Origin of the sequence: Williamsia sp. 1138 (assembly GCF_002095435.2) — a bacterium.
Taxonomy (GTDB): Bacteria; Actinomycetota; Actinomycetes; order Mycobacteriales; family Mycobacteriaceae; genus Williamsia.
This window is the reverse complement of the sequence record NZ_MJEJ02000017.1, coordinates 1-41806: the sequence shown is the minus strand read 5'-3', so window position 1 is coordinate 41806 and position 41806 is coordinate 1. Positions and strand designations below refer to the sequence as shown.

Sequence of the window (41806 nt, the reverse complement as noted above, 5' to 3'; positions counted from 1 at the left end):
CATGCCAGAGGCCGTCATCGTCGCCACCGCCCGCTCACCGATCGGCCGAGCCGGTAAGGGCTCACTCAAAGATGTCCGTCCGGACGAATTGGCCCGTCAGATGGTCGAAGCCGTGCTGAACAAGATCCCCGAACTCGACCGCGCCGACATCGACGACCTCCACCTCGGGTCCGGACAGCCCGGCGGCCAAGCCGGCTTCAACATCGCCCGCTCCGTCGCCGTCCAGGTCGGCCTCGACCACGTCCCCGGCGTCACCGTCAACCGCTACTGTTCTTCGTCACTGCAGACCACCCGCATGGCCATGCACGCCATCCGCGCCGGCGAAGGCGACGTCTTCATCTCCGGCGGCGTCGAATCCGTCTCCAGCTTCGGAACCGGCAACGCCGACGGCTGGCCCAACACCAAGAACCCACTGTTCGCCGACGCCATGGCCCGCACCGCCAAGGCCGCCGAAGGCGGCGCCGGCACGTGGTCCGACCCCCGCGAGCAGGGCCTGCTCCCCGACGTCTACATCCCCATGGGCGAAACCGCCGAAAACGTCGCCTCCTTCACCGGCATCTCCCGCGAAGACCAGGACCACTGGGGCGTGCGCAGCCAGAACCGCGCCGAAGAGGCCATCAAATCAGGCTTCTTCGCCCGTGAGATCGAACCGATCACCCTGGCCGACGGCACTGTCGTCGACACCGACGACGGCCCCCGCGCAGGCACCACCTACGACAAGATCAGCCAACTCAAACCAGTCTTCCGCCCCGACGGCACCGTCACCGCCGGCAACGCCTGCCCCCTCAACGACGGCGCTGCCGCACTGGTCATCATGAGCGACACCAAAGCCAAAGCCCTCGGACTCACCCCGCTGGCACGTATCGTGGCCACCGCCGCGACCGGCCTGTCCCCCGAGATCATGGGCCTGGGCCCCATCGAAGCCGTCCGCAAAGCCCTCAAATACGCCGGCCTGTCCATCGCCGACATCGACCTGTTCGAGATCAACGAAGCCTTCGCCGTCCAGGTCCTCGGATCAGCCAACGAACTCGGCATCGACCACGACAAACTCAACATCTCCGGCGGCGCTATCGCCCTGGGCCACCCGTTCGGCATGACCGGAGCCCGCATCACCGCAACGCTGCTCAACAACCTCACCACCCAGGACAAGACCCTCGGCGTCGAAACCATGTGCGTCGGTGGCGGTCAGGGCATGGCCATGGTGCTCGAGCGCCTGAGCTGAACCTGACCCCAATCAAAAGAGCCCGCGACCAGATGGTCGCGGGCTCTTTTGGTGGAATCGCTAGTCCGAGTTGAAGTAACTCAGCAGGCGCAGGATCTCGACGTACAACCAGACCAGGGTGACGGTCAGGCCGAGCGCGATGCCCCAGGCCGCCTTCGACGGAGCGCCGGAACGGATCAGCTGATCCGCGGCATCGAAGTCGATGAGGAAGCTGAATGCGGCGAGAGCGATGCACACGAGCGAGAAGATGATCGCGATCGGACCACCGTCACGCAGTCCCAGACCGGAACCACCGTTGAAGAAACCGATGATCAGGTTGCCCAGGATGAGCACCAGGACACCGATCAGGCCCGCGAAGATCATGCGGGTGAATCGCGGTGTGACGCGGATGGCACCGGTCTTGTAGACGATCAGCATGCCGCCGAAGACACCGAAGGTACCGAGTACGGCCTGGCCGATCAGCGCACCGGCACTGACATCACCGGCGACCACCCAGTTGGCGAACACGTACGAGATGGTGCCGACGAACAGGCCCTCGAGAACCGCGTAGCTGAGCACGATCGCCGGATTGTCTTGCTTGCGACCAAAGGTCGCGACCAACACCAGCGCGAGGCCGCCGAGCGCGCCCACGAGCATGAGCGGCATCGCCAAGGACTCGTTCACGCTCGTGAAGTAGTACGACAGAGCGGCCGACAGAATGAGCACACCAAGGGTGGCTGCAGTCTTCGTCACGACGTCGTCGATGGTCAGGGTTCGAGATCCGGCCGGTTGCCCCGGACGTGCATACGGATCGGCCTGGGGCTGACCCGCCTGCTGATTCCATTGCGCGGCCTGGCCGGCGCCGGCCGCACCAGCGCCAAAGCCGGCATACCCGCCCGGGCCTTGGTTGCTGCGCACAACACCACGCATCACCGGATTGCTGCTTTCACGCACCGTAGTTGGTCCCTTCTCATGACTGACTGATACTCGTTCAACGAGTGGTGTGACTTTCGAGTTCCGACTTTACCTTCTCTTGACTCTTGCTGCAGACGGCCGGGTCACCGAGGTCGCGGCGTGTCTGCACCCGCGCACCACCCGACTCAGCCCCAGCGACTGTGCCCGCCATCGGCAGGAATGGTGACGCCGCTCAGATAACTCGCGTCTTGGCTCGCGAGAAAGACCGCGATCCGGCCGATATCGGCCTCGGGATCACCGATGCGTCCGAGCGGGATGCTCTTGACGAACGCATCGGCCTCCTCCGGGTAGGTCTCGGTCCACCACTGCAGCGACGGCGTCATGGCGTGCGGCGCAATCGCATTGACCCGGATGTTGTCTTTGCCCCATTCACAGCCGGCAGCGCGGGTCAGCGACCGCGTCGCCTCTTTGACCGCTGCGTACGGACCGAAGGTGGCCATGTCCCACCGGACCGCGGCGGACGTCACGAGGTTGATCACCGACCCCCCACCCCGGGCGACCATCAGTGGGTGGCAGGCCTTCATCAGTCGCAACACCGCCAGAGGACCGGTCTGGAAGAACCGCGTGAAATCGTCGTCGCTCACTTCCAGGAGCGGTATCGGCATCGCGTCGTTGGCGTTGTTGACCAAGATGTCGACCCCGCCGAGGCGATCGGCGCAGGCCGCGACTATCGCGGAGCAGTCGTCCCCGTCGCTGACGTTGCCCTTGAGGTATTCGGCTCGGACCCCATTGGCCTGCAGCTGTTCGGTCGCGGTCGCCAGTGCCTTGGTGTGCCGACCGCAGATGAAGATGTCCGCGCCTTCTTTGCTCAGTGCCTGGGAGATGCCCAGACCCACTCCTTTGCCACCGCCGGTGATCAGTGCAACTTTTCCATCGAGTACGCCCATGCGGCAGACACTAGCGAAACTAGAACGTGTTCACCCTGGAATCGGTGGGGTGGATTCGCTCCCGAGTCCCGCCCGCTGCTCGAGCACGAACTTCCTGATCTCGTGGGGACCCACATCGCCACCGATGACATCCTTGATCGCCCGTCCCAGGCACACCGACGTCAGGACCCGGTCGGCCAGTTCGTAGTTCTCCCCCGTCGGGAGGTAGGGCTTGGCGATCATCAGCGTGGCTACGCCGTGTGCGGCCGTCCACAACTCCATCACCACCGGCGTGGGATCGCCCTTGTCGACGAAGCCCTCGTCCATGAGTCGCTCGATGGTTTCGGCGAAGTGCACAAAGGCCGAGTCGCTCAGCACCTCGTCTGCGTCGGTCCCCTCGGCGCAGACCTTCATGGTCGCCACCCGGTACAGCTCGGCGTTCTCGACAGCGAAACGCACATACGCCATCCCCTGGGCGTGTGCGGCCTCCCAGGTGTTGTCGTGCTCGGCACCGGCTTGCCGCATGACCTCGTCGAGCCGGGTGAAGTAGTGTGCGACAACCTCATCGATGAGGGTGTCCTTGTCCGCGAAGTGGATGTAGATGGACGGCGGCGTGACGCCCACCCGGTTGGCGACAGCCCTGATCGAGACTGCTGACTCGTCACCGCTCTCCAGCAGCAGGTCGGTTGCCGCGGTGAGGATCTCGGCCCTCAGCTGCTCACCCGAGCCGCGCGGGGACCTGCGCCTGCGGAGTCGATCGACTGTCATGGCCACCTTCTTCACTCAACCCGAATCTGTCGTGGAACTTGCGCAGCGGCGCGGGCGCCCACCAGTTCGCCCGGCCGGCGATCTTCATGAAGGCCGGTACGAGCAACATCCTGATCAGGGTGGCGTCCATCAGCACGGCCAGGGCCAAGCCGAGTCCGAACATCCTCATGAAGGACACCTGGGAGAACGCGATTCCTGCGAACACCACAGCCATCAGCAGTGCGGCCGCAGTGACCACCCGGCCGGTGCGGGCCAGACCGTAGGCCACGGCGTGGTCGTTGTCCGCACGAGTCCGGCCCGACTTGAGCCACTCCTCCCGGATCCGGGAGAGCAGAAAGACCTCGTAATCCATCGACAGACCGAACGCGATACAGAACATGAGCACGGGCATGTTGGCGATCAGGGTCCCGGTCGTCGTGGTCCCCAGTCCGGCGATGTTGCCGTCCTGAAAGATCCACACCATCGCGCCGAACGTCGCCGTCAACGAGAACACGTTGAGCACCAACGCCTTGAGCGGCAAGACCACCGACCCGGTCAGCAGGAACAGCAACACGAAAGTCGTCACGACGATCACCGCGAACACCTCGGGCAGGTGGTCGACGATGCTGTCGACGTTGTCGACATTCTGTTGCGCCAGACCACTGAACAGTGTCGCGGCACCATCAGGCGGTGACACCTCACGCAGGGCGTCGAGTTGCGCACGACCGCTGTCGGAGAACGGATCCACCGTGGACGACACGGTGATCAGGGCGGCATCGCCTTTGGCCATGTCGGGCCCGGGCCCGCCCGCACCCTGTCCGTCGACGAAAGATCCGACGGGCGTGCTCACGGCGGTCACCTCGGCCACCTGTGACAGATTCTTCGCGTAACCACTGAGCGCGGCGTCGTCGAAGCCGCGCGTATCCGGGATGACGATCGTGACTGTGGCCGAGGCATTCTGCGCGTAGTCTTCGCGCAGCTCGTCCCCGAGTACGTGGGTGGAAGCAGAGGTCGGGAGCACCCGATCGTCGGGATAACCGAACTTGATCCCGAGGAAGGGTGCACCCAAGACGAGCAGGAGTACCACCACCGACAATCCCACCGGCACGGCGTGACGTAACACGAACCGGGTCGACCGATACCACATGGATTCTTCGGGCTCAGGGATATGTGGCTCGCTGCGTCCCAACAGCTTCCGGATCGGTTTGCGCACGTCGAGCGCATCGATACGGGCGCCGAGCACAGCGATGATCGCCGGCGCGATGATCAGCGCGGCGGCTGCGGCCAGAGCCACCACCGCCAGACCGGCGTAGGCGAACGAGCGTAGGAAGTACATGGGGAAGATTGCCATCGCCGCCAGCGAGAGCGCCACCGTCACTGCTGAGAAGAGCACGGTTCTGCCTGCGGTCATCACGGTCACGGTCAGCGCGTCGTTGCGGTCTCGACCGCCTTGCACCTCTTCGCGATACCGGTTGATGATCAGCAGGGTGTAATCGATCGCCAGCGCCAGCCCGAGCGCGGTGGTGAGGTTGAGCGCGAATACCGAGACATCCGCGAACATCGTGAATCCGCGCAGTACGGCAGTGGTTCCGATGATCGCGAAGATGCCGATCGCCAAGGGCAGCACAGCCGCGACCAGCCCGCCGAACACCCAGATGAGCAACAGGAAGCTGATGGGGATCGCGATCGCTTCGGCAATGAACAGATCATGGCTCGTCTGTTCACTCACCTGCGAGTACACCAGGGCCTGCCCGCCCACGAGCACGTCGACGCCCGGATACTGCGAGGTGAAGGACGGATCAGTGAAGCGGTCGTCGATGTTCTTGCCGTTTGCCTCTGCCTCTTTGTCGCCGCCGGACACCGTGGTGACGATCAGTCCCGAGGTGCGGTCGCGGGAAACCAGCGCGCCTGCCGCTTCCGGATTCGTCCAGGCAGAGAGGATGGGATCCTCGACGAAACTCATCCCTTCCAGTTCCCGGACGATGGTCTCCCCCGCAGCACGTGCGGTGTTGCTGTCGACGATGTCCGCGGTGCCGCTCTGATGCAACCGGATGACAACCTGCAGACCACCGCGCGCGAACGTGTCGGCGAGTACCTGATTGGCCTGCGCGGACTCGGAGTCCGGATCGGAGAATCCGCCGCCCGAAAGATTGGCCGCAACAGACGAACCCAGCACTCCACAGATGATGAGAACCAGCAGCGCGCCGCCGAGAACACGTCTGGGCGCGGCGATCACACCGCGAGCAAGTGACGAGAGCACTGGAGACATCCCTTCGGCGATTCCCTGAGTGATCGCCGTTAAGTTATCAGCACTATCTTAGGGTCGTCAACCGGTCCTCGCGGCGATCACTCACGTATCGAGTCGGCGGTCTCGCCGGTGTTCTCCGGCGCCTGAAGCACGATGTCGTAGCCGCGGCTGAATGCGGCGAGCCGATGTCTCGGGATGTCGAAGGTGCGCTTGTTGAGCAGCGCCGAGCGGATCTCAGCCGGGAGGCGGACCGACGCGCGCACCCACAGCGGTTTGTATTCCTGCGGCATCTGCTCCAGCAACCGATCAGAAGCGATTCCGAACACTATGGCCATGGCCAGGTAGTCCGAGCGGAAGTCCTTGTAGTGGTGGGTGATTCGATAGTGTTCGAGATACACGTCGGCGAGTGACCGCGGGAGGTCGCACTCGATGTGCGCCCGTACCCCCGCGAGCATGCCACTGATGATCGGCATGATGGGGTGCCTCGGGTCGGTCTGCTCACACCGAGACCAGGCCGCCTGCCACGGCTCCTCGACCTCCTCACCGCGCATATACCCCTGCAGGTTTCGTAGGTAGTGCACGTGGAAATCCGGAATGAGACGCAAAGCCCAGTCCGGGTACTGCAAGTCGCCGCGATCGACGAGGCCGATCATCTCCTCGGTCACGATCGCGTACACGCGAGCGAACCACTGCTTGGGATCCTCGTCGTCGCGCAACTCGGCCGCTACCGACTGCTGCTCTGCCAGCGTCGAGATCGCCGTCGCCCGCAGCGACTGCAGATCCACGACATCTCGAGAGCGGCGATCCGCGACCGGGTTCGATGCCGCCACCGGCGGGGTCAGCGATTCGTCGGCAAGCTTCTGCAAGGACGCGCCGAGTTCTCTGCGCAGTCCACGCTCCACGAGAGCACCGAGGCCCGGCACGACGAACGCCATCTCGACAGTCCACCGAACCGTGCTACCCGTGGCGGTCTCGGCGATCTCGATGCGTCCGTTGTGGTGTCGCACGGTCGCCGGGCCCGCGTAGACCCGATACGCGAAAACCTCCGGCTGCTCCGCTGCGACCACGACCTCGCGCAGCACCGAGCGGATCGGCGCCGGCGTGATCACAGTGCGCAGGGCACCCGCACGGTCGAATCGATCGTCGACCCCCGGATCGTTTCCGACGATCTTTGCGCTCGACCAACGATTCATCTCATCCGGATCGGTCATCAACCGCCACGCCTGCTCTGCCGTGCACGGCAGATCGCGAGCCAACTCGAGTACCCGCACCATTCACGCCACCGTCTTGATCTTGTCGATCTCCGCGGCGTTCATTCCCAGACCACGCATGACGGTACGCATTTCCCGGTTGACCACCTGACTCTCGTTGCCGAGCAGGCCAATCGCGCGCACCACCTCTCGCAGCCGCACGGCAGGGCGAGCGACATCGACCAGATGGTGCAACGGGGAGCGTCGCAAGCCCATCTTGCCTGCGGCCGGCTTCTCCACCCATCGGGTCGAGATCGCGGAGAAGGACGTCGACAACACAGGCCGCAACATCACGTTCACGATTGCCGTCACCGGATCGGGCACGAGTGGCAGTTCGATTCGGTATCCCTCACGTAACAGGGCTCGCGTCAACATCTTCGACGACTCGTCGGGCTCTAGTTCGAACTGCGCACCGATGTCGAACAGTTGTTGCGCCGCGGCGAAGTTCTTGGGGAGCAGCGCATCGTCGACACCGATCACCCATCCGATCCAACGCCACAGGTGGGCGATCGCCTCACGTTCGGCCGCTGAGTAGTGGATCCCCAGGTCGCCGGCCACCGTCATCGGCAGGGCGAGAAACCCTCCACCGATGGTCAGGGCGCTGTAGGTCTGATTGATCGGGACGCCCCACTCGGCGACATTCCAGTCCTCATCAACCAGGAGACTGTGACGGACCATGGCGTGAACGAGTCGAATTTTCAGCGTTTGCGACCACCCCGGGCTGCCGGGCGCCATTTGTCCCGGCGCGGTCGCGAGCGCGACCCAGCGTCCGGTGCTGAGAACGCGGTCGTAGGTGTGGTCGGCCAACTGGCCAGTGGCCACGAGCGGGCGTACGAATCCGCGGGCTTGGTAGCCGTAGATCAGCGATTGATACAGCGTGCTCGACTGCAGAGTGCCGAACTTCCACCAAGCACGTCCCCCGGCCTCTGCGACAGCTTGTTCGAACCAGGGAGGGGGCGACGACGCGGTATCGAGAAGTGCGCGCAACGCGGGCGGAGCTTCACCCATCCGGCCGAGTGGGTCTTCGAGGATGCGCGTGACCTGCCGCCAGCCGAAGTCAGCGAGTCCGACCATCTCCGATATCGCGGCTTCCGCGAGCGGGTCGCCCTGACCCAGCCCTGCGTCCAGCTTGTCCACGAGCTCTGGGTGACGCGCCCGCACACTGTCCCAATTCGTCGCACCGGTGATATCGGAAGCAGTCATAAAGACATGGTGTCTTTATTGTTCCAGCACGTCAAGCACCCGCGCATCGTTCGAGATGGGTAATTGCATCTCCGGCAACCGGATACCGGCCCCGCCCGCGCCGGCAAACCCTTCCCAGACCAGGTCCGTCACGTGGTCGACGAGTTCAGCGCGATCCATTGTTCGCGCCTTTCCCCACCAGGCGACAGTCGTCCAGATCGCTCCCACGAGCGCGCGCGCCCACGGCGCCGCCGCCCGCGGATTGCCGCCTACCTGCTCGAACCCGACCTGGAGCACCTGTTCGAGAAAGCCCGTGACATGCGAGTCCCCGACGCCGGACTGCATTCTGGGCGCCAGCACAGCCGCGAGCCTGCTGTTCTCTTCCATCCAGCGGGCCAGCACGTCAACCGTTGCTCGCGTCTGCTCGCGTGGGCCGTCGACATCGTTGAGCGCCGAGGCGATCCCCACGATGATGCGGTCGGTGTGCCTGCGGGTCAGCTCGGTCAGTAGATCATCGCGATCAGCGAAGGCCGCATAGACGGCCGACCTGGTGAGTCCCGCTCGGCTTGCGACTCCCGCGAGACCAAAATCGGTTCCATGAGCGGCGATCTCGGCTTCGGCCGCGTCAAGCAATTGCTCACGGCGAGCTTCGGGGTCGACCCCCGGTCCCGGTGGTCGGCCGCGGCTCCGTCGAGAAGAAACGTCAGACATGGAGTCAAGTCTGCCACTCCATAAGTAGGACTATGGCACTCGGCACCTATCTTGACCATGGTCGATGGAACGTTTCGAGGCATCGTGGGATCCCCCGTCCCGACTGCTCGAAACGACCGTGAGATTCTGTTGGGGTTCGCCGAACGGCTCGCCCCCATAGCCCAATCGGCAGAGGCAGCGGACTTAAAATCCGCCAAGTGTCGGTTCGAGTCCGACTGGGGGCACCGTGTACCGCCTGGAGGCCATCTCACGGCGCTACCGCGCTGAAGATCAAAAAGGTGACAGCCCACCGTTATCTTGTTTGAAGTTCAGTCGAGGTCAGCTGATCGGCGGCCGGGGTTCCTGCGCATCGGCGAGGACGGCGGCGGCAATGTGTCGCCCGGTGGTCGAACCACGCAGATGTGGGTCACGCAGGCGCATCGCAAGTTCTCCGGTGACCACCACCAAGATCGACTCGGCCAGCGCATCGGAGTCTGCGCAGGGTAGGTCGGCAGCCAGTCCTTGCAGTGTGCGGCGCAAATGGTCGGTGTCACGCTGGACTGCTGTTGCGATCTCGACGGGCGGGTCTGCGTACTCGGCAGCTGCACCAAGGAATGCGCACCACCTCGCCCCGTCGGGGCGCTGCCCGAAGTCGTCGATGGCATCGAAGACGGCCAGCAGGCGCCCCTCGGCACTGCCAGCAGCCGCGATGGCGTCATCCCACACTTGCTGCCAGCGTTGCTGGCGTCGCTCCAGTGCAGCAGCAATCAACGCTTCCTTGCTACGAAAACCACGGTAGAGCGTCGCTGCCGACACCCCGGCGTGGGCCAGCACGACATCGATCGGCGTGGTCTCGATGCCTCGTCGAAACACCACCTCATCGACGGCATCGAGCAATTTGTCCACGGAGCTTGTGCGCACCGGCATGTTGATCACCCTAGACTGACCAATATGAAACGATCGTTTTCGTTTGTAGATACTCGTGGTACGGCGGTAGTCGCGCTCGGTACGTGCTTCATCGCGGCCACGTACGGGCTGGTGCGGTTGGCGTATGGGTTGTTCCTGCCCGACATCCAGCGAGATCTCGCCGTGAGTGCAGCGGGAGCCGGGTACGTGTCGGCGGGATCATCGCTCGTGTACTGCCTCGCTGCGGCATCAGGTTTCACCTTTGCCGTCTCGGCCCCTCGGATACTGATCGCGTGCGCGGCCCTCACGGCGTGCATCGGCGTGTGGGGCATGGCTGCCGCCGACAATGCGGTGATGTTCGGAACGTGTGCTGTCATCAGCTCCGCCGGCGCCGGGCTCGCCTCCCCGGCGCTGGTGAGCATCGTGGCGCGCAACGTCGCCCCGAGCACTGTCGACAGTGCCCAGTCGATCGTCAACGCAGGCACTGGACCAGGGCTGGTCGCCGCCGGTGTGCTGGCGCTGGTGTTACTACCCGAGTGGCGCCTCGCCTGGGTTCTGGTCGGGATCGTGACAGCATCGCTGGCAGTAGCGGTTGTGACCGCGGACCGACCCGTCGAGGTGACTGCGTCCGGGGGCACGGTGCGGGAGTTGCCTGCAGGGTGGGTCAAGCGACATGCGATCTGCTTGGTCGCGGCGGTGCTGATGGGCGCCGGATCAAGCGCGGTGTGGACCTATGGACGAAGCTTTCTCGTCGAGACAGGTGTCGGCTCCGAACGCGACACGGTTACCGCCTGGGTCGCACTCGGACTCGGAGCCGCGGCAGTGATCCTCACCGCACGCCCAGTCGCCGCGCTGCCGCCCGCGCGGGCATGGATGCTCAGCTGCGCGCTGATGACCTGTGCCATAACGATTCTCGCTGCCGGCCCCGAGCGCGTGGGTGTCGCACTCGCAGCCTTACTCATCTTCGGCTGGGGATTCACGGCAGCAACGTCATCTCTCATCTCATGGACGACAGCCATAGCCCCAGCCAATGCGGCTGCGGGAACGGCGATGCTGTTCGTAGCGCTGGTATTTGGGCAAGCAATCGGTGCCGGCGTTCTGGGATTGGTCGTCACCAGCGCCGGATTCGATGCCGCCCTCATCGCCGCCGCACTCCTCACCGCAGCAGCGACCGCAACAGCAACACTCTCGCGAACCCAGAACCACCTCGGTTGTAAGTAACCGCGCCGCGCGTCCCGATAGCGCTCAGGTCAGATTGTCAGAGGGCCACGTTATGGCTAGAACATAATTTCGAACAGCGATCGGGAAGGGTCGATGTCGGATACACCGGTCGTCGAGTCGTCGTCAGTTGCTGTCGATGCACCTCAGACCCGGACTCCGACCCGCCCGATTCCGATGACCCCTGACCGGGAGTCCACTGAGCCACCGACACCACCCTCGTGGTGCCAGGGCTCGGCGCTGTCTGTAGACCTCAGCCGACGTCGTGGATTCCCAGGGTCGGAAGGAAGTAGCAGGTACCACTCGAGTGCGTCACCGACCCGAGGACAAGCGAGAGCACGGTTCCTGAACCGGTCTTGACGACCGCCGCCCGGGTTCCAGCCTGTGGAAGCGCATTTACCGCGATCTTGAGCGGCGCCACAGCAGCATTGGCCAGGACCTGAATGACCTCCGGAAGCTTTGCGATCTGCGCCTCGATAGGAGCCAGAATTGCGTTGGTCAAACTGCCCATCGGCACAAACCCACCCTTGAATGTGTCGACATTGAACCAGGCGACATTCATACCGGATTTATCGCCACTGTCATTGACGATTCCTGCCGGCACGAAACCGTACAGGACCTCGCCCTTCTTGACAGCGTTGAGATCAGTCGGGCCGTCAGGGTTCAGCACACTCTTGGGAATCGTGAGGTCACCGATCGGCGGGGTCGTCGGGCCCGGGGCAGCGCCCGCAACAGCAGGTACGAGACCCAGTGGCGTGCCCGGGACCTGGGAACAGTTGATCGCTGCGGTCGGCCACAGGAAAGGTTCGATCCCAAGTCCGGACAATTGCTCATTGGCTGTTTCGATGAGTCCGAGAATGTCCGTCGGTAATGCAGCGTCGGTCGATTCTATCGCCGCCAGTGGGTCGGGTTTGATTTCCGGTTCGGCCTGCGCGACCGGTGTCGCCACCAGCACAATTGCCGCCGCACCGACCGCACCCATCGTCATGATCCGTCGCACACTGGCAAGCATCAAAAACACCCCTATCTTTCTGCTCCTGCATTGACGGTATTCAGCAGAACATAAAACTGTTCGCGACATTCGAAAACGGACGACGCCAAATCAAAGCGATACGTTGTCGACTTCCACTCGTGTCCGCGTAGAAGTGTCCGATTTGTCCGGCCACCGATACGATCGGGCCCGCGAACCACACCCGCGAACCACAACGCGCATACAATCCGCGCGTGGAATACCTGCTGCTCGGGCACATGGAAGTCTGCGCCGCCGGACGCCCCCTTGCCCTCGGCGGGATCAAGCAGCGAGCCGTTCTGGCGATCCTCCTCCTCAACGCCGACACCTGCGTGGACGTAGACAGGTTGACCGAACTCGTATGGGATGACAAACCACCGGCCAAGCCGGTCACGTCGTTGCGCGCCTACGTTGCAAACCTGCGCCGCACCCTCGACGACGCCGGCGGCGGCAGGCGGCTGATCACCGACGCCACGGGTTACCGCCTCGACACCCGCGCGGACACCGTTGACATCGCGACGTTCGAAAGTCTCACCGCGTCGGGGAGAAAAGCCCTCACGGTGGCCGACCCGGTTGCTGCTGAGCGAGATCTGAAAGCCGCGATCGACCTGTGGCGCGGACAAGCCCTCGCCGATTTCCGTCATCAACGCTTCGCCGACACCGAGATCCACCGTCTCGGCGCCTTGCGTTCGGTCGCCACCGAGGGCTACTTCGAAGCGGGGTTGTTGCTCGGCCGCGACACCGAACTGATCGCGGGCCTCGAAGACCAATTGGCGATCGATCCCCTCCACGAACGGGTGTGGGGCCAGCTGATGCTTGCGCTGTACCGGTCAGGTCGGCGAGCCGAGGCCCTGCGCGCCTACCACCGTGCACGCACCGAGCTCGACACAGAACTCGGCGTCCGGCCGGGTGCGGCACTAGAACGACTGCGCGAGGACATCGCCGACCAATCCCCCGACCTCGAGTACGCACCACTGCGCGTCGAGATCACCCCGGTCGTGATCGCGACCGAGCAACGTCACGGAGTGGTCGGTCGATCCGTCGAGCTGACCCGACTGCAAGGACTTCTCGATCGGATGGCGCGCGGCCACGGGTCGGTGGCCGTGATCCGAGGTGCCTCCGGAATGGGTAAGACGACCCTGGCCTCGGCGGTGATCGATGACGGCACCAGCCGAGGAATGGCGTCTGCCTGGTCCGGTCAGCCGGATGGCGTCCGCGAACCACCGATGTGGGCGTGGGTCCACATCATCCGCCGTCTGGCCGAACGCGCTGACCCCGAAGCGCTCGAGCAGGCGTACATCGTGGCTCCGGTCATCTTTCAAGGCCTCGGCTCGCACGACGGTGCGCACACCAGCCACCTCACCACGGAGGCGCTGGAGTCCAGGTTCGAAGCACCGACCGAGATAGCCCTGGTCGTCGCGCTGCTGATCGGGCGCACCCCGACCATCATCGTGCTGGACGATCTGCACCGCGCCGACAAGGCCAGCCGCGCGGTGCTCGACGTACTGATGAGCCGACTCCAGCAGATGCCCCTCCTGGTCCTGGTGACATGGCGCGACGGGGCAGCAGATCGTCCGCTGCGCCCACGAGTCTTCGATCGACTACTCAGCCGGCCGGACATCACGGTGATCACCCTCGAGCCACTGCCCGACCAGTCCATGCGCGACCTCGTGCTCGCAGAGACGGGCGTCGAGGCATCTGCGGCTTTCGTGAACTCTCTACGAAAGCGCACCGGCGGCAACCCCTTCTACATCCGCGAGCTGGCCCGGTTGTTGCACACCCAGGGGCACCTGCACTCCGAGACCACGTCGGTCGAGCTGGCCGGGATGCCGGACGCGGTCGTCGGGGTCGTCCGTCGACGCATGTTCGATCTCCCCAAGAGGACGCGGGATGCCCTCGGAATCGCCGGAATGATCGGCGTCGGTGTCGAATCACAGCTTCTCGCAGAGGTTCTCGACATCACCGGAGAGGAATTGCGCAGGCGGCTGGCCCCGGCATGCCGAATCGGCCTGCTGTCGGTCAGCACCGAGTGGCCTCAGCGGTACTGGTTCAGCCACGACATCGTGCGCGAGGTCGCCGTAGCGGAGTACCCCTCCACACGAAAACAAGGGGGTCACGCCCGGATAGCACGGGCGTATGCCGCACAGGCCGAGACTGCCGGCTACGACCGCGCCATCGCGGCGGCCGAGCACGCGTGGCGCGCCGGCGGCGAACTCGAACCCGAGGTCGCGTCAGATGTGCTCGACAACGCTCTGCGCAGGTCGGTCTCATTGTCTGAATACGCCGACATCGCCGAGCTCACCGAGCGGGCACTGGAAATGACCCACCGACTGCCCGAGGGCGATTCGCGCCTGGAACGTCAGGCGCGCCATTGGCTACAGCGCGCGACGGTGCTCGCGGTTCTCCGTGGCCACGCCTCCGAAGAGGCCACCACGGCACTCAACAATGCCTTCGACGCCGGGCTCGCGATGTTCACCAACAGCGGATTCACCGCCGCGGTGGCCTTACGGTGCGCGATGCTGGTCGCCGCGGCCGACTACCGTGAGGCCGGTGCACTCGGCGAGGGACTGCTGACGTTGTACGACACCACCGGCGATCCGATCGCGGGCGCGGCGGGTTACTACAACCGCGCGGTCGCCGCTTTCATGGCCGGCGATCTCGACGCCGCCCTGCAGGCCGTGGACGATCTCGTCGACAAGGTACCCGCGCAGACCCAGGACAACATCCTGTCGTTCGATGTGCGGGTGTTCGGGATCGCCGCGGAGGTGTACGCCCTGCGCGGTGACGTGGGACGCGCCCGCGCGATGGTGCAGAACGGCATAGACATGGCACACGCCCGTGGCAACGGCTTCGCGGCGGCCGTTCTCTCGGTCAACCTGTTGCAGGTCAACGCAATCGTCGGTGACATCGCCGGAACTGCGGTAGCTGCAGCAGACATCATCGTCGAGCTGGAACGCACGGCCGGCACGGCGGATCTGCTCGGATCGGCCCATCTCATCCAGGCGTGGGCACGTGCCCTCGAACCCGGCGGACCGGATACGACCTCGCAGATTCGCGATGCACTGCTGGAGCACACCTCCGGCGGTACCAGGATCTTCATGCCCCTGTACCTCATGCTGCTCGCCGAGGCGGAGACCGAGCACGGGCACCTCGACCAGGCCCGGACGACGTTGCACCGCGCGACACTGACGGCCCGGGCATCGGGCGAGCGGGTGTGGGAACAGCGGTTGCCCGCGCGCCGTGAACTCCGGCCCGCGAGCAACCGCCTCACCGAGTCGGCGGGTTGATCAGGGTTCGATCGTCGCCGTGTCTATGGTGTTCGCCGCGTCGCCGAGGATGTCGGCCTGCGCCTGATCACTCGTTCCGTTGAGCTGCAGGATGTAGGTTTCGCCGCTGGGCGTGGTGATGATCACGGTCTTCTGCGCGCTGAGAGCCGCCGTGCCCTCGAGGTCGTAGGTCGCCGCGATTTCGTAGGCGGGAAAGCCCGACAGTGTCGCTTCGCGCTCGTCGACGATCTCCGCGCTCGGCAGGTTCTTGAGCTCACCACCGGCTGCGTCGATCAGTGCGTCGGCGTCGACATTGCCCTCCAGCCTCGACAACAAGGCCACGAAGTTGGGCGTGTAGTCCGACCCGGATGCATCGTCGCCCGTGTAGACGATCGCGGCGTATGCATAGTCCGGTGTGTCCTCACCGGCCGGCGACCACCCCTGCGGGATCGGCAGATCGATGGTCGGCGCGTCTGGATCCCCCATCTTGATGGGCGTCTCCGTGATGTTGTTGTCCTTGATGTAGTCGGCGATCGTGAAGTTGGTCCCGGCAGCGTCGTCGATGTCCCGCGGTTCAAGCGATGCGCTGGTGCTCGCGGATGACGTCGATGCGGCAGCCGACGATGTCGCCGAGGACGCACTGCTGTCCGAACTGCTGTCGCCACCGCAGCCGGCGAGGGTCACTGCGAGCGCCATGGCCGCTACGGCGGTGGCTGATCCGATCTTCGAGAGGTTCATCGCTGCAAGATAGCGATCGCGGATTGGAACTCGATTGGATCGAGTAGTACGGCGCTCGAGTCGGCTTCCGAAGCGCGTTGCGTGGCAGCAATTGCGTTGCCAGGCAACAGTTCCGGCGTAACGCAACTTACCGTCCCACTGGTCGCAACTGCGGTCTCGGTGGCGCTGCAGCTGGCCTTCCTCGCCCGCCCGACCCCCGACCCAGACCTGCGCGGCACGCCGGGCGGAGGTCCTCTCACCTGCGACGAAGAAATAATCTCGATCACCGCTATCGGTTTGCCGCAATCCGTGCAACACTATGTGCAGGGGCGTGTTCATGCGTTCTGCAGGAAAAAAGAGAGAAGTACTTTAATATGGCACAGGGAACTGTGAAATGGTTCAACGGCGAAAAGGGCTTCGGCTTCATCGCCCCCGATGGCGGTTCGGATGACGTCTTCGTTCATTACTCTGAGATCCAGGGCGGCGGCTTCCGCACCCTCGAAGAGAATCAGCGAGTCGAGTTCGAAATCGGACAGGGCGCAAAAGGCCCGCAGGCTACCGGAGTAACCGCGATCTAAGTCGCCAAACTTCAAAAAAAAGTGAGCTGGCTGAGCGAAGCAATCGCCGCCAGCTCACTTTTTTGCATGTAAGGGCAGCGTCAGCCGGCCGTCGCACAGGCGTGCCGACCCCGGTGACCTGCCCCTTCTCCTTTTGAGCGCGCCTACTTTGCCTTCAGCCGCCTACTTCGCCTTCAGCGAAGACTCTTTGTGAGCGGCCTGCTTACCCGACTTGGACGACTCCACGATCCAGTACGGGTCGTCGTCACTGGCTTTGAACTTCTGCCCGTCGAACGTGAACTCTTTGGTTCGCTTCTCGACGGCCTTGCCCTCGGTGGCACCCTGCGGGGTATTCCATGACACTTTGTCGTTCTTGTTGATCGCCATGAACCCGAGGGTAGCGATGCCGCCACCCTCGGGCCAGGTGTCCGCAGACGCTGGTCAGTGCTCGCCACCGTCGCCATCGTGATGTTTGCGCTGATGCTCTGGGTGCGCGACCGGTGGAATGATCCCCGGCACCACCGGATACTCACCGGTGTACCCGACCCGCGCTTCCGCCATGGTCAAGACCCTCCCGCGCACCGCGTACCAGCCTCCGATGAGCATCGGGGTGATCACGATGATGGCGACGAGGTTCCAGTAGTTGTCGTAGCACATCAGCGCCGTCACGGCGGCGAGGAAGAGCAACGTCGCGTAGCTGGTCCACGGAGTCCACGGCAGCCGGAACGCCGGCCGTTGCAGAATGCCCTTCTTCTCCCACCGGTAGAGCTGGATCTGACACAGCACGATCATGCCCCAGGTGGAGATGATCCCGAGCGCGGAGAGATCCAGCGCGATGTTGAATGCCTCCTCGGGCACAACAAGATTCAGCAGGATACCGAGTAGTGTCAGGACGCCGGTGAGAGCGATTCCGCCGAACGGTACGCCGTTCTTGTTCATCTTCCCGGTGAATTGCGGGGCGCTGCCGTTCATCGCCATCGAGCGCAGGGTGCGGCCGGTCGAGTACAAGCCGGCGTTCAGGCTGGACAGCGCCGCGGTCAACACCACCATGTTCATGATGCCGCCGGCGGCAGGCATCCCGATCGCGGCGAAGAACGTCACGAATGGGCTCTCCCCTGCCGCGTAATCGGTGTACGGCAACAGCAATGCGAGCAGGACCAGCGAACCGACGTAGAAGATCGCGATGCGGAAGATCACCGAGTTGATGGCCCGGGGCATGATCTTTTCCGGGTTCTCGGTCTCGCCGGCTGCGGTGCCGACCAGTTCCACTGCGGCGTAGGCGAAGATCACCCCCGAGGTGACGAGCACCAATGACCACAGACCTGTCGGGAACAATCCTCCGTTGTCACTCAGGACGCTGAAACCCGTTGCCTGGTCGTTGATCTCGAAGCGCCCCGCCAAGAAGATGGTGCCGACGACCAGGAAGGCAACGAGCGCGAACACCTTGATGATCGATGCCCAGAACTCCATCTCTCCGAACCACTTCACCGAGATCATGTTCAGGAGGAGCACGAAGACGAGCGCGACCAAGGCGATCGACCACTGGGGAATGTCCTCGAACATGCTCCAGTAGTGGACGTAGAGCGCAATGGCCGTGACATCGACGATCGCGGTCATGGCCCAGTTGAAGAAGTACAACCAGCCGGTGACGAATGCTGTTTTCTCGCCGTAGAACTCGCGCGCGTACGACACGAAGGATCCTGAGGACGGGCGGTGGAGCACCAGCTCGCCGAGGGCACGCAGGATGAAGAAGACGAAGACGCCACAGATGGCATAGACGATGAACAGTCCCGGACCGGCGTCACGGAGGCGGCTACCGGCTCCCAGGAAGAGCCCGGTGCCGATGGCGCCGCCGATGGCGATCATCTGGATCTGTCGAGGCTTGAGTCCTTTGTGATAGCCCTCGTCCTCGTGGGCGAGCGCGGAGTTGTCGTATCCCGAACTCTCTACCGGAGTTGTACTCATCGTCGTAATCCTCACGATTGGTCTGCGGCACGGCGCGGTCGGGGGGCGGCGATCCCGGGCAGCTCTGGTCCGCCGCTGCACCGTGCCCGAAGGGGAGATTCAGGCGTCTATCCAACTGTTCAGATAAGACGTGTGCAACGGTAACCGTGGCGGGCAGTTCACGACACTCGGGGAACGTAAACACTGCGTAAGATCAGACATCGTGTCGCCAGGACGCGTTTGTCAGCGACCTCTGTTCCGCAGTCGTGACCACCCGAACGGCCGGGGCGAGTCCGGCGGCACCGGCACGTCCCGTAAAACGTTCTTGATCAGATCGATGAGTTCCGAACAGCTTTGGTACCGATCTTCCGGATCCTTGGCCAGCGCCTTACCGAGGATCGAGTCGATCGCACGTGGCAGCCACCTGCGCCGGTCACCGACATCGGGGGGAACACCGGCAATGTGCGCGTGCACGATCCCGAAGGTCGTGGGATACGGGAACGGCGGCCTGCCCGTGAGCAGCTCCACGACGGTACAGGCCAGCGAATAGACATCGGTTGCGGTCGACAGTTGTTGACCCTGAAGCATTTCGGGTGCAGCATACGGAATCGAGCCGACGATACGTCCGTTCTGTGCGACGGGACGAGTATCGTCCAGGAACCGAGCGATACCGAAATCGGTGAGCACGGCGGATATTTCGGTTTCATGCCCGATGAGGATGTTCGATGGCTTCACATCGCGGTGGAGCACATCCATGCGATGCGCGAAGTCGAGTGCCTCCGCAATCTGGGTGAGCACCTCCAACACCAGCGGCAGACGTGGCTGACCATGCGGTGCCGGGATCAGCACCGCCGCGGTGGTCCCCTCCACGTACTGCATCGTCATCCACAGCGCGCTGCGTACCTGTTCGGGTCCGAGCACCTCGCCGGCCATCTCACCGGAGCGGTACATGGCCACGATATGCGGATGCTCGAGACTGCGGGCGATCTCGAACTCCCGCTCGAAACGCATTCGGGCGATATCGACGGAGGTGAACTCCGTATCGAGAACCTTGAGTGCTTCGATCCGGTCGGCAACCGGGTTGTAAACCTTGTAGACCTCGCTGGTCCCCCCGCTGCCCAGATGGGCGCGCACGGTGACACCGGCGACTCGAGTACCCGGAACGAGGATCACGGGCACAGCGTAGAGCGGAATCCCGTCGCGGGCGCGTCGAAGCCGTCGTTGGTCAGCTGTGCGCCGAGATCCTCAGGGCGTCAGCTCCATCTCGTGGGTACGGGTGAGCCGTTGCGTGCCGTCGGCGCCGGTGGAGGCATGGTCGATCTGCACCGATGCCTGATCACCGTCGAGCCGCAACGACATCACGCCATTGTCGAACCACGGGCCTGCTTGCGCTTGCCAGGTGATGGGCACATCGCCGACCCCCGCGCGCCGGGACAGGAACCGCATGAACTTCACGATGGGTTTGCGGATGGCGACACGGTTCACCACACGGATCGGACGTTCGAGCGGATTCCGGAACGGTGACATCGTCAACTGATACAACGCGGTTCGCTCGGTACCCCGATCGCTCAGATCGGCCCGGGCGACATACGAGCAGTGCACGTCACCCGAGAGCCACAGAATGCTTGCGGGAGGGCGTGGGTGATCCACGAGGTCGTCGACCAGACCGACCATGTCCCGGAAGGAGTTACCGAATGCTGCCCAGTGCTCGAGATCGAGCTCCAGTCGCAGCTTCTCGCCGACCTTGGCGAATCGCTTGCCCCACGCACCCTGGGCCACCGCCTCGTTCCACTGCTCGAGGTGGTGCAGCGCAGGCAGCATCAGATAGGGCAGAGACGTGCCGAACACGATGTGTCGTGCGGAGGTTTCGGTTGCGCGCTCGCTCAGCCACTTCCACTCGGCATCGTCGAGCATGGCGCGCCGCTCCGGATCCAGGTCGCGAGAACAGCGCGAATCGATCATGATGATCCGGGTGTTCCCCAGGTCGCGAACGTAACTCCAGCGCGCGGATTCTGGCTCACTGTCCGCCAGGAGAGCGAAGTCGGACAACAACTTCTCCCGCTCGCCGCTCGTGGCCGCGGCCCGAATAGCCCCGTAGAGAGCATCTTTCCCGAGTTCGTCGGGCGACAGGTTTCCCAGATGCTGATAGACGTAGTACGACGAGAACGCCCCGATGACGCGGCGGCGCCACCAGGACTTCTGCTCCATGGTCTTGCGCCAGTCCAGGGAAGAGTTCCAGTCGTCGCGCAGGTCGTGGTCGTCGAGGATCATGCAGCTGGGAATCGACGCCATCAATCCACTGACCTCGTCCACACCCCACGACTCGCGATAGAGCCACGTGTACTCCTCGAAGTCGCAGATCTCCTCGAGTACTTCCTCTCCGAGTTCGGGATCGTTGCGAGACGCTCGCCGCTCCCGCAGGAGCGCTTTGATCTCGGGCGACGGATCGTCGGCGTACACCTGGTCGCCGAGCAACAGCAGCAGCTGTGGCCATTCGTCGGGGCCTTGAGCCTCGACACGGCGCGCCAAGCCGGCCAGCCCGTCGGCCCCGATCGCCTTGAGGGATTCATCGTCGTAGGTGTCCCCACGCCGGCACGATCCGAATGCGACGGTCAGAGGGGCATCGTCCGACGCGGTGTGCAGGCGGCCACCAGAACGGACGGTGACACCGGCCTCTCCCACATCAGCGGCCGCGGTGAGCGTCACGGTGTAGTCGATGAGGGTTGCGGCAGGCAGTCCCCGCAGTTGGATCACCGCGTAGTGATGGTCGTGGACATCCCAGGTCTGCTCCATCCCGGATTGACCTGTCGACGTGCTGACCTCCACCGCGCAGGCGCGATCGGTCTCGACCCACACCGTGGCACGCGTGGAGTCGACGAAACGCAGGATGGGGCCGAGAACAAGCGCAGGGCTTTCGATACTCACGGCTACCACGTTTGCACGCGCAGCCCCACCTGCGCACTGTTTGCCGGTCAGACGCGCGTACTGAGACCAGAAACGGGTACTCGGCAAACCCCAACGGAAGGAAACTCGTGAACGAGTCCGAGATCTTGGTCGATGCTTTCGCCCGGATACATGAAGTCGTCCATGCCACCGTCGACGAGCTGCCCCCTCCGGCGCTGACGTACCGCATCGATTCCGACGCCAACACGATCGGCTGGCTCATCTGGCACCTCACCCGAGTGCAGGATGACCACGTCGCAGGCGTCGCCGACTCCGAACAGGTGTGGACGGCTGCCGGGTGGGCAGAGCGCTTCGGGTTGCCGTTCGACGCCTCTGACATCGGGTATGGCCACTCATCAGCTGACGTCGCAGCCGTCGCTGCCGATCGCGAGTTGCTCCTCGGCTATCACGATGCCACTCACAAGCGAACAGTCGAATACCTGCGGTCGCTGTCCGGAGCGGATCTCGACGTTGTCGTCGACGAGAACTGGACGCCGGCGGTGACGCTTGGTGTGCGACTGATCAGCGTCATCTCCGATGACCTGCAACACGCAGGCCAGGCCGCCTACGTGGCCGGCGTCTACCAGCGATTGCAGGGCTGAACGACCGATAAGGTTGTGCACAACTGAATTGTGGGCTATGTTTTACGAGTGACCGCACTTCAACTCGATCGCCAACTGTGCTTCGCGCTGTACTCGGCATCGCGGGCCACCACCGCCGCATACCGCCCGCTGCTCGACCAGATCGGGCTCACCTACCCGCAGTACCTCGTACTGCTCGTGTTGTGGGAGGAGGAGCGGGTCACCGTCCGCAGACTGGGCGAGCGACTGCACCTCGATTCGGGCACGCTGTCGCCACTGCTCAAGCGACTCGAAGCCATCGGGTTCGTTCAGCGCCGCAGATCCGCCACCGACGAGCGGTCCGTCGAGGTGACGCTCACCGACTCCGGTCGCGAACTCGAATCCCAGGCACAGTGCATTCCCGAAAACCTTTTCGGTGCAAGCGGATTGAGTGTCTCCGAAATCGAGAGCCTCCGCGATGCGGTCCAGAGTCTGACCCAGGCCCTACGCGACGTCGGCACATCCGCCGACTCGTGAACAGTTCACAACGAAAGGCACATCCGATGAAAGCCATCTACACCGCCGAAGCACTGGCCACCGGCGAAGGCCGTGACGGCCACGCACGCACCTCCGACGGCAAGGTCGACCTCGATTTGTCGATCCCCAAGGAGATGGGCGGCAGCGGGGTCGGCACCAACCCCGAGCAGCTCTTCGCTGCCGGTTACGCGGCCTGCTTCCACTCGGCCCTTCGGATGGTCGCCGGACAAGACAAAGCAGACGTCACCGACTCGACAGTCGGTGCACGGGTGTCGATCGGCAGCCTGGACAACGGCGGCTTCGGCCTGGCCGTCGAGCTCGAGGTGGCCCTGCCGAATCTCGACCACGAGACCGCGCAGAAGCTGGCAGACAAGGCCCACGAAGTGTGCCCGTATTCCAACGCGACACGCGGCAACATCGACGTCAACGTGGTCGTCACCGACGACTGATCCGCAATTGAACACCGGCCCGCCCCAACACATCTTGTGGGGCGGGCCGTTCTCATCTACCGAAGGCGGATCTCATCTCCCGGCGGCCGTACGCACCTCGGCAACCAGCGCCTCGACGGCGGACTTGCCGGCCTCATCCACCGTGAGGCTCATGAACGCTGACATCGCCAGCAACACGTCGAACTGCGGAGGCTTCTTGGGCTTGCCGAGCAGCGACGTCTTTTCCTTGATGGTGCATTCACGGAACGTCGAGACCGGGTTGCGCGCAGCCTCGTCCTTGCCGTGATGGCGGTACTTCGCCACCGTCGCCCCGTCGAAGACAATGGACTCGCCGTTCATCCCCACGACTTCACTCATCATTCCCACCCCTCGTGATGTGTTACTTCAGTTGCCATTTCACCGTCACCGAGAAGCTGACCGTCTGCTGACCCGGTTCCAGGGGCACCGCACTGCTGTCCATCGCGGACCGTTCGCCCACCTGCACCTGTTGGCCCGAGGACGTCTCGTCGATGGTCAGCACCTTCCCCAACTCGTCGCCCGAGAGCCCGGCGTACTGATCGGCGCGATCGCGCGCGTCCTTGAAGGCCTTCTCGCGGGCGTTGACCACCAGATCGGAGTCGTCGTCGATGACAAACGAGACGTTGCTGATCCGCGTCGAGTTCCCTCCGGCCTCCACAGCGACTTCGAGTACGTTCGATGCCTTGGTCAGGTCGGTGATGTCGACCCGCAGCGAGTTGGTCGCCCGGTATCCCGAGATCTGGCTGGACCCGCCCGGCACCGGATTGGAGTAGTCCGGACTCAGAGTGACCTGCTGCGTCTGGATGTTCTCGCGGGGTACCCCGGCGTTCACCACTGCCTCGGTGATGGCCGCGATCTGCTGGTTGGCCGCGTTGACGGCCGTGGAAACGTCGTCGCCGGTGGTCTCGACGCCGAGGTCGGCACGCAGCGTATCCGGTGCCCCCTCGACCTGCCCGTTGCCGACGACGGTCACGGACCGTTGATTTCCCGGATCGGACGGCTCGCCGTCACCGCACGCCACGAGCCCCGCGATCACGACGACGGACCCGACGAGTGCGACGGCGGCCCTGCGCCCGCGACTCAACATCGCCCCGCAGGTAGCGCTTCGAGATTCTCCGTTATCCAGGCACCGACGTCGTCGAGGACGGCGGTCCCGTCCTCGAAGGTCCCGTTGTCCGGCGTCGTGGCCATCGTGACCACCACGTCTCCGGACTCGGCGGGGATCACGGCCATCTGGCGCACCAGGTAATTCCCCTCGGCATCGGGCTGCGGACCCCATCCACCTTTGACCGCGGTCCCCTCGATCGATTGGGCGCCCCATTGCTGGGTTCCCCCGACCTCACGCATCAGCTCCAGGATGCCCGCACTGTCGGGCATACACGGGAGCTGTGACGCGAACCGAGCCTGGTCGACCAGGCTCCATTCGGTCTGCCCGAAGGCGGTGAATCCGGCTCGAACCTTTTGTGACTGCACGATGGTGGTCGTGTCACCCGCGTCTCGAAGGACTTCGGTGACCGCGGCCGAGGCCTCGGTGGGCGTGCCCAACATCCCCCAGAGCCGTTCCGCCGCAGCGTTGTCGGAGTTCATGATGGCCAGGTTGATGTCGGGCTGCGCGACTGCCCCGACGTTGCGCAGGGCAGCCAGGGCCAGCGGGACCTTGATGGTCGACCAGGACACCTCGGTCGGAAGGTCACCGAACAGTTGGGCAGGCGTGGTCCCGTTGACAGGTCCGATGGCGATCCCGACGGAACCGGGTTGTTCGTTCAGCATCGCCTGCAGACTCTGCGTCAGCCGGCGGGAGAACCCGGGCACGTCGGAAGCGACCGCCGAGGTCCTCGTCGCCGGATCAGCCGACGGGTTCGGACTGGGCACCGTGACGGTGGTGGGCGACGTCGAGACTGATGCGGGCGGATCGTCCGAACCGGTGCACGCCGCCGCCGACAGGGCCACACACACGACGGCGGCGGCGAGCGCAGACGGCCGTGACGCCCGGGAACCTGTCACGTCAGAAAAGGTGAACAACAGCGTTTTCTCCGCCCGTGCAGGTGACCGCAGATCCGGCCGGCGTGCACATCATCACATAGGTCACACCCGTAACCGGGCTCGTCGCCAGGACCTGGCGCGGCTGCGCGGGCGCACCGCTCCCCGCATAGCTCACCCGGACTTCCTCTGCGAAAGCACAGCTCGTCACCGCTGAGCCGATGGCCGAACCTGAGAGGTTGCCGGCCGGGCCGTACACCGCCGGGCACGGCGTCGAGCCCGGCGGAGGGCCTGCCGCCGGTGCGGGTGCCGGGGCCTGGGTGTTCTGGACCTGACCACCTGCGGTTTCGGTCACGGTGCTGACCGCCACCGCCGGGTCGTCACCGGCCTCGTCCTTCGAGCCGACATACCAGATCAACAGGGCCGCGAGCCCACCGAGAGCGAGCACGATGAGGCCCACCAGCGCGGCGATGATCCCTTTCGACTGCGACCCTGCGCCGGGGCCGCCCTGCTGGGGTCCGGTGAAGTACGCCGGTTGCTGACCCGTACCGAAGTTCGGCGGTGGAGCAACCGGGCCGCTGTACATGGTCGGGTTGTATTGCGGGCCGGTACCCGGTGGTGCCATCCCGGCAACCGTCGGCGGAGCCTGCGGGAAGCCGCCGCCGGGAAATCCGGTCACAATCGTCTGCGGGGCAGGGATGTTCGCGCCGGTGAGTGCAGCCCTCGCCGCAGCGGCGAGCTGACCTGCGGTCTGGTAGCGATGTTCGGGCCGCTTCTCGAGGCCTTGCGCGATGACCTGATCGAACCCGACGGGAACCCCCGGTCGGACACGAGAGGGCTGCGGCGCCGGGTTCAGCACGTGCGCCTTGACCGCAGAACTGATCGTGTCGGCCTGGTGCGGCGTCGAACCGGTGAGACATTCGTGCAGTACGCAGGTCAGCGAGTACACGTCTGCCATCGGGGTGACGCGATCGTTGCCGAATCGCTCCGGCGCCATGTACCGGTACGACCCGATCGCCAGCCCCGCGACGGTCAGTTGCGATTCGTCGCCGGAGTGGGCGATCCCGAAGTCGACGAGGTACGCGAAGTCGCCTTCGGCCAGGATGATGTTCTCCGGCTTGATGTCCCGATGGATCAGCCCGTCGGCATGCGCGGCGTCGAGGGCTCCGGCCACCTGCTCGATGATCTTGACGGCGCGGGCGGGATCCATCGCGCCACCCTCGCGCAGTGCTGCCCGCAGGTCCTGGCCGGTCACGAGCCGCATGTCGATGTACAGGACGCCGTCGATCTCGCCCCAGTCGTGGATGGGTATGACGTGCGGTTCCTGTAGCCGCGCCGCCGCATGCGACTCCCGGCGAAAGCGCTCCTGATAGGTCGGGTCCTGCGCCAACTCGACGTTCAGAAGCTTGAGAGCGACGGTACGGTCCTTCGCCGTGTCGTAGGCGCGGTACACCTCACCCATCCCCCCGCGACCGATCAGGGCGTCGAGGCGATAGACCCCGAATTGAGTGCCCGTCCGCGAACCTTCGACCATCGGTTGCCTCCCAGCACCTGCGCGGCCGACTCTGGCCGCTCAAGGGAAACAATATTAATGGGGTACGACACCCCCACGCAGCCGTGTGGTCTGAACAGATGGCTCTGTCCCCTAGCCCGATTCACGAACGAGAAGCTCGATCACTCCTGGGACGGTTGCCAGCGCCCCATGCCGAGAAAGGCGATGACCAGCTGCTTTTCGGTTCGAAGGATGAGCTCGTCCTCTTCTCTGGTGTTTCGGCGGTCGAGTTCGACCAGCTCGGCGACCGCGTGGAGCATCACCGTGACGATGAGATCTCCGGCCACCTCCAGGTCGTCGGCGGGCCACTCGGCCAGGTCCGGGATCCGGGACAGGTCGATGGCCAGTTCGCGGGAGAACAGCTTGAGCTCGGTGTCGATCGCCCGGCGCACCTCACTGATCCCGCCGTATTGTTCGCGCACGAGGAAACGGAACTGCGCCTCGTTGGCGCGCGCCTGCCGCACCAGCACCGCCAGCGACTCCTTCGCGGTGGGCACGGCCGCCCGGGCCGCGAGATCACGCCTGCCGTCACGCAGCATGCGACGCAACGTCCGCATGGAGTCCTCGACCAGGGTGACCCCGACCTCCTCCATCGACGCGAAATGACGATAGAACGCGGTCGGGACGATCCCGGCGCGCTTGGTCACCTCCCGCAGGCTGATCGAGGAGAAGCTGCGCTCACCCACCAGCTCGAGGGTCTGATCGAGCAATGCCTGCCGGGTCCGGCTCTTCTGTTCGGCACGGGTGCGGGTCGAATCGTCGAGGCGCTCGACCGACGGTGAAGCACGCCGGGTACTGCGAGTACCCGAGCTGTGATGTTTTGACGTCCGCGACACGCAGGTCAGTGTACGTCTGTGCACCCGCCGGATTTCGGAGGCACCGCGCCGGACGTGATGGCGGTTACACATTGTTTCCTTGACTTGATGGGGTCAGGTGATGCCACACTGTCTGTGTACAGATGTGCACTGAAATGAAAGGACACACGGATGACCAAGTCACTTTCCGGATTCTTCGGTTCGGTGCTCGAAGCAGCCCTGACACCACACCCCGTCGACCGTTACCTCGAGCTCGTCGATCCACGCATCACCTGGACCGACCTGCGCGCCGAGGTGGTCGCCGTCGATCGCCGGTCCCCCCGCTCGGTCACGATGACCTTGCGCCCGACCCGGCAATGGACTGGCTTCGAAGCCGGCCAGTTTGTGCAGCTCAGCACCGTCATCAAGGGGGTGCGCCACAGCCGTTGCTACTCGCCGGCGAGCAGCGCGCACACCCCCGGCACCATCGAATTGACCCTCACCAGCCATGAAGACGGATTCGTCTCCAAGCACCTGCGCGAGAACATCAGGACGGGCCAGGTGCTGGGCCTGCAGCCCGCGACCGGCACCTTCACCCTTCCTGCCGAGCGCCCCGATTCCCTCCTGTTCATCAGCGGCGGCAGCGGCATTACACCCGTACTCTCAATGCTGAGAACACTTGTAGACGAGAACCATCGCGGCGACGTCACGTTCGTTCACTACACACGCAGCGCCGAGGACCACCCGTACGCATCCGAACTGGCGGACATCGCCGCGGCCCGTCCGGACTGGACGATCACCACCCACTTCACGAGACCGACCACCGAGTCGGACACCGGGGGCCACTTCCGGCCCGATCACCTCGCCGGCCTCGACCTGGCCGCGTCACAGGTGTTCCTCTGCGGACCACCCGCCCTGCATGAATCGGTCTCCGACCATCTCGCCGGCCTCGGCGCGGAATCGAACCTGCACACCGAGCAATTCGTACTCGTCACGCCGGCAGACGTCGACGACGACGCTCCGGCGCAGGGCCGGCTCAGCTTCGCCGCGAGCGGCACCGAAGCGCAGAACAACGGCGATTCGATACTCGAACAGGCCGAGAATGCCGGTCTGACACCAGAGTTCGGGTGCCGTATGGGGATCTGTTTCTCCTGCAGCGCCGTCAAGAAGTCCGGCCTGACGAAGAACATCCTCACCGGCGAGACCGACACGGAGTCCGACAAACACATCCAGCTGTGCATCAGCAAGCCCGTCGGCGACTGCGTCATCGACATCTGACGGTCATCACGTACTGAGTTCAGCCCCCGCACCACCCGACAGCTATCCAAGGAGTCACCATGACAACCACGGAACTAGTCCTCACCGAAGACCAGGTCGACGAGCTCGGCCGGGAGCTCGATGCCCTCAAGGCCCGCGTTGTCGCCGACCTCGGCGACAAGGACCGCGACTACATCTACTCGATCATCAAAGCGCAGCGCACCCTCGAGGTCGCGGGCCGCGCCCTCATGTACTTCCCGTTCATCCCGCCCGCCTGGCTGGCCGGCGTCGGCGCATTGAGCGTGTCGAAGATCCTCGACAACATGGAAATCGGTCACAACGTCATGCACGGCCAATACGACTGGATGCGTGAGCCGAGCCTGAACTCTCGCGAGTTCGAATGGGACACAGTCTGTCCTGCCGATCAATGGCGTCACAGCCACAATTACATGCACCACACCTTCACCAACATCGTCGGCCAAGACCGCGACATCGGGTACGGCATCCTGCGCATGGACCGTGACCAGTCCTGGAACCCCTACTACCTGGGCAACCTCGTCTACGCCAGCGCACTGATGATCCTGTTCGAGTGGGGCGTGATGCTCCACGACCTCGAGGCCGAGAACATCGTCCAGGGCAAGCGCAAGTGGACCGACGTCAAAGGCCTGGTCAAGGGAATGTGGCGCAAGGCCAGCCGACAGGTACTCAAGGACTACGTCGTGTATCCGGCGCTCACCGGCCCGTTCTTCGTCACCACCCTCGTCGGCAACGCCAGTGCGAACCTCGTGCGGAACCTGTGGACGTTCTCGATCATCTTCTGCGGCCACTTCCCTTCCGGGGTACAGACTTTCACCCAGGAAGAAACCGCGAACGAGACCCGCGGTCAGTGGTACCTGCGTCAGATGCTCGGTTCGGCCAACATCACCGGAACGCCCTTGTTCCACATCATGAGCGGAAACCTGTCGCATCAGATCGAACACCACCTGTTCCCTGACATTCCGGCCAACCGCTACCCGGAAATCTCAGGTGAGGTCAAGGCACTGTGCGAACGGTATGGATTGCCTTACAACACCGGCAGTTTCAGTCACCAGATCGGTTCGACATGGCGCAAGATCGCGCGCCTGTCACTGCCCAATTCCTGGGTGGCCGATGACGCACAGTTCAGTGTTAAGGTCGAGTCGAAAGTTGCCGCCTAGCGGGCCACTCGGGGGGCCTGAGGTCTTGTTGCGGCAGCGGAACGGAAGGCTCACATGGTCTCGCAGTTCGAGCGGAACAAGGACATCGCCCAGGAGTTGATCGAGTCGACCGCCCACCGCGTGGGGCGGATCGCCTCGATCATCACCGGGGCCGTCATCGACGTCACCCACGAGATCGGTGACCTCATCAGCGACGGAATCGAGATGCGCGACGCTGCACGCAGGGCTCGCGATGACAACCACGACGTTTAAGCGCCGCAACCTGGCGATGGCGATTCTCGCCTTCGCCATGTTCATGGATCTGATGGACGTGACGATCGTCAACGTCGCGATCCCGTCCATCCGCGACGATCTCGGCGCCAGCCCGGCCCAGATCGAATGGCTGGTCGGTGGTTATGTGCTGGCGTTTGCCGGCGTCCTGATCACTGCCGGACGTCTCGGCGACCGGTACGGCAGGCAACGGATCTTCCTGATCGGCATCATCGGTTTCACGTTGGCGTCGGTGCTGGCGTCGACGGCGCAGACCGGCAGTATCCTTGTCGCCTCCCGCGTGCTCCAAGGATTCTTCGCGGGACTGATGGTGCCCCAGGTGCTCGCCAACGTGCAGGTTCTGTACCGCCCGAAGGAACGTGCACCGGTGTTCGCGATCCTCGGCGTCATCACGGCGATGGCCGCGGTGATCGGTCCGGTGCTGGGCGGTTGGCTGGTCACCAACAACCCCATCGGGGGCGAGTGGCGGTCCATCTTCTTCATCAACGTCCCGATCGGCATCATCATCGCCGTCGCCGGGTACTTCCTCGTTCCCAACACCAAGTCCGAGAAGGTCACCGATCTCGACATCGTCGGGGTGGTGCTGGCCGTGGGTGGCGTGTTGCTCCTGGTCTACCCGCTGGTGGAGGGGCGTCAGCTCGGTTGGCCGGCGTGGTCCTTCGTGATGATGGCGCTCTCACCGGTCGCATTGACGGCATTCGTCTACCAGCAGAAGCGCCGCACCGCCGAGGGCAGCGCATTGATACCGCTCCGGCTTTTCGGTAACCGCGGATTCGTCGGCGGGTCGGCGATCCAGTTCCTCTTCCAGGGCTCGATCACCTCGTTCTTCCTGATCCTCGCCATCTATGTGCAGGTGGGCCTGAACTTCGAGGCCATCACGGCCGGCGCGATGACGTTGCCGTTCAGCGTCGGCGCAGTCATCGCCGCCGGGGTTGCAGCAGGGCTGACGACCAAACTGGGGCGCATCCTGCCGCTGGTCGGCGCGGTGATGATGAGCGCGGGCACGGCATGGACGATTCAGGTCATCCGGTCGTCGGACGCGGCCTTCTCCAGTTGGGACACGGTTGTCCCCATGGCGCTTGCCGGGCTCGGTCTGACCACCATGCTCGTGCCGCTGTTGGACATCGCGCTCTCGACCGTCGACGTCAACGACTCCGGTGCGGCGTCGGGCACCCTGAATACGTTCGCCCAGGTCGGCGGAGCGGTCGGGGTCGCGGTCACCGGCGTGCTGTTCTTCGGTGAGGCCGGCCGGTACACGCAGCCCGAACTCTTGCATGCACTCTCTGTCGCGGCGTGGGTGCCGATCACCGGCTACGCGCTGTGCGCACTGGCGAGTTTCCTGCTCCCGGGTCTCGGTGCTGTCCGCAAGCATGCCGAAGAACAGGAACGCATCGCCGATATAGAAGAGGCGAGGCTCGCCACGCAAGCCCCCGCAGCCCCATGATGGGTCGTTCTGGCGAGCATCTCCCCAGGTGGACGTCGCCAGAAGGCCCCACGATCGGTTTGAGGCGGGCTGGGTCCAAAGGTTGGGAACAAGGGTTCCGATGAGTAGCGTGAGTGTGTGCTGACTTTTCCGAACCCGGTCAACGAGTACGCTGCCCGATCCACCGCGGGCCTCGTCGTTCTCTTGGCCATCGTCGCGATCGTCGTGAACCACCCGATCGCCTATGCCCTGCTGGCCATCGGATTCGCGCTGCGGGTGGCGTCCGGACCGACCCTGTCGCCCTTCGGCCAGCTGTCGGTGCGCGTGATCGTGCCGTACGTGATCAAGAAGACCAAGCTCGTGCCGGGACCGCCGAAGCGATTCGCCCAGACGATCGGGCTGGTCGTCAGCGGGACCGCATTGATACTCTCGCTGCTCGGCTATGGTCTGGGCGCCCAGATTGCCACCGGCATCCTGATCGTCGCGGCCCTGCTCGAGTCCGTGCTCGGATTCTGCTTGGGCTGCACCATCTTCGGTTACCTGCAGCGATGGGGAATCATCCCGGACAGTGTGTGCGAGGCATGCAACAACATCTCACTGCGGAGTCCGGAGACCCGTGGTGAACAGGTCAGTCGCTGACCAGTAGCGACAAGGCTATTCCGTCGAGGATGTCGTGCTCCGAGACGACCAACTCGGTGATCGACGTCTTCTCCGCGACGATTCGAGCCAGTTCCAGGGTGACCAGCGAGCCTCCGCCGATGACGTCGACGCGCCCCTCGTGCATGGGCCCGAGTGCCGCCCGCTCGCTGCGCGACATCCGGACCAGACGCCAGCAGACGTCCGACAGAGATCGGAAGTCGACACGTGAGAGATGGATCTGCTCAGGGTCGTACACGGGAAGGTCCGTGGCCAGGGCGGCCAAAGTGGTCATGGTGCCTGCGACCCCGACAAACGTGCGTACGCCGTCGACCGATACCCGAGAGAAGGCGTCGCCCAGAAGCTCCTCGATGACCGATCGTGCGGCCGAGATCTCCTCGTCGGTCGGCGGATCGCTGTGCAGGCATCGTTCGGTGAGGCGTACACAGCCGATGTTCGCCGAATATGCCGCGTGCACACCGTCGGAGTCCCCGACGACCACCTCGGTGGAGCCCCCACCGAGATCTACCACCACAAACGGCCCCTGCGCCGGGTCCAGGTCGCCGACGGCACCGGCAAACGAGAGCCGTGCCTCCTCATCACCGGTGATCACTTCGGCAACGCTTCCCGGTACAACCTGTCCCAACAGATCGCGGGTCATCGCAAAGAAGTCGTCGCGATTGGAGGCATCGCGGGACGCCGACGTCGCCACCATCCGTACCGCGCCGACCCCATGTTGCTTCATCGTTGCCACATAGTCGGTCAGGGCCACGCGAGTGCGCTCGATCGCCTCGTCGGCGAAGGAGCCGGTGGCATCGACACCTTGACCGAGTCGTACCACTCGCATCTCCCGATGCAGATCCACGAGCCCGCCGTCACCTGCACGCGCGACGAGAAGCCTGATCGAGTTGGTACCGCAGTCCACGGCTGCGACGATCTCCGTCATTCGGTCGGCGTCCGCACCGGCGGCCAGTCCGCGGGGATGGCCGTCCCGCGGAGGCCGGCCTCCGCGGCCAGGGAAACCGCTTCATCGCCGAGAGGGTTCACTCCTGGGCCTTTCGCCAGCGAGTGCGCGATCAGAACATGCAGACACTTGACCCGATCAGGCATGCCGCCACCGGTGAAGTCGGTGCCGAGTTCTTCGATGGCGTCGCGTTCGGCCAGGTACGACTCGTGCGCCCGTCGATAGTGCGCCGCGAGGTCAGGATCTTCGAGGAGACGGGCACTCATCTCCCGCATGACCCCACCTGATTCCTGACGGCTGGCCTCCGCGGTGAGCCGTGGATCAGTCAGATAGAACAGCGTCGGGAACGGCGTGCCGTCCGGCAGCCGCGGCGCGGTCTTGACAACAGCGGGCTGCCCGTCGGGTGTGCGGAAGGCGATCTCGAGCACCCCACGCGGGACGCGACCCAGCTGCCCTGCCACCACATCCAGATCATCCTGCGAGACAGCAGAGTTCGGTTCGGAAGCAGACATCATTTCTCGGGTGCCGATACCGAATTCCACAGATTGGTGTACCAGGGGTTACCGGCCTGCTTCTCTGCTTTGCGCTCTTCGTCCGACTTTGCCGGCGGAACGGGGTACTGCATCAACAACGGCTTCTCCCCTGGCATCACGAACTGCAGGCGCTCACGGGCCTGCGCCTCGATGTACGCCGGATCGTTCTGTTCGGCGACCTTCTCCTCGTAGTCACGCACCTCGCTCTGGAGTTGCGCGTTACTCGAACGGAGTTCGTCGAACTCGGTCTGCTGCGAGAAATAGGTACGCATCGGAACGGCGAGAGTCAGCGCCAGCAGGCTCAGCACCGCAGCCAACACGACGGCTCGTTTGGGGTTGATGCTCTCCCACCGCGACGACAGCGACGCCGCGCCACGCGGCAGGGTGAGCGATGGCGTGACCCGGTCGCGCACCGTCGCGCGCGACCGAGACGGGCCACCCCGTGCAGCTCTGCGTGAGGTGGTCCGAGTCGGACCCTTGCCGACGTCGGCAGGACTGCGCCTCCGATTCGACCTTTCAGCCATCACTCATCTGTCCACCGGTCCGTCGTCGTCCGCTCAGCCCTCGAAGGAGAACCGGGGGAAGGCCAGGTCACCCGCGTAGCGAGCGGCGTCTCCAAGACCCTCTTCGATGCGAAGCAGCTGGTTGTACTTGGCAACTCGCTCGCTGCGGGCGGGAGCGCCGGTCTTGATCTGTCCGCAACCACACGCCACGGCGAGGTCCGCGATGGTGGTGTCCTCGGTCTCTCCCGACCGGTGGCTCATCATCGTCTTGTAGCCGTTGTTGTGCGCCAGCGCCACCGCGTCCAGGGTCTCGGTGAGGGTGCCGATCTGGTTGACCTTCACCAGCAGCGCGTTTGCGGCGCCGCGGTTGATGCCGTCTTCCAGACGCTCGGGATTGGTGACGAAGAGATCGTCGCCGACGAGCTGCACCTTGTCGCCGATGGCCTCGGTGAGCGCCACCCAGCCATCCCAATCATCTTCGGAGAGAGGATCTTCGATCGATACGAGCGGGAACTCGTTCAGGAGCTCTTCGTAGAAGGCCGCCATCTCCGCAGCGGTGCGATTGGTGCCCTCGAACGCGTAACCGGTTCCCTCGGTGTGGAACTCGGTGGCCGCGACGTCGAGGGCAAGGGCGATATCGGTGCCCAGCTTGAGGCCGGTCTTACCGATCGCCTCGCTGATGAGCTCGAGCGCCGCCTTGGTACCCGCGATGTCCGGGGCGAAGCCGCCCTCGTCACCCAGACCGGTCGAGAGCCCTTTGGCCTTGAGAACCGACTTGAGTGAGTGGTAGACCTCGGCGCCCCAGCGGAGCGACTCCTTGAACGTCGACGCACCGATCGGAGCGACCATGAACTCCTGCACGTCCACGCCGGTGTCGGCGTGCGCGCCGCCGTTCACGATGTTCATCATCGGCACGGGCAGGATATGGGCATTCGGTCCGCCGATGTAGCGGAAGAGCGGCAGGCCCGCCGACTCGGCAGCACCCTTGGCAACCGCGAGGGAAACACCGAGGAGCGCATTGGCGCCGAGGCGCGACTTGTCTGGGGTGCCGTCCAGGTCGAGGAGAGCCTGATCGACGAGACGCTGATCGTCCGCCTCGATTCCGATCACGGCAGGCGCGATCTCACCGAGCACGGCTTCGACCGCCTTGGTGACACCCTTGCCGCCGTAGCGTTCCCCACCGTCTCGGAGTTCGACCGCCTCGTGTTCACCGGTCGACGCGCCGGAGGGCACGGCCGCACGGGTGAACGTGCCGTCGTCGAGCACCACCTCGACCTCGACTGTTGGGTTGCCCCGCGAATCGAGGATCTCGCGCGCTCCGACCTGATCGATGCTGGCCACGGCATAACTCCTTCGGGTCTCGAACTCACCGCCGACGACGCAGGGGTCTCGGCTTATCGCTACAGAGCCTAATGCCCAACACTGGCGGACACTGACTGACGCACCGGTAGAGCCTTCAGTTAACGATCAGTAGGCCACATTGACCGAGTAGGCATTGGCGTGATCTCGGACGTCCAAGACGTACTGCATCGAGTTGTTGTAGACCTTCACGGCGTCTTCCCATCCCTGCGGCGTGGTCAGGTCGCCTCCGGACACGCACAGGTACCGAGCGGCCGACAGCGCGGCATCGTCGATGTTGTCCATGTCGGCGCGGCCGTCACCGTTGGCGTCGACCCCGTATCGCTCCCAGGTGGTGGGGATGAACTGGAACGGACCCATGGCGCGGTCGAGCTGGTCGTCGCCGTCGAGGGTTCCGGAGTCCGTGTCGGCGATGTGGGCGTTCCCGGAGGTGCCGTCCAGGGGTACTCCGCGGATCTCGGGCGAGACGTCGCCGTTTGCCGCGATCTGCGACCCGCGATACGTCCCGTGCTTGCTCTCGACCCCCGCGATGCCCGCCAGAGTGGTCCACGAGATGCCGCATTCGGGGTGCTGCTGTCGCTGTATCTCCGCCGCGTTGCCGTAAGCCTGGAGCGAGACCAACGGGATCTTCGTCTGTTCGGCGATCGGGGTCGCCCAGTCCCGCAACAGCTCTGCGGTCCGGCCGGGGGTGTTGATGTCGAAGTACGGGACCGGCGCGCCGGGGCTGGGAGGAATACCATCGGGGATGGCGACGTCCGGCTTCGACGGCAGGTCGAGGCAACTCGTGGTCATCAGCGCCGCCGACGCCACCGCGATCGCACCGGCGACCCGGCCGAAGACGGAACTCCTACGACCGGCCCGCCCGCCCCGCACTACTGTCGCCACCTTGTTCCTCACCGTCTGCACACCTGGAGTACTTCATCTCACGCATTCGACCACCCGATGTGGTCCCGTTCCACTGTGCCTGATCGACACGTCGATCACGGGTATCAAATCGCGGGCCCCGTCAGACCTGAGCCCGGGCCAAATGTCCGTTATGTACGAATTCGCAGGTCAGCGCGAAAATTGGACATTGCTCTCTTTAGGGACCAACTCTCCGGCCCCGGTTTTGGTTCCCCTATTTGCGCGCTACGATCGCTCGGTTAGGCAATGCGACCCTAACGATCCCTAGAGGAGCTGACTTTTGTTGAACATAGCTGCGGGCAGCTCCGGGCCTTCGGTCGCGACCCAGCTCTTCGGGAGTGGCCTCATCGGCGTCCGCGAGGGCCTCGAGGCCGGCATCGTGGTGATGATCCTGGTCGCGTTTCTCGTGAAGTCTGATCGACGTGACGCACTGAAGTGGGTATGGGTAGGGGTCGGCGCCGCGATCGCGATGGTGTTGATCATCTTCGCGGTGATCCACTACGGAACCTCCACCGTCACCGGGTTGACCGCAGAGGCGATCGCCGGGGTCTCGTCGCTCGCCGCCGTGGTGATCGTGACCTTCATGGTGTTGTGGATGAAGCGTGCGGCCGCCTCCATCTCCGGCGAGCTGAAGGAATCGATGGCCCGGGCCCTGGAAGTCGGTTCCGGCGCAGTGGTGCTGCTCTCGTTCCTGGCGGTGGGTCGCGAGGGCGTCGAGACCGCACTGCTGATGGTCGGTTACGCCGAGAACACCTCGGGCAGCAGCTGGCCTCTGGTCGGGTTGATACTCGGCGTGCTGATCGCCGTCGTCCTGACAGTCCTGCTCTACCAGGGAACCGTCCGGATCAACTTCCAGAAGTTCTTCACCTACACCGGGGTTTTCCTGGTGTTCGTCGCCGCCGGCATGCTGGCCTACGCCATTCGCGCCCTGCAGACCGTCGGCTGGTTGCCCGGCCTGTCGAACACAGCGTTCGACCTGACGTCCTGGTACGACCAATCCTCGTGGTACGGAACAATTTTTGCCGGGATCTTCAACTTCCGTCCCGATCCCACCGTCTTGCAGGTGGTCGGATGGGCGACCTATCTCATCGTGGTCATGACCGCGTTCCTGTGGCCGCGACGTACGAAGCCCGCGCCGGCCCAACCAACCCCCACCTCGGCCGTCGCCTAGCTCCGGTCATCTACGAAAGGCAGCACTCCCCATGAAACGAACCCGATCCACGAAGGTCGTGGCACTGATGTGCGCGGCGGTCGCCGGTCCGCTCGTCCTGGCGGCCTGTACCGACAAGACCGAGGCCTCCGAAGGCGATATCGCGGTGAGCACCACCGACGACAGCTGCGATCTCGCGAGCACCGACGCCGAGACCGGCAACGTCTCGTTCAACGTCACCAACAACGGCGACAAGGTCACCGAGTTCTACGTGTACGGCAACAACAACCGGGTGCTCGGCGAGGTCGAGAACATCGGCCCAGGCCTGACCGGCAAGCTCACCGTGGAGATCGTCGAGCCCGGAAAGTACGAGACCGCCTGCAAGCCGGGCATGGTCGGTACCGGCATCCGCACCGAACTCAACGTCACAGGTGAGACCAAGGAGAAGGCGAAGGCTCCCGCGGACGTCGAGCAGGCCAAGGCTTCGTACCTCGACTACGTCCGTGGCCAGGTCAACGGGTTGGCGGCGCAGACCGCGACGTTCACCGCCGCGGTGAAGGCAGGCGACCTCGAAGCCGCCAAGAACCAGTTCGGCCTGACCCGTACGTTCTACGAACGCATCGAGCCGGTGGCGGAGTCGTTCCCCGATCTCGACCCCGCGATCGACATGCGTTGGGACGACACCGAAGACGGTGCGCAGCCGTTCACCGGCTTTCATCGTCTCGAGCGATTCCTGTGGGCTCCGCAGCAGGCCGACATCGGTGACAACCCAGGCGACGTGACCCAGGCCGACTTCGACAACGCGATCGCGACCGACAACAAAGCCGAAGCCGACAAGGCTGCGGATGCATTGCTGGCCAACGTCAACACCCTGAAGGAAGAAGTCGACAAGACCGACTTCACCTTCGAGACCGGTTCGTTCGTCAAGGGTCCCCAGGCGCTCATCGACGAGGTCGCAGCCACCAAGGTCGGCGGCGAGGAAGACCGCTACAGCCACACCGATCTGTGGGACTTCGCGGCCAACGTCGACGGCTCCGAAACCCTCATCGCGGCGATGCAGCCGATCATCTCTGCCAAGAATCCCGAGCTCATGGACAAGATCACGGCTCAGTTCGCGGCGGTCCGCACCTCGATCGAGCAATACCAGACCGCAGACGGCTTCCAGTCGTACGACCAGGTACCCGAAGAAGCCCGCAAGACCTTCTCCGATCAGATCGATGCGCTCTCGCAGAGCCTGAGCCTCGTCCCCGGATTGGTGATGGGCCAGTCGTGACCCGGGCAGCGCATTCATGACCGAACCCGAAGGCGACCCGATCGACGAGACGACGTCATCAGGCACCGAGCACCGCACAGGCGTGAGCCGCCGTGTGGTGCTCGGCGCCGCCGGGGTCGGGGCGGTCGCTGCCGCCGCGGCAGGTGGTGTTGTGGTGGGTCGCTCGACCGCAGCCGAATCGGTGGCCGACGCAGACGCGCACGTCGTCCCCTTCTTCGGCCGGCGCCAGGCAGGGATCATCACCGAGGCGCAGGACCGGCTGCATTTCGCGTCGTTCGACGTGATCACCGACGACCGCGACGAGCTGATCGACATGCTCAAACGGTGGACCGCCGCGGCCGAACGAATGACACGGGGCCTGGACACCGTCGAAGGCGGCGCCCTCGACCTGGGTGACTACACGCCTCCGGCCGACACCGGTGAGGCGCTGGGTCTTTCGGCCGCTTCGCTGACGTTGACCATCGGCTTCGGACCGGGGTTGTTCGGACCGAGCGCCGCCAACCCGACCGGCGTCGACCGCTTCGGTCTCGCCGACCGGAAGCCTGCTGCACTCCAGGATCTGCCGGCCTTCGTCGCCGACGCGATCGAACGTCCGCGAAGCTTCGGTGACATCGGCGTCCAGGCCTGCTCCGACGACCCCCAGGTCGCGGTACACGCGATCCGGAATCTTGCTCGCATGGGTTTCGGAGTGGTCAGCGTGCGGTGGTCACAGCTCGGGTTCGGGCGCACGTCGTCGACGACAACGGCGCAGGCAACACCGCGAAACATGTTCGGCTTCAAAGACGGAACCGCGAACATCAAAGCCAGTGACACGGCGGCACTCGACCAGCACGTCTGGGTCGCAGACTCCGACAATCCGCCGGGCGCACAGTGGATGACCGGTGGCACCTACCTCGTGGCCCGTCGCATCCGGATGGACATCGAACCATGGGACCGGGCGATGCTGCTGGAGCAGGAACAGATCGTCGGACGGTTCAAAGGCAACGGCGCCCCGCTGGGCAAGGTCGACGAGTTCGACGACCCGGACTTCAACATCGGCGATGGCACCGGGCCGTTGATAGCACGCAATGCCCATGTGCGCCTGGCTCATCCGGACAATCTGAACGGCGTCCGGATCCTGCGGCGCGGCTACAACTTCACAGACGGATCAGACGGCTTCGGTCACCTCGATGCCGGCCTGTTCTTCATCGCCTATTGCCGCGACGCGCACACCCAGTTCGTCCCGATGCAGCGGGCGCTGGCGAGCAAGGACGCCATGATGGAGTACCTCATGCACACCGGCACCGCGTTGTTCGCCTGTCCCCCGGGCCTGCAAGAAGGCGAATACTGGGGTCAGCATCTCTTCGAATGACCCCCGACCCCCGATGATGGGTTGTTTTGGCGACCGAAAGCCCAGGTGGGCTCCGCCAAAAGTTGCTCCTATGTCAAGCGGCGGCTTGTTCGGTCGGTGCGGGGTGCGTGTGGGCGTCGGTGGTGAGTCGTTGGTAGACGGTGCGGATGAGTCGTCGTCGCAGGCACCGTAGGGCTGAAGTTTTGGTGTCGTTGGCGGCGAGGCGGTTGCGGTAGTAGGTGTAGCCGTCGGAGTCTTCGAGGCGGATTTGGGTCAGGGCGATGCGGTGCAGTGCGGTATTGAGCTGTCGGTTGCCGTGTCGGGGTAGTCGCACGCGGCCGGCGCTGTTGCCGGACCAGACGGGGATGGGTGCTGTGCCGGCGTAGCTGGCGTAGGCGTCGGCGGAGCGGAAGCGGGAGATGCCGGCGGTTTCGCCGACGATTTTGCCGGCGGTCAGTTCGGCACAGCCGGGCAACTCGAGCAAGGTCGGCACCAGTTGGCGTACTCGCTTGCCGATCTCGGTGGCGAGCTTGTTGATCCGGGCTGTCAGCGAGATGATGTCGTCGAGTTCCGCGCGGGCGATGTCGGCGAGGAGGCTGGTGTGGTTCGCGAGATGGGTGGCGAGTATTTTTTGGTGCTTGTTCATGCTCAGCGACCGGGGTTTGGGAGCGTAGGCGGGATTGATCTCATGGACCCGCCACAGCAGTCGGTTGATTGACGCAGTGCGTTGGGCGACAGCGACTTCCCGGTAGTCGACGAGGAGCCGTAACTCGCGGGATTGGGGGTCGGCGCCAGCGGCGGGCAGGTCCGGTTCGCGTAGTACCGCTCGCGCCACGGCCAGGGCGTCGATGGGATCTGACTTGCCGCGGGTGCGAGCGCTGGAGCGGGCTTGGGCCATCAACTTGGTGGGTACGCGCACCGCGGTCTGGCCGGCGCCGAGCAGGTCGCGCTCGAGGCGGGTCGACATCTGCCGGCAGTCCTCGATACCCCACACCAGATCGCCACCGAACTCGGTGAGTGCCCAGTTGATCGCTGTGTGGTGCCCTTCGGTGGTGGCCGCAGAGGTGAGGTGGCCTAGCTTCTTGCCGACGGAATCGACGGCGACGAATGTGTGAGTGGACTTGTGTACATCGACTCCAACAACAACCATGGTGGTTGCCTCCTGATTCAGAAACAGGGACAGGGACGGTTGGGCCGGCCGGTGGGCAATCCTCAGTTGGGGGCGGTGCCACGCTCCTATCAAGCCACATCGGTCGGTCCATCACACCTGGTGTTGGCACAACTTTTGGAGACCAGACCTCACCCTTTGATGGTGATGCCGGTAGGCCCATCAAGAGCCAAACACCAGGTGATCAGGACCCAACCACCGCCAGAGCGGCAACACAAGAGTCACACTGAGG

At 64.4% G+C, this 41806-nt stretch carries 40 protein-coding genes and 1 tRNA gene; 16 read left to right on the top strand and 25 right to left on the bottom strand.

The window, feature by feature from the left end:
- Position 1 precedes the first annotated feature (1 nt).
- Positions 2-1222: an acetyl-CoA C-acetyltransferase gene (locus BH683_RS01520; RefSeq protein ID WP_084834498.1), complete on the top strand. Its 1221-nt coding sequence runs from the start codon at positions 2-4 to the stop codon at positions 1220-1222.
- Positions 1223-1282: 60 nt separating this feature from the next.
- Here the strand turns inward: BH683_RS01520 and BH683_RS01515 are convergent, their stop codons facing one another.
- The 7 genes from BH683_RS01515 to BH683_RS01485 all read right to left on the bottom strand — a co-directional run bounded on the left by BH683_RS01515 (position 1283) and on the right by BH683_RS01485 (position 9180).
- Positions 1283-2155, bottom strand: a complete 873-nt coding sequence (locus BH683_RS01515; RefSeq protein WP_084834497.1) for a Bax inhibitor-1/YccA family protein — start codon at positions 2153-2155, stop codon at positions 1283-1285.
- A 146-nt stretch (positions 2156-2301) separates the two neighbouring features.
- A complete protein-coding gene (locus BH683_RS01510; protein ID WP_084834496.1) occupies positions 2302-3063 on the bottom strand; it encodes an SDR family oxidoreductase in 762 nt (253 codons plus the stop codon).
- Positions 3064-3093: 30 nt separating this feature from the next.
- The gene (locus BH683_RS01505) at positions 3094-3810 is read right to left on the bottom strand and encodes a TetR/AcrR family transcriptional regulator (protein WP_084834495.1); all 717 of its coding nucleotides are present in this window, start codon (positions 3808-3810) and stop codon (positions 3094-3096) included.
- Entirely contained in the window at positions 3761-6058 is a 2298-nt protein-coding gene (locus tag BH683_RS01500; protein WP_084834494.1) for an MMPL family transporter, read from the bottom strand. Before BH683_RS01500 ends, BH683_RS01505 begins: the two co-directional genes overlap by 50 nt.
- 77 nt (positions 6059-6135) lie before the next feature.
- Positions 6136-7311 (bottom strand): DUF5995 family protein, encoded by a 1176-nt coding sequence (locus BH683_RS01495; protein ID WP_084834493.1) that lies wholly within the window; start codon positions 7309-7311, stop codon positions 6136-6138.
- A complete protein-coding gene (locus BH683_RS01490; protein ID WP_084834492.1) occupies positions 7312-8490 on the bottom strand; it encodes an oxygenase MpaB family protein in 1179 nt (392 codons plus the stop codon). It abuts the gene before it with no gap.
- A 15-nt stretch (positions 8491-8505) separates the two neighbouring features.
- A complete protein-coding gene (locus BH683_RS01485) occupies positions 8506-9180 on the bottom strand; it encodes a TetR/AcrR family transcriptional regulator (protein WP_084834491.1) in 675 nt (224 codons plus the stop codon).
- Positions 9181-9330: 150 nt separating this feature from the next.
- Between BH683_RS01485 and BH683_RS01480 the strand changes: the two genes are divergently transcribed.
- A tRNA-Leu gene (locus tag BH683_RS01480) sits at positions 9331-9404 on the top strand.
- 94 nt (positions 9405-9498) lie between these two features.
- Here the strand turns inward: BH683_RS01480 and BH683_RS01475 are convergent.
- Entirely contained in the window at positions 9499-10086 is a 588-nt protein-coding gene (locus BH683_RS01475) for a TetR/AcrR family transcriptional regulator (RefSeq protein WP_084834505.1), read from the bottom strand.
- 24 nt (positions 10087-10110) lie between these two features.
- Here BH683_RS01475 and BH683_RS01470 point away from each other — a divergent pair, with 24 nt between their 5' ends.
- On the top strand, positions 10111-11286 hold the full coding sequence (locus tag BH683_RS01470; protein ID WP_084834490.1) for an MFS transporter: 1176 nt from the start codon (positions 10111-10113) through the stop codon (positions 11284-11286).
- A gap of 250 nt (positions 11287-11536) precedes the next feature.
- On the opposite strand, the gene BH683_RS01465 is transcribed toward BH683_RS01470, so the two are convergent.
- Entirely contained in the window at positions 11537-12295 is a 759-nt protein-coding gene (locus tag BH683_RS01465; protein ID WP_143695950.1) for a hypothetical protein, read from the bottom strand.
- A gap of 212 nt (positions 12296-12507) precedes the next feature.
- On the opposite strand from BH683_RS01465, the gene BH683_RS01460 reads away from it, so the two are divergent.
- Positions 12508-15579, top strand: coding sequence for an AfsR/SARP family transcriptional regulator (locus BH683_RS01460; RefSeq protein ID WP_084834488.1), 3072 nt, complete (start codon positions 12508-12510; stop codon positions 15577-15579).
- Here BH683_RS01460 and BH683_RS01455 read toward each other — a convergent pair whose 3' ends face one another.
- Positions 15580-16296 carry an LpqN/LpqT family lipoprotein gene (locus BH683_RS01455; protein WP_084834487.1) on the bottom strand — a complete coding sequence of 239 codons (717 nt, stop codon included), beginning with the start codon at positions 16294-16296 and terminating at the stop codon, positions 15580-15582. It abuts the gene before it with no gap.
- 353 nt (positions 16297-16649) lie between these two features.
- Here BH683_RS01455 and BH683_RS01450 point away from each other — a divergent pair, with 353 nt between their 5' ends.
- Positions 16650-16853 (top strand): cold-shock protein, encoded by a 204-nt coding sequence (locus BH683_RS01450; RefSeq protein WP_020108824.1) that lies wholly within the window; start codon positions 16650-16652, stop codon positions 16851-16853.
- A 162-nt stretch (positions 16854-17015) separates the two neighbouring features.
- On the opposite strand, the gene BH683_RS01445 is transcribed toward BH683_RS01450, so the two are convergent.
- The 4 genes from BH683_RS01445 to BH683_RS01430 form a co-directional block, all read right to left on the bottom strand.
- Positions 17016-17219 carry a DUF2945 domain-containing protein gene (locus BH683_RS01445; RefSeq protein ID WP_084834486.1) on the bottom strand — a complete coding sequence of 68 codons (204 nt, stop codon included), beginning with the start codon at positions 17217-17219 and terminating at the stop codon, positions 17016-17018.
- A gap of 54 nt (positions 17220-17273) precedes the next feature.
- Positions 17274-18797, bottom strand: a complete 1524-nt coding sequence (locus BH683_RS01440) for an amino acid permease (protein WP_084834485.1) — start codon at positions 18795-18797, stop codon at positions 17274-17276.
- A gap of 222 nt (positions 18798-19019) precedes the next feature.
- Positions 19020-19949: a serine/threonine-protein kinase gene (locus BH683_RS01435; RefSeq protein ID WP_348639206.1), complete on the bottom strand. Its 930-nt coding sequence runs from the start codon at positions 19947-19949 to the stop codon at positions 19020-19022.
- Between the two features lie 72 nt (positions 19950-20021).
- Positions 20022-21701: an alkaline phosphatase D family protein gene (locus BH683_RS01430; RefSeq protein WP_084834503.1), complete on the bottom strand. Its 1680-nt coding sequence runs from the start codon at positions 21699-21701 to the stop codon at positions 20022-20024.
- 107 nt (positions 21702-21808) lie between these two features.
- Between BH683_RS01430 and BH683_RS01425 the strand changes: the two genes are divergently transcribed.
- From BH683_RS01425 to BH683_RS01415, 3 genes are read left to right on the top strand one after another with little or no spacing between them, the layout of a single operon-like run.
- A complete protein-coding gene (locus tag BH683_RS01425; protein WP_084834484.1) occupies positions 21809-22321 on the top strand; it encodes a DinB family protein in 513 nt (170 codons plus the stop codon).
- A gap of 48 nt (positions 22322-22369) precedes the next feature.
- On the top strand, positions 22370-22816 hold the full coding sequence (locus tag BH683_RS01420; RefSeq protein WP_084834483.1) for a MarR family transcriptional regulator: 447 nt from the start codon (positions 22370-22372) through the stop codon (positions 22814-22816).
- Between the two features lie 26 nt (positions 22817-22842).
- The gene (locus tag BH683_RS01415) at positions 22843-23265 is read left to right on the top strand and encodes an organic hydroperoxide resistance protein (RefSeq protein WP_084834502.1); all 423 of its coding nucleotides are present in this window, start codon (positions 22843-22845) and stop codon (positions 23263-23265) included.
- Positions 23266-23337: 72 nt separating this feature from the next.
- On the opposite strand, the gene BH683_RS01410 is transcribed toward BH683_RS01415, so the two are convergent.
- The 5 genes from BH683_RS01410 to BH683_RS01390 form a co-directional block, all read right to left on the bottom strand.
- The gene (locus BH683_RS01410; protein WP_084834501.1) at positions 23338-23622 is read right to left on the bottom strand and encodes a hypothetical protein; all 285 of its coding nucleotides are present in this window, start codon (positions 23620-23622) and stop codon (positions 23338-23340) included.
- A 22-nt stretch (positions 23623-23644) separates the two neighbouring features.
- Positions 23645-24370 carry an SIMPL domain-containing protein gene (locus BH683_RS01405; protein WP_084834482.1) on the bottom strand — a complete coding sequence of 242 codons (726 nt, stop codon included), beginning with the start codon at positions 24368-24370 and terminating at the stop codon, positions 23645-23647.
- Complete coding sequence (locus BH683_RS01400; RefSeq protein ID WP_084834481.1) at positions 24364-25287, bottom strand: hypothetical protein; 924 nt, start codon at positions 25285-25287, stop codon at positions 24364-24366. The genes BH683_RS01405 and BH683_RS01400 overlap by 7 nt, the downstream gene beginning before the upstream one ends.
- A 1-nt stretch (position 25288) precedes the next feature.
- A complete protein-coding gene (locus tag BH683_RS01395) occupies positions 25289-26797 on the bottom strand; it encodes a serine/threonine-protein kinase (RefSeq protein ID WP_084834480.1) in 1509 nt (502 codons plus the stop codon).
- Positions 26798-26937: 140 nt separating this feature from the next.
- Entirely contained in the window at positions 26938-27675 is a 738-nt protein-coding gene (locus tag BH683_RS01390; protein WP_246833135.1) for a TetR family transcriptional regulator, read from the bottom strand.
- A gap of 126 nt (positions 27676-27801) precedes the next feature.
- Here BH683_RS01390 and BH683_RS01385 point away from each other — a divergent pair, with 126 nt between their 5' ends.
- The 5 genes from BH683_RS01385 (at position 27802) to BH683_RS01365 (ending at position 32394) form a co-directional block, all read left to right on the top strand.
- On the top strand, positions 27802-28887 hold the full coding sequence (locus BH683_RS01385; protein WP_084834478.1) for a ferredoxin reductase: 1086 nt from the start codon (positions 27802-27804) through the stop codon (positions 28885-28887).
- Between the two features lie 59 nt (positions 28888-28946).
- On the top strand, positions 28947-30062 hold the full coding sequence (locus BH683_RS01380; RefSeq protein WP_084834477.1) for an acyl-CoA desaturase: 1116 nt from the start codon (positions 28947-28949) through the stop codon (positions 30060-30062).
- Positions 30063-30116: 54 nt separating this feature from the next.
- A complete protein-coding gene (locus tag BH683_RS01375; RefSeq protein WP_084834476.1) occupies positions 30117-30314 on the top strand; it encodes a hypothetical protein in 198 nt (65 codons plus the stop codon).
- A complete protein-coding gene (locus BH683_RS01370) occupies positions 30295-31776 on the top strand; it encodes an MFS transporter (RefSeq protein ID WP_084834475.1) in 1482 nt (493 codons plus the stop codon). The genes BH683_RS01375 and BH683_RS01370 overlap by 20 nt, the downstream gene beginning before the upstream one ends.
- A 117-nt stretch (positions 31777-31893) precedes the next feature.
- Positions 31894-32394: a DUF4395 domain-containing protein gene (locus BH683_RS01365; protein WP_084834474.1), complete on the top strand. Its 501-nt coding sequence runs from the start codon at positions 31894-31896 to the stop codon at positions 32392-32394.
- Here BH683_RS01365 and BH683_RS01360 read toward each other — a convergent pair.
- The 5 genes from BH683_RS01360 to BH683_RS01340 all read right to left on the bottom strand — a co-directional run bounded on the left by BH683_RS01360 (position 32384) and on the right by BH683_RS01340 (position 36542).
- Positions 32384-33337, bottom strand: coding sequence for a Ppx/GppA phosphatase family protein (locus tag BH683_RS01360; protein ID WP_084834473.1), 954 nt, complete (start codon positions 33335-33337; stop codon positions 32384-32386). The genes BH683_RS01365 and BH683_RS01360 overlap by 11 nt on opposite strands.
- A complete protein-coding gene (locus BH683_RS01355) occupies positions 33334-33870 on the bottom strand; it encodes a DUF501 domain-containing protein (RefSeq protein WP_084834472.1) in 537 nt (178 codons plus the stop codon). The genes BH683_RS01360 and BH683_RS01355 overlap by 4 nt, the downstream gene beginning before the upstream one ends.
- The gene (locus tag BH683_RS01350) at positions 33867-34412 is read right to left on the bottom strand and encodes a septum formation initiator family protein (protein WP_084834471.1); all 546 of its coding nucleotides are present in this window, start codon (positions 34410-34412) and stop codon (positions 33867-33869) included. Before BH683_RS01350 ends, BH683_RS01355 begins: the two co-directional genes overlap by 4 nt.
- Positions 34413-34445: 33 nt before the next feature.
- Positions 34446-35732, bottom strand: a complete 1287-nt coding sequence (gene eno, locus BH683_RS01345) for a phosphopyruvate hydratase (protein ID WP_084834470.1) — start codon at positions 35730-35732, stop codon at positions 34446-34448.
- A 126-nt stretch (positions 35733-35858) separates the two neighbouring features.
- A complete protein-coding gene (locus tag BH683_RS01340; RefSeq protein ID WP_084834500.1) occupies positions 35859-36542 on the bottom strand; it encodes a lytic murein transglycosylase in 684 nt (227 codons plus the stop codon).
- A 394-nt stretch (positions 36543-36936) separates the two neighbouring features.
- On the opposite strand from BH683_RS01340, the gene efeU reads away from it, so the two are divergent.
- Genes efeU through efeB form a run of 3 tightly spaced genes read left to right on the top strand, consistent with a single transcriptional unit; the run spans position 36937 to position 40427 of the window.
- Positions 36937-37824 (top strand): iron uptake transporter permease EfeU, encoded by an 888-nt coding sequence (gene efeU, locus BH683_RS01335; RefSeq protein ID WP_084834499.1) that lies wholly within the window; start codon positions 36937-36939, stop codon positions 37822-37824.
- 31 nt (positions 37825-37855) lie between these two features.
- A complete protein-coding gene (gene efeO / locus BH683_RS01330; protein ID WP_084834469.1) occupies positions 37856-39076 on the top strand; it encodes an iron uptake system protein EfeO in 1221 nt (406 codons plus the stop codon).
- 16 nt (positions 39077-39092) lie between these two features.
- Positions 39093-40427, top strand: a complete 1335-nt coding sequence (gene efeB / locus BH683_RS01325) for an iron uptake transporter deferrochelatase/peroxidase subunit (protein ID WP_084834468.1) — start codon at positions 39093-39095, stop codon at positions 40425-40427.
- A gap of 73 nt (positions 40428-40500) precedes the next feature.
- Here the strand turns inward: efeB and BH683_RS01320 are convergent, their stop codons facing one another.
- Entirely contained in the window at positions 40501-41556 is a 1056-nt protein-coding gene (locus BH683_RS01320; RefSeq protein ID WP_084834247.1) for an IS110 family transposase, read from the bottom strand.
- Positions 41557-41806: the final 250 nt, after the last annotated feature.

What these genes read in the sequence shown, in the direction of transcription:
- BH683_RS01440 (WP_084834485.1), bottom strand. Translation starts at nt 18,797, where the DNA reads ATGAGTACAACTCCGGTAGAGAGTTCGGGATACGACAACTCCGCGCTC.
- BH683_RS01465 (WP_143695950.1), bottom strand. Translation starts at nt 12,295, where the DNA reads ATGCTTGCCAGTGTGCGACGGATCATGACGATGGGTGCGGTCGGTGCG.
- BH683_RS01510 (WP_084834496.1), bottom strand. Translation starts at nt 3,063, where the DNA reads ATGGGCGTACTCGATGGAAAAGTTGCACTGATCACCGGCGGTGGCAAA.
- efeO (WP_084834469.1), top strand. Translation starts at nt 37,856, where the DNA reads ATGAAACGAACCCGATCCACGAAGGTCGTGGCACTGATGTGCGCGGCG.
- BH683_RS01340 (WP_084834500.1), bottom strand. Translation starts at nt 36,542, where the DNA reads ATGACCACGAGTTGCCTCGACCTGCCGTCGAAGCCGGACGTCGCCATC.
- BH683_RS01405 (WP_084834482.1), bottom strand. Translation starts at nt 24,370, where the DNA reads ATGTTGAGTCGCGGGCGCAGGGCCGCCGTCGCACTCGTCGGGTCCGTC.
- BH683_RS01455 (WP_084834487.1), bottom strand. Translation starts at nt 16,296, where the DNA reads ATGAACCTCTCGAAGATCGGATCAGCCACCGCCGTAGCGGCCATGGCG.
- BH683_RS01395 (WP_084834480.1), bottom strand. Translation starts at nt 26,797, where the DNA reads ATGGTCGAAGGTTCGCGGACGGGCACTCAATTCGGGGTCTATCGCCTC.
- BH683_RS01415 (WP_084834502.1), top strand. Translation starts at nt 22,843, where the DNA reads ATGAAAGCCATCTACACCGCCGAAGCACTGGCCACCGGCGAAGGCCGT.
- BH683_RS01470 (WP_084834490.1), top strand. Translation starts at nt 10,111, where the DNA reads ATGAAACGATCGTTTTCGTTTGTAGATACTCGTGGTACGGCGGTAGTC.
- BH683_RS01445 (WP_084834486.1), bottom strand. Translation starts at nt 17,219, where the DNA reads ATGGCGATCAACAAGAACGACAAAGTGTCATGGAATACCCCGCAGGGT.
- BH683_RS01360 (WP_084834473.1), bottom strand. Translation starts at nt 33,337, where the DNA reads ATGACGGAGATCGTCGCAGCCGTGGACTGCGGTACCAACTCGATCAGG.
- BH683_RS01520 (WP_084834498.1), top strand. Translation starts at nt 2, where the DNA reads ATGCCAGAGGCCGTCATCGTCGCCACCGCCCGCTCACCGATCGGCCGA.
- BH683_RS01320 (WP_084834247.1), bottom strand. Translation starts at nt 41,556, where the DNA reads ATGGTTGTTGTTGGAGTCGATGTACACAAGTCCACTCACACATTCGTC.
- efeB (WP_084834468.1), top strand. Translation starts at nt 39,093, where the DNA reads ATGACCGAACCCGAAGGCGACCCGATCGACGAGACGACGTCATCAGGC.
- BH683_RS01500 (WP_084834494.1), bottom strand. Translation starts at nt 6,058, where the DNA reads ATGTCTCCAGTGCTCTCGTCACTTGCTCGCGGTGTGATCGCCGCGCCC.
- BH683_RS01450 (WP_020108824.1), top strand. Translation starts at nt 16,650, where the DNA reads ATGGCACAGGGAACTGTGAAATGGTTCAACGGCGAAAAGGGCTTCGGC.
- BH683_RS01375 (WP_084834476.1), top strand. Translation starts at nt 30,117, where the DNA reads ATGGTCTCGCAGTTCGAGCGGAACAAGGACATCGCCCAGGAGTTGATC.
- BH683_RS01410 (WP_084834501.1), bottom strand. Translation starts at nt 23,622, where the DNA reads ATGAGTGAAGTCGTGGGGATGAACGGCGAGTCCATTGTCTTCGACGGG.
- BH683_RS01385 (WP_084834478.1), top strand. Translation starts at nt 27,802, where the DNA reads ATGACCAAGTCACTTTCCGGATTCTTCGGTTCGGTGCTCGAAGCAGCC.
- BH683_RS01355 (WP_084834472.1), bottom strand. Translation starts at nt 33,870, where the DNA reads ATGATGTCTGCTTCCGAACCGAACTCTGCTGTCTCGCAGGATGATCTG.
- BH683_RS01370 (WP_084834475.1), top strand. Translation starts at nt 30,295, where the DNA reads ATGACAACCACGACGTTTAAGCGCCGCAACCTGGCGATGGCGATTCTC.
- BH683_RS01495 (WP_084834493.1), bottom strand. Translation starts at nt 7,311, where the DNA reads ATGGTGCGGGTACTCGAGTTGGCTCGCGATCTGCCGTGCACGGCAGAG.
- BH683_RS01485 (WP_084834491.1), bottom strand. Translation starts at nt 9,180, where the DNA reads ATGTCTGACGTTTCTTCTCGACGGAGCCGCGGCCGACCACCGGGACCG.
- BH683_RS01350 (WP_084834471.1), bottom strand. Translation starts at nt 34,412, where the DNA reads ATGGCTGAAAGGTCGAATCGGAGGCGCAGTCCTGCCGACGTCGGCAAG.
- BH683_RS01380 (WP_084834477.1), top strand. Translation starts at nt 28,947, where the DNA reads ATGACAACCACGGAACTAGTCCTCACCGAAGACCAGGTCGACGAGCTC.
- BH683_RS01490 (WP_084834492.1), bottom strand. Translation starts at nt 8,490, where the DNA reads ATGACTGCTTCCGATATCACCGGTGCGACGAATTGGGACAGTGTGCGG.
- BH683_RS01505 (WP_084834495.1), bottom strand. Translation starts at nt 3,810, where the DNA reads ATGACAGTCGATCGACTCCGCAGGCGCAGGTCCCCGCGCGGCTCGGGT.
- BH683_RS01475 (WP_084834505.1), bottom strand. Translation starts at nt 10,086, where the DNA reads ATGCCGGTGCGCACAAGCTCCGTGGACAAATTGCTCGATGCCGTCGAT.